Raw genomic sequence first — 57,671 nt, 5'->3', positions numbered from 1 at the left:
GTAACCGCAGTGCGGGCAGGTCCCCTCGACGTACCGGTCGGGGAGGAAACGGCCGTCGACCGGCGAGAACACCTGGCGGATCGCCCGCTCCTCGATGAAGCCGTTCTCGTGCAGCTTGCGCGCGAAGTGCTGGGTGATCTCGACGTTCTGCTGCGACGAGCTGCGCCCGAAGTAGTCGAAGGCCAGCTGGAACCCGTCGTACACGGCCTTCTGGTCGTCGTGGGCCTGCGCGCAGAACTCGGCCACCGACAGCCCGGACGCCTTGGCGGCCAGCTCGGCGGGCGTCCCGTGCTCGTCGGTCGCGCAGATGTACAGGACGTCGTGACCACGCTGGCGGAGGTACCGGGAGTACACGTCCGCCGGAAGCATCGACCCGACCATGTTGCCCAGGTGCTTGATCCCGTTGATGTAGGGAAGCGCGCTGGTTACCAGGTGTCGAGCCATCCTTGGATGCTCCATTTCGTACGTTTGGCGCCGGCGGCGGTGCCACGGCGGGCCAAAGTCGGGAGGGTGCAGCAGGCGCGACCGCGCAAGGTCGCTCAACCGTGTCACGCATGGTGACAGGCGAATCTGCAAGCCGCCGCAATCGTATGGCACCCAGGTGCCACTCCGCCGAGTCGTTTACCGTCGGCCGGGCTCGCACGGAAAGGCGCTCGGCCGTCCGAGACAGGCGGCCAAGCGAGTCTCGAACGGCCGAGGCGGTCCTCATATTAGGCCCGTATGTCCGTGGTTACGCATCCCCCTCATCGCCCGAGGCCCAAGAGGCGGTCCGCGTGAGCCGAGAACCAACGTCCAGCAGGGCCGGGCGGTCCGGCCCGGATTTCACCCCTGCGATCGGGAAGTCCGGGTGTCTCGCGCAGCCCAGGCTTCGCCGCGGCCCGTGTTACCGGCGTACACGCAGGAGGGCGTCGAGCGCGTGCACGGGCGAAGTGGGACACATCGACAGGCGCGCAGCGAGCGCTGCCTCCCACTGCTCGGTCAAGCCGAGCATGAGGCGTTTGCGCATGCCCGGCGTGACATGGGCATAGCGTGCCGAGACGGAGCCGTCGATGTGGCCCATGCGCTGGTCCATGAGGACCTTCTCGGTGCCGAGGTCCTCCATCACGGTCCTGTGGGTGTGGCGCAGTCCGTGGGGCGTGAGGCCCTTGGCGATCGGGAGCCAACAGGCGTCGGCTCGTTGGCCGGCACCGCGTCCTCGTGCGGGGACTCCGGGCCACGGCTCGCCTAGTAGCGGTACGGGGCGTGCTTCCTGCGGTGCCTTCTTCGGATACCAGCCCGATACCGCCGGGGTGAACAGCCACGTCGCGAATCCGTTCCTGCGCCAGTGGGCTGCAGGCTCCACCACCGTGCCGCCGCGTACGAACCCAAGATCCGTGATGGCCTCCTCCACCCGTATTCGCGTCGACTCGGTGACGCGATCGGGGTGGTTGAGGACGTTGGACACCGTCCCAGTGGAGACTGCGGCCCGGCGTGCGACATCGACGAGTTTCGCGCCCTGGTGCCCTCCGGTGCGAGCTGCACCCTGTCCACGGAAAACGTAGGTCCTGCCGTGGCAGGAGCAGGGCGTCGGCTTCGTGCGTGCGACGTGGTTGGCGACCAAAGCGGACAGCCAGTCCGTCGAGTCGAGGGTGCGATAGCTATCGTCCTTGGGCGGGCAGCGCACCATCTCACCCGAGTCCAGTTCGTATAGCTGCCACTCGACACGGATGGAGCCAGAGCGAACGAACTCGGTCTCCAGACCGATGATTTCGCCCCAGCGCATGCCGGTGTACCCCTTGAGGACCACGGCGACGAACTCGTCATCGCGGCCAGACAGGAGAGCCGCTCGTTCAGCGGTGAGCAGGATGCCGAGCGGATCGGTGACGACCTTCTCCGGGCCTCGGTCACGGGAGCGGCCCGCGCGCTTGCCCCGCCCGCGCCGCCTGGTCGCCGGGTTCGAGGTGATCAGCCCTTCGTCGATCGCATCCTCGAAGATCAGGTGGAACGTGGAGCGCCATGTCTTGACGCTGGAGGCCGCGTACAGGGCCCTTTCCTTCTTCTCCCACCGATCGACGTCCGAGCGCAGGATGCCGGCGAGCGCATGGTCCTCGAAGTCTGGGAGGAGGTGCTCCTCGATGTGACGCTTGTAGTTCTGCATGGTCGAGGCGGCCAGATCCTGGGCCTCGTACCAGCGGCTCGCGTACTCGCCGAACGTCTCCTGCCCCAGGGCGGGGTCGCGCCAGTCGCCGCGTCGGTACTTGTTCTCGGCCTCGCCCGCCGAGCGTTGGGCTTCGCCCTTGGTGGCGAACTTGATCGTCTTGCCCTGCTCATCGACGACCGTGAGGTGCTTACCGGGAGCGGTCTTGTATCGGGCACGCCAGTAGCTTCCGCGCTTCTCCGCGAAACCCAATTGCGTTTCCTTCCTCTTCGGTGCGGCGTTCTACGCGGCGGTGTCGAACTCGGCTCGGCTGGATCGGCGCGGCGGCCTGGCGCGCAGGCGGCCGGAGGGCACAGCCGACTCGGGCGCACTGGAACGTCGGGCAGGAGCCGCAGCTATGGCAGCAGGTGCTGGCGGTCGCGCGGCGACGGTCGGTCGCTCCTCGTGGAGGCGGATGATCTCAGCGAGATGGGCGGCGGTGAAGCGGTAGGCACGGCCCACGCGAACAAAGGGGATCTGGTGGCGCCGGGCCCGGTCCTTGACCCACCACTCAGAGCAGCCGAGCGCGGTCGCGAGTTCGTCGGGGCGGTAGAGGCGGGCCGGCGCCACCTCGCTACCTGGCTGCTCAGCCACGCTGGATCGCCTCCTTCGCGATCCAGCTCAGGAAGGGCAACAGGGCAGGGCGCATGGCCTCTCGGTGCAAGGAGGTTCCTTCTCTGGCGCGGTGGTGTGACTCATGACGCGCCGGTTGATCACGTGGGTACGGGCGAGGTGATGTACGCAGCGGCTGCCGGGTGTTGGCCCACCCGGGAGCACTGTGCAGGCTCCGCTACCTCGTCTCGGCGAGCAGAGCGAGCGGCGAGACGTCGAGGGCGGCTGCGATGGCGACGAGGTCATCGACGTCACAACGGCGCTGCCGGCGTTCGATGCGGGACAACATCGTGATGGTCATGGGGCGGCCGAGCGCGGTCACCCGTTCGGCCAGCTGGCGCTGAGCGAATCCGCGCGCTGCGCGGGAACGGGTAATGGCGCGGGCGGTCAGCACGCCGGCCGGACCAATTCCCAGAGGGCTTTCAGGCATGGGTCAGTTGTAACTCTGCATTGGCGGTTTTGGTAACCGGCGATCTGCTGCTATGTTGCGCGTCATTTTTGTCAGATCTGGCCCCCTGGCTCCCGCGAGCGACGCAACATAGCCTGTAATCCGCCGCTGACCAAATCCTTGTATCCCTGGGGCCAACGCGCTACTTTCGAGCTCCCTGACGTGGGGTTATTGCCTCACTCGGTCACATCGCCCGTGCACCAAAGCCACCCTGGGAATGGTTTACCAGTTGCCCCTTTTGCGCCGCTTCTTCGTCAACCGCCGATTCGGGTCTATCGTTTTAAGGAAGCCGTGCACGACGCGTTCGCCGAGAGCTGTTTGCTTTCTCGGCAGAATGCTGGACTTGTGCGGGGAGGGTGTGACTGTCTTGGCCATACGCCCGGGACCTTTGCGGTGCCGAGCGCATGAAAACCCCCGGCGGGCCAACGCCGGGGGCCAAGCAGTCCCCTACCGATATCGCCCGTACCTGAACGACCAAGACGGTGGCGGTCACAACGCCACCGGGTGAGGAACCGTCTATGCCCCAACAAGCTACAGCCCTCGCGGCCGTAGTCGCATCCTCGTCGCCGAACTCCTCAGCTCTGCCCGCGAAGGCCGGGCGATAGGCATGGCGCGGATACGCACGATCAAGCCGGAAGCCTTCATCTCCGAGTCGCTCGCCGCAGTGAGCGTCCACGCTGAGCGGACCTTCTTCGGCCTCCTCACCCAGGCAGACGACCACGGCCGCTTCCGAGACCAAGCTGCCGTCATCGCCGGCGCCTTGTGGTCCCTGCGCCCCGAACACGGCCCGCTGGAGGTCGAGGACGACCTCACGCAGCTCGACAGCGCGGGGTTGATCTGCCGGTACGAGGGCGACGACGGCAAGCGGTACCTGCACATCGTCACCTGGGCCCGCCACCAGAAGATCAACCGTCCCAGCGGCAGCCGCTGCCCTGCCTGCCCGCGTCACCAGGGCAACCGATCGGACGTGGCGCCCTCGCCTGTTCACGGCGTCCTCCGTGAGCAAGCCGTGAGCCCTCACGATGGAGGACCTGAGGTGTCCCGTGAAAGCGGCGAGTCCTCAGTGAAACGGGAACCCGCAGGTCAGGGCGATTTCAGTGAGCCCTCACCACAACGCCGGGAGGCTGCAGTGAGGAATCATGATCCGGATCTAGGACCTAGGATCCTGGATCTAGGATCACCTCCGGTGGGGAGCGCCAGCGCCCCCGCGCCACCCACCGTCTCGGGGTCGATCTCAGCCAAGGACCTGGTCGGCGAGTACGTCGCCTCCTGCGAACACCGCCCGCCCAGCGACGTACTGGGCCGCCTCGGCAAGACGGTCGGCAAGCTGCTCGACGAGGGCATCTCGGCCGAACACATCCGCGCCGGGATGAGGCGCATGCGCGCCAAGGGCCTGTCCGTGAGCCTGCTGCCGAGCCTGGTCAACGAGGCCATGAACACCCCGCAGGCAGCTGCCGCCCCGCACCGAGCGTGGACCAACCCGGCACCCGCTGACATTGAGGCGGCCTACGGAGGCCAGCTGTGACCACAGCCGCCACCAGGCGTGAACCGCAGCGCATCAGCTCCCTGGCGGCCCGCCTCGGCACGATCCTCGCCGACCGGGGCATCGACGCAAATGCCCTGCCTGCCGAGGCACCTTCGGAGCGGGTGACCGCACTTGAACTGGCCGAGGCCCGTATACCCCCTCGCTACCGCCATGCCCTCGCCGACCACCAGCAGGTCGACGCCTGGGTCGACGAGGTCGCCCTCGCCGCGCGGCCGGGCCCGAGCGGCACCCGGGGCATCGCGCTCGGACCGTCCCTGCTGATCGCCGGGCCCACCGGTACCGGCAAGACGCACCAGGCGTACGGCGCGGTTCGGTCGCTGCTGACCGCCGGGGTGCGACTGCGATGGGAGGCAGCCACCACGGCCGACCTGTACGCCCGCCTGCGCCCTCGCCCCGGCCACGACGCCGAGCGCGACCTCGCCGCTCTCAGCAGCTGCCCGCTGCTGATCCTGGACGACCTCGGCGCGGCCAAGCAGTCGGAGTGGACCGAGGAGATCACCTACCGGCTGATCAACCGCCGCTACACCGATCTGCTCCCCACACTCATCACGACCAATCTACCGACCGCCGCCCTGCGCGACGCCGTCGGCGACCGCGTCGCCTCCCGTCTCTCCGAGATGACCACGACCGTCGTCCTCACCGGCGCAGACCGCAGACGCCGGCCCAACGCCTGACCACACGGCGCCGATCCACCTCACCACTTGCCCATGTCGCCCGTCCGCGCCCACTCCTGCCCAAACGGCGCGGCGGGCCTCTCTGGAGACCCCTGTATGACGCAACTCGCCCTGCCCGAACTCGGGCGCTGGACCTCAACGTCTCTCGCCCTTGCCGCCCTCCTGGGCACTTGCACGATGCTGCTGCTCGGCTTCCTGAGCGGCCGGCGCTCTACCCGAAACCGCAGCAGGCACCAGCCCGGTACACCTGCGGTCAGGGTCGCCGCACTGGCCGCGGTCGGCTGTACCGCCTACAGCGCAGACACCAGCTGGCGGTTCGCCGCCGACTACCTGGACATGAGCGGTACCACCGAGCGCATCGCGATGTTCGCCGCCGCCGAACTCGCCCTCTTCGCCACGGCACTGCTCGCGCGGCAGAATCTGCACGGGCCCAAGCAGGCACCCGGCCTGCCCGGAACCCTGACCTGGGTGATCACCGCTGTGCAGGTGATCCCCGCGTACGCCGAGTCAGGCATGGTCGGCGGCACAGTGCGAGCTTTCGTCGGCCCGATCATGGCCGCACTGCTCTGGCATCAGGCCATGGGCATCGAACTGCGCATCCGCACACCCGAGAGCGCTTCCCACAGCGTGCTTGCCCGGGTCGGACGCGAAGCACGCGAGCGCCTTCTCTCCCGCCTCGGCATCGCCGCTCGCGATCGTGATGCCTCCCAGATCACCCGCGACCGGGCCACCCGCAAGGCCGTCGCCCTAGCCTCCCATCTCGCGGAGCGAACCCAGAAGCAGCGCGCCGGCTGGCGAGGTCGGCGCACTTCACGACGGCTTTCACAGGCCATCGCCCAAGCTGCGGTGGGCATCGACCAGCATCAACGCGAAGTGCTGCTGCAGCAGCTCGCCGTCCGCCGTCACGCGGCAGCGCTGGCCACCATCGAACTCGAATCGCCTTGGACTGCTTCCGCGCTGGATGGGGGCGCGACGCATCGCGGCGAGACGACGACGCTCCGGCGCGGCCAGCCGGGTGCCGACTACGCCTCGCAGGGCGAGAAGGCCACGGAACACCCCGCTTCCCGCCTTCGCTCCGAGCTCCTGCCTCCTCGATCCGTGCAGAACCGACTTCCCCTGCACGATGCGGCCCCCGCTCGCGAGACCACCGAGCCGGCCCCCGAGGTCGACGTCCCTGCCGCGCAACGCTACGGACGTCCTCCCGGTGCCGAAATGGAGGAACTGCTCGCGATCGGCCGCAGGGCCATCGCTACGCACGGAACAGCCACTCGCGCCGTGCTGCGGAACGCCATTCGCGCGGCCGAGCTCACCATCTCCGAAGACCGGCTCACCGAACTCAAGGCCCTCCTAGCCGCAGAGCCGGACGCCAAGAGCGGCATCCCATCGGGCTGACCGGATATCCGGTCAGCCCCCCGGACGCCCGCACGGGGACCTGTGGACCAGCCACTCCGTCTGATCTGCGGGCCCGCCTCATTCGCACCGCTATGCCAGGCACGCACGGCCCTCCCCCACGCTCTCCCACTCGAACCAGCGGGAGGCGGGGCTACTGCCCGTTCGTCGGCCTGGTGCGCTCTTCCCTCCCCTACCAGGAGCTGATCTCCATACAGGATTCGTACCCCAATCGCCCCGTGCACCAGAACGCGGGCCACACCACGCCAACCCAAAGCGGAGCAAGTTGGAGGTTCGGACACTCCCCCGCAGGAGGAGCGTCCGAACCCGGCCCCGCCCCGGGGGTGGCGGGGTTCGACCAGCGCCAGGGGGCGCCGGACGGAAAGGCTGCGACCGGGGGCGGATCGCAGCCAAATACGGCCGTCCGCAGGCGCCGCCCCAAGGGGAAATCGCGACCGCGCGACAAGAAGCAGCGTCCCGCCCAGAGCGTCCGCCTCAACGAACGCGAACACACAGTCATCCAGGCCGGCGCCGACGCCGTCGGCATGAGCATCGCCGGGTTCCTCGCCCACTCCGCCTTGGCCGCCGCCCGCGACCAGGCCCGCACCGCCGCAACCATCGCCGCCGACCAGGACATCCTCACCGAGCTCTTCGCCACCGGACGCAAGCTCGGCTGGGCCGGCAGCAACCTCAACCAGATGACCAAGGCCCTCAATTCCGGCGGCGATATCGCCCGCATTGAGGAGACTCTCACCGCCGTCCGCCACGCGGCCACCGCGACCAGGACGGCCGTCGAGCGGATCAACAACCGGCAGAAAGACGAGACCGCTTGATCCCCCGCATCCACAAGCAAGGCAGCAGCACCCGCGGGCTGCTCAACTACCTCTACGGCAAAGGCGCCCGCGAGGAACACGTCGACCCGCACCTGGTCGCCTCCTTCGACTCCATGGCACCAGACCCCGGCCGCGACCCCTCCGCGACGAAAGAGGATCTCCAGCGGCTTCTCGACCAGCCACTGCACCTGCTCGACGAAGGCCAGCGACCCGACCAGCACGTGTGGCACTGCTCCGTACGCGCAGCAGGCACCGACCGCATTCTCAGCGACGAGGAGTGGGGCGACATCGCCCGCCGCATCGTGGCCGCCACCGGCATCGACCCCGGCGGCGTAGACGACGCTGGGTGCCGGTGGGCCGCCGTTCGTCACGCCGATGACCACATCCACATCATCGCCACCCTCGTACGCGAGGACGGCCGCCGCCCCGACCACCATCGCTCCGGCCAGCGCGCACAAGCCGCTGCCCGCCTCATCGAAGCCGACTACGGCCTGCACCGTGTCGCCCCCGGCGACGGCACCGCGGCCAAGCGCCCCACCAGCGCCGAGCACCACAAGGCGGAGCGCCAAGGTCGGGACCGCACCGTACGAGAGGAGCTGCGCGAAACCGTCCGCCGTGCGGTCGCCGGCGCCGCCACCGAGCGAGAATTCTTCGACCGCCTCAAGGGCGCAGGGCTCCTCGTACGCACACGGGTCCTGCCCTCCGGCGACCTCAAGGGCTATACCGTCGCCCTCCCCGGCGACCACAACGCGGACCGCGAACCTGTCTTCTACGCCGGCTCGACGCTCGCCCCCGACCTGTCCCTGCCGCGCATCCAGGCCCGGTTCGACACGACTGCCGTCGCGAGTGCGCCGGACAGTACCGGCCACCAGGACCATCCTCCACAGCGGGTCGGGCCGTCCGTCGCACGACGGACCACTACTGACGCCGCGTGGGCGGCCCTGGTCGTCCTCGATGGAGGTAACGACGGTGCGGCAGCCGCGCAGATCGCTGCAACCGGTGAAGTCCTCGATGCTCTCGCCAAGACCTCTGCCTTGCACACGCGCCAGGAACTACGTCAGGCGGCCCTGGTATTCGAACGGGCCTCCCGCTCCCACACTCGCGAGGAGTTCCTCCACGGCCAGCAGCTGCGACGAGCGGCCCGCGACCTGGCCCTCAGCGGTCCAGCGCTCGGCCGGGGAGAGGACGGCGCCACCACGGCAATGGTGATCGACATGGTGTTCTTCCTCGTCACCGCCGCCGCCCACTGGCACGGAAGGAAACAGCACGCCCAGCAGGCAGCCGCCGCCCAAGAGGCCGCCGTCCACCTGCGTGCTGCCTACCGAACCGCGGCCGGCATGCCTATGGGAGCCTTGTACGAGCGCGGTCAGCGCCTCGCCCTGCCCCTGCGGCACAAGCAGGCTGCCCATCTCCGCCAAGCCGTGCCAGATCTGGCCGAGCAGGTCCTGGCCGAACCTGGCTGGTACGCGTTGGCGGCCACTCTCGCTGACGTCGAAAGTGCTGGCTATAGACCGGCCGTGCTCCTTACGGAAGCAGTCGGACGACGGGAGCTGGGCACCGCCGAATCGGTCAGTGACGTGCTGGTGTGGCGGCTCCGGCACATGGCCGATTTGCCCGCCGATGCCTCGGCCATGACTCAGCCGGACAACGGCCGCTCGTTGCAGTCGGACGGGCGCTCCCCCGGGCCCGCCACGAGCCGCGCCGACCAACCTCGCAAGGCCCGGTGATGCTGGGATTTCGGGACTTCCAGCAGGTCAACCGCCTCGGAACGCTCCACATGGCCCACAGGGCAGGCAAGAGGGGTACGGCCCGTCCCAACGACCTTGCGCCAGGCATCAGCCTCAGCCCGACCGCCCCAGTGCCGATCCTCGCGTCGCTATGCAGTCCCATCCGGCTCAGTCAGACCGACCGTCTCACAACGACTCACGAAGTTTCGCCCGCGCCTCATGCCACCGTCACGACGGGTGTAGCGCTCACGGTCGCCCTTCCGGATTGACCTGTCCGCTCAGAGACGATCAGTTCCAGGACCCGATCGATGACGCCTTCGGGATCCTGGGAGCGGTCGATCCAACTGATGAGATGCTCGTGAAACTGCATCCAGCCGTCCGTGTCGAACTCGTAGGCGGCGTCGCGGATCTGGTCGAGGACGCGGCCCTCGGTGTACGACACGTATATGCCGAGAAACTGGCGGACGTTGAGTGGGCTGATCTGCCTGGGATCGTAGACAACATGGTGGCCGTCGCCGTCGAGCCGATGAGTGAAGAAGGTGCCCTCGTCGAGGAGCGCCTGCTCGACGTGAAGGTCTTGGTCCGGGTGATCGGGCATGACGGCGAGATGCTCACACATGCGCTTCCGAAAGGCGTCGAAGGCTGCCTGCCTGTCGTGTGTCGTCATGCCCGTACCTCAAGCTGCGGCTCCGAGAAGCCGACCGTGAGCCGATCTACATCCTGCTCGGCGATCTCCTGCGGGGCGGGGGCCTCGCACGGTGGCTGCATCATCTGCCGACGCATGCCACGCAGATCGCCCGTGAAGCTCGAGAGCCGGGCGATCGTGGCGTCGAGGGAGATCACGTCGAGGAACACGCAGTTACCATCGGGGTCCTCAAGAAATATGTCCGGATGCTTCTTGGCTGTGCTCTGGTCGTAGCAGAGGTTGGCACGGAGCTGAAGCATGTCGGATCCATCCGTGTCGACCAGGACCGCGGTGGCCTTGCGCCCGTAGTGCTCGATGTACGTCTCGCCATCGTCGTACTGGCGGGTCACGCACTCGCCAGGCTGGCACCACGGCCAGTGGCCAGGCGTTGTTGCCGTCCTGCCCTCCGTGATTGACCCGGCCATCTCGTCAACCGTGTCCGCCAACTTGCGCAGCTCGGCCGCCTTCGAACGGGCCTGGTCGGCGTCGAGGTCTTCGCCCTGCAGACCGATGATCGGCTTCGAGCCGGAAAGGTGGAGCAGGTGCGCGTATACGAGGGGCTCGTCCCGGCAGAGGCTAGAAACTGTGTGGTCGGCACCGGTGTGGTCGAAGTGGTAGTTGGTCTCGACGCACCACCTATAGACGGTGCACCGCCCGGCAACGATGCTGGCGATCCCCTCTCTCAAGAGTTGTCCGAACGCGGCCAGCGCGGCCCCGGGGCTGGGCGCCTGATTGATCAGGGGCAAGATCTCAGCGACCAGTTCTGAGACGAGCATCTCTCCGGCCTCGGTGAGCCTGCCATCGACTACGACGACGGCGTCGGGGCCCACCCTCGTGCGGTCAGCGGAACTTTCGCTCTGGTCCACTGTCGCAGGCAGGGACGTAGTCGCCGAAGCAGCGGACTTGCCATCGATGGTCGGCTTGGTTGCGGTGTTCATGGGTCTCCTGTGAACGGCATGCCATGGACTTGAATGTCTCGGTCGGAAGCTCCACCCGAGCGGAATTCGAGGCTCTCTTGCTGCTGCCTTATCTCCGCCACCTCAGCATCGGATGCAGTTCGTGCGCCTCTCTCCGTTCGCGGGCATTTGGCACGGGAGTCCTGTCCAGGCAGTACACTCCGCGCTTTCAACACCCGGGCCGGACCGCAACGAGCCACGCACCAAGCAGCACAACAAGTGCGCCTGTCAACGTCCTTCGGGGACAACGGCAGGGGCGTCCCTGCACGGTCTCCTCCAACCAGAAGTTGCCTCCGTAATTCGGCCTGGCCATGCCCTTGAAGAGCACCATCGCTCAGGCCGGTTCCCGAGCCCCGGATTCGAACATGCCTATGAGACTGATTAGCCGACGGTCACGGCGGGAGCCTCGGAGGATACTCCCGGTCACAGGCTCATGGCGCGTATACGACCAGGTTCCAGGCCCGTGCGCCAACCCTTTACAGCAGAGCGGCGTCGAGGTGAGCCTGTACCGGCTCGAACAGCCCGTACGGCACGTACCGCGCGATCTCGCCATGGGTCACCCATGCGAGCTCGGCCAGCTCCTCGGTGTCTGCGACATGGGCGGTACCGCTCACCACGTCGCAGGCCGTGTACGACATCAGCCTGCCCGTCTTCGGGTGGATCCGGTCGCCGAGCAGCTTCACTACGGAGACGGTCAGGCCGGTCTCCTCCCGGGCTTCACGCACAGCGGCGCCCTCGCGTGACTCGCCGGGCTCAACCTCGCCAGCAGGGAACTGCCAGGAGAGCTCTCCCTCGCTGACCCGGCGGCGCACCATGAGGACCCGCCCCCCGTGGACGACGATCGCCGCAGCAATGCCCGGTCCCCGCCTACTGTTCTGTTGCGTCACGTATGCCCTCCAAGAGCGGCGCGCGGCGGGAGATCTAACGGCAATAGATCTAGAGCCACCTCGAAGCGAGCAAATCCGAAACTTCCTGGGCGCACCCCCACGACAGCGAGACGCCGGCGCCTCCATGCCCGTAGTTGTGCACGACCAGGACCTCATCCTGTCGCTCCGCCTCCACGCGGACCATGGAACGGGTCGGCCGAGCACCGATCCGGTGCTCCAGGATTCGGGCATGGGCGAGGCGGGGTTCGACCTCGGCACATCGGTCGAGGATGCGGGCCGCCGCTGTGTCGTCTGGGGCAAGGTCGCCTTCGTCGTCGATGGCTGTGCCGCCCAGGACGACGGTCTCTCCATGCGGATAGAAGCACAGCAGATCCGGCGAAGTGCCGGTGTCCTCGGAGAAAAACTCGGTCAGCCCCGGGTTAGCGACGACTACGTGCTGGCCGCGAATCGGCCGCAGGTCTGAATCCAGGGCCAGGGCACGGGCGCCCAAGCCAGCGCAATTGACGATCAGAGGGGCCGGGCCGACGTCCGCGAGCGAGGTCAGACGTCGCTGCTCGACCGTTCCGCCGCCCGCTCGCAACCGACGCAGGAGATAGTCGAGGTAGGCGGGCATGTCGATCAGCGGCACCGTGAACCGGTAACCGGCCGTGAACCCGTCCGGCAGTTCGGTCAACTCACACGGTCGGAACCCGGGCAGCGTGGTGGCCCAGTCAGGTGGGGCCTCGGCAGTACGCGATGCCTCGATGCCGCTGGTGAGCCGGACGCCTGTGGCCCGGTCCTGGGCCAGCTCCTGGAAGACTTCCAGGGACTGCTGTCCCCACCGGTCGACCTCGTCCTTCGGCTCGACCAGGTACGGGCCCCACATCGCGCCGGCGGCCAGCGAGGTGACACCGGGCACCTGCTCGGCGATCACGTGCACCGATACTCCGGCCTCGGCGAGAACAACGGCGGAGGTCAGCCCTGCCACCCCAGCTCCGACAACGACAACGCGCTCCCCTGCGGTCATGATCCCGACCCTAACGGCCGGGTGGCGTCGACGGAGCATGTCGGGCGAGTGCGTCTTCGAGGACCGGCAGGAAGCTGCGGACGTGCGGGTTGCGCTGGCGGCGGCGGAGGTCCGCCGCAAGCTGATGGAGCAGTGCCGCGCTCCTCGGCGAACGTACGGCGTCAAGGCGGCCAGCGGCGATCTGGCCGATCTCGCAGGCCGCCTCCAGGTCTCCGTGGGCGCTGTGTCCCAAGGCCAGCCAGGCCCCTTCGAACATGGCTCTGCGCTGGCTGGGGTCGCTACGCGGAACGTCATACGCCCCGGAACGGAGCATCTCGGTCCCTTGAGCGAGAAAGCGACGGCCCTTGGTACCACCGTCCTCCTTCTGCCGGGCGCGCCCCATCTGAACGAAGCCATAGCCGGCTTGGCAGTCGAGGTGGTTGTCGGTGAGGAAGTACATCCAGCGGGGCTCCTCCCGGCTGCCGTCCCGACCCGCGATCAGTTCTCTCGCGGAGCTGCGGGTGTGGGCGAAGTCGTTGTCACGGCCGGCGGCCGCATACGCGTAGGCGAGCCGGGAAAGGACGGATGCCCGGGCGGCAGGCGGGGCGGCTTCGCTGGCGCGGCGGGCTGCCTCGCCCAGGGCGATGGCATCCGCCGGATGTCCCCGGCTCGCCGCCTGGAAGGAGAGGTCGCCGAGAATGTGCGCGCACAGGGGCAGGTCGTTGACCTGATGTGCGGCTCGCAGCGCAGTGGCGAAGTAGCGCTGGGCCAGACCGTGATCTGCCGCGTCGAAGGCCATCCAGCCGGCGAGCTGTCCGATTTCCGCCAGCGCGCGGATGAGCCTGCTCGCCACAGCGGGCGGATGCCCGCCCTCGTGAATCAGTAGCCCCACAGCGCGGAACTGGGCACCGACGTAGGGGAGATGCCTCGCGCCTCCGTGTTCGTCGTCAAGCAGCTGGAGCATGGGCAGGTGCTGCTCGACCTGGTCGACGAGCGGATCAGCGCCGGGCGGCGGGGCCATCCGGGACGTGTACTGGCCTCGCCCCGCGGTTCCGTCGAGGTACTGGGCGACGATCGCCAGAAGCCCCGCGCCTGAGATCGCGAGGAATCGGCGTCGGTCGACAAGCCCTCCCATCACCCAGTCCTCCACGATCGCCTCCATGCCCTGCACGGTCCAGGGCCGTGCGAGATCCGTGTCCGCCGGGACGAGCGCCGAGGAGTCTCCCGCGCGTCCTTGCCACAGTTCGGCTACGGAGACAGCTCTACCCAGTTCCTGGGAGAGCACATAGGCAGCCATCATCGGTAACGGCGAACGCGGCAGCGAGCCGCCGTCCCTCCAGTGGTACGGCGCGGACTCGGCGACGGTCCCCGCTCCGAACACCCTGTTGAGCTTTCGCGCGAGCGCCTTGGGGCTCCATCCGAGTTCGTCAAGGCACCGCGACAGCTCGGCGTTGGGTCCCCCTGCTTGTTGCCCCACGTTCGCCCACCTCACGTCCCCAGCGGTTCGTCGACCGCCCCGCGCTCCTCATGGTGATGCAGACCGCAGCCGAATCACCTGCGTCTCGTGGAAGTTGACCGAGTTGACCCACTGATCGGGTGCTACCCGACCGGTCTCCTCCGGTGTTCTTGAGTCACGACGGAAGGCGCCGCCTTCGACGCCGGCGGAGAGAGGGGTGGGCCTTGAGACACCACACGAGCACCTCCCGAGACCGTCCGGGCAGCGTGTTGGAGCGCGGCACCGGGCATCCGGGCTCAGCGCCACCATCACCCAGGCACTCCGATTGCGACAACACGACCACGCTGATCACGGACCTGCCGTACGGGCTGAGGGCGGCCGAGGTCGCTCGGGAAGCCGTTGCGGTGGCGCTCCACGGCATCGAGGCTGATCTGCTCGACGACGCCCGACTGATCGGGTCGGAACTCGCAACGAATGCCTTCACCTCGGGGCGTCCGCCCCTGGTCCTGTGCGTGGACCGCAAGAGCTCGGCCGTCGACGGCTTGGAGGTCGAGATCACCGTCACCGACGGAGGCTGCCCTGACCTAGCGCCTGCTTCTCCCCGGGCTCCCCAGGAGGAGGCCGAATCGGGACGAGGCTTGGTCATCGTCGAGGCACTGGCCGATGCCTGGTCCTTGACCACCGGTGCCCACGGCACCCGTGCCTGGTGCCGACTGAAGCGGCTGGCCAACCCATCGCCTACCAGCACGCCCTGATGCTCATGCCCGCGAGACCCGTCTTACAAGGAGGCATCACACGGTGCGCATCGACCATGCGACCCCACCGTCCCCGCCCACTGACGCACCTGAAGCCAGTCACCAGCCCCGCGTCGTCGTAGCTGTCCACGAGGGCTTCTACGGCGCCGAGTCGGGTAGCGGCTTCAGCAACCGCGCTTTCCTGACAGCCCTCGCCCGCATTTTGCCGACGGGCCGTCTCTCCGTGATCACCCCGCACGTCCCCGAAACAGCGGGAGCGCACGATCGGCGGTGGACCCGCGAGGTCCAGCAGATGCTGGAAAAGGCCGAGGCCCAGGTGATCGCGATCCCTGCGGTCCAAGCACCGCCGGGCTCGGTCCACGCCTACATGCAGCTGTGTGACCTGGCAGGGGAGGCTGCCTTACGCGTCGCCGACCGCACCAGCCGCTGCCTGCTCATCGGCCTCGACGTCCCACTCCTCGGCCTCGCCCCCTACACGTCCCCAACCATGGACCTGCTCCTCGTCCCCCGCTCGGCAGCGGCCCTCACACGGCCAGAAGACCTGTCGCGAATCCGCTGGGAACGTAAAGCCCTGCGGGCAGCGATCGCCCGGGGCGGGCGGATCGGGGCCATCTCCACCCATATGCGAGACCACCTCCTCGCGAGCTGTGGTGTCCCTCGGGGGAGCATCGTGAACATCCCGAACGGATTGATCCGGGAGGAGATGACCAGGCCGGCGACTGTCCTCCCCTTGCCACTCAAGGCCCGAGCCGGATTCCTGCTTGTCATGGGGCGCGCGGTGCCCGCCAAAGGGTTCGAAGACCTGCTGGAAGCGCTGCACATCCTGAAGGAGCGTGGGGTTCGTATTCCTCACCTGCTCCTGGCGGCCGTCACTTCGGTGGGGCATGAGCGCCTCACCTCTCATCAGAAGGACCTGGCGGCAGGTATCCGCGCCTACGGCTTGGACGCGACGCTCATCACCCGCTTCACCCCCTCCGTCCGCTCCTGGCTGCACAGTCCGGCGCTACGCGCGGTCGTCATTCCCTCGCGCGAGGAGCCCTTCGGACGGATACCCCTGGAGGCGTTCGCGGCAGGCGCTGGGCCAGTGGTCGCGACCAGCGCCGGCGGCCTGGCCCAGACCGTCATCGAGGGCGTGACCGGCTTCACCTCCGCACCCCGGGACTGCAAGTCCCTGGCCTCCGCCCTGCACAGAGCCTTGACCGTCCTGCCCCGAGAACGCGAGCGACTCCGGAACGGCGGAACCGCTCTGGTGCGTTCGCACCACGATTACGAGGCCAGCATCGGCTCCGTCATCGGCCGCATCGCCCCGTGGGTTCTGGCTCCGTCGTCCACCGGGGAAAGCGGGATCCGATGAGCAGGCCGGTGGTGCTCGTCAGCCTGGAATCCCCGCACTCCTTCTGGCGGCTGTCCGCCGAACACGAGCGTTCCCTACGTATCGCCTTCCCGGGTGTCGACTTCCGTACGGCCGGTGACGAGGACGTGGCGTACCGGCTGGCTGAGGCACACGTCTACCTCGGCTGGCGGTTCGAGCCGTCGTGGCTGATCAACGCGCCTCACCTGAACTGGATCGCTTCCCCGGCCGCCGGCACCGACCATCTGCCCGTCGCCGAGGCCCACTCCGCCGGGGTGGCCCTGACCCGCTCGTACGGGTTCCATGGCCGCCCCATGGCCGAGCATGCCATGGGGTTGGTCCTCGGCTTCTCCCGCGGGTTGTTCATGAGCCAGCGCGTCCAGCGAAACCGGATGTGGTGGAAGGACGACCTCGCCGCAGAGTTCTTCGACCTTGCCGGGTCGACGATGACCATCGTCGGCTGCGGCAGCATCGGAGGCCATCTCGCTCGCGCTGCCCGCGCTTTCGGTATGAACGTGATCGGGGTGCGTCGGACACCGCCTGTGGCACCTGGGGCCGGGATCACCTGGATGCACGCCTCGGCGGTCCACCAAGCCGTCGCCGTCGCAGACGTGGTCGTCAACCTGCTACCCGCCACCCGTGCCACGGACCGCCTCTTCGACCACAGCCTCTTCACGGCCTGCAAGCCGGGAGCGCTGTTCCTCAACCTCGGTCGTGCGACGACCGTCGACCAGCGGGCCCTCCTGGCCGTCCTCAACACCGGCCACCTACGCGGCGCCGCCCTGGACGTCTCGGATCCGAAACCGCTGCCGGCTCGCCATCCGCTCCGGCTCCACCCCCGGGTCGTGCTCACACCGAAGAGCTCGACGCTCTGTCGCACGTACATGAACGAGGCGGTCGACTTCTTCGCCGCAAACCTGCGCCGGTACCTCGCCGGTCAGTCGCTCAACGGCCTGGCCGAAGTGCCCGACGCCCACTCTCCCCTCGACGGAGGCTGACCGATGCCCACCACCCGCCACGACCTGGCCGCCGCCTTCGCGGCGACCGGCCGCAACCACCCCTACCTGGCCTTCACCCTGAACTCGCTGTGCAACCTGGACTGCGTGTTCTGCAAGCCCCGTTGCATGCCGGACTACGGGCACAAGGACCGTCCTCTGACGACCACCGACTACGCGGCCATCGCCGCCGAAGCCGGCACCTGGAAGATCCGGAAGGCGCACTGCTCCGGAGGCGAGCCGACCCTGAGGGCGGACATCCTCGACGTGATCGCGGGACTCGCAGGCGGCCTCGGGGCCGGTGCCGCGATCGGCATGACGAGCCACGGCAACCTGCGCCCCGGGCTGAGCGTTGAGAAGCTCCGTGACGCTGGCCTGACGTACCTCAACCTCAGCCTCCACAGCCTCGACCCGGAACGATCCGCCACGATCATGGGAGGCGGCGACCCGCGCACCACCCTGAGCACCCTCGAAGACGCCCTCTCCCTCGGCCTGCAGGTGAAGATCAACTGCGTTCTCCAGCACACCTACCTGGACGACGCCTTCGCCGTGGCCGAGCTCGCCCGCGACCTGCCTGTCGCCGTCCGCCTGATCGAACTCCAGAACATCGGGCCCGCGCAGGCGCTGTTCGACACCGAGTTCATCAGCGAGGCGGACGTCCGCGACCGTCTCCACGAGTGGTTCGCGGGCGCGGGGCAGGTCTCTCGTGACCAGCTCGGGGTCCGTAGCCCCGGGCAGTACCTCCGCCCCGACGGCTGGGCGGGCTCGATCGGCTTCATCTCCAACTCCAGCTGCGCCACATGCTCCGACGCCAACCGGATCAAGATCACGCCCACCGGTGTGGCCCGCCCCTGCATCCTCCACAACCGCGACATCCCACTGAAGACCCACCTCGCCGACGGCACCCTCGATGACGCCTTCGCCCACCTCTTCCAGGCCATGCTCGACCGCGACACGAACGACGCCTGGCAGGGGTTCCACTACGTCGACTACGACCTGCGCTGGGACCGGATGGAGCGCCCCGAGGGCGCCCCGGTCCTGCCCCTGCTCCCCGTCCTGACCACAGGCGCGGCTCAGTCCTCCTGCACCCGAGCCTCCACCGGGGAGCGGTGATGGTCGTGGCCGAAGCGCCGCCCCTCTACCTGGGACTCGGAACGCTGTACGAACGCGAGCTGGACGCCCACGGTGTCGGGGCCGTGATGCTCACCCACAAGTGGCAGTCGACCGACCTGCTGGCTCCCCACTCGGACATGGACGTACGTGTTCTCCTGCCGGAGGCGCCAGAGGACTGGGAGGAGTGGAACCACCACCTGGCCTCCGCGCACAGGTCCGCGGTCCGCCGAGAGGTCTCCCACGGACGGCTTCTGGAGCATCCGCCCGGATTCGCGTTCACCGTGGCCGAGGCGGACGGACGACTAATCTCGGCACCCGAGCTCGCGACCTGGTCGCTGATCAGCGGGAGCGCCCGGGACTTCCAACGCTGGAGGTCCCGGGCCCAGATGGCGCCCTGGTGCGAGGTAGACGACCGCTTCTACCGAGGGATCCTCCAGGCGAGGCTCGGCGGCCGGTACCAGCTGGCGGCGGACAGTACGGACAACGTGGTCGAGGACATCACGGTGTACCGGCGCCACTGCGTGGCCTGGCACTACCTCGCCCCCTGCTGGTTCGCCGCTGCCGCGCTCGCGACACGGACCCGCTGTCCCGGCAAGACAGCCGCGCTCACCCAGTGGCGCCCGGACGGGCTGGACGCCTACGCCGAGCTGTTCCTCCGGCACTCGGAGAGCGGACCCGACGGGCGACCCCGTAGCCCGCGCCACCTGCTCCGCGCGGCACATGTCTCCCTGCAGGCTGCCATGCGCCGCATTCCTGATGCGAGCCATCCTCCCGACACGGGCAAGGAGTCCACGGGGACCGACTGGGTCATGACCGCCGGGATGCTCCGCGTACGCGTCGCCCGCTGGCTGTACTACCTCGATCCGCCGTCCGGCGTCGCGACTGAGTACTTGATCCGGCGGGAGGCGAAAGAGCTTCGTTCCGCCGCCCAGACCCTGTACACGCTCGCGGAAGACGGGACCAGTCCCGCCCAACGTCTGGCCGCCCGGATGGCCGGACTGATCCCCACCGGCCCCACGACCGCCGACACCCTGCGCGCCACCCTCGCCCACTGGCATCGGCAGAAGCCCATCGTGCGGGACTTCCTCAGCCTCACGCCCGATGACGTCAACCCCTGACACAAGGAGCCTCGCCATGCCCGCGCGCGCGTCTCATCCCCGCGTCCTGAAAACGGCGAAGATCAAGATCACGACGAAATGCAACCGGTCCTGCGACTTCTGCATCTTCGCCGACGGCGCCCAGGGCGAGAACATGTCCCTGGATCTGTTCTCCACCATCCTGGCCCGGCTGGAGACCATCCCGTTCCAGCAGCTGCACATCAACGGCGGCGAGCCCACCGTGCACCGCGACTTCCCCGCGCTCAGCGACGCTGCCCGCACACGCCTGCCGGACAAGGTCATGGTCCTGGGCACGAACGCCATCACCCTTGCTCGCAACCAGCGGATCATGGAAGCCACCCTCCGCTCGTACGACCAGATCCTCATCGGCTGCGACGACGAGCACGAGAACTACGCCGAAGTACACGCCGTCGTGCCCCGCCTCCGTGAAGCCGGCAAGACCGTAGTCATCAACAGCGTCCTGGAAGGCATCAGTTCCTCCCGACTTGTGGAGCTCGCGAGCCTGTGCTACGCGTACGGGGCGATCCACGTCACCAACCACGTGCACCACGTCGACGTCGGCCAGCCGTCGAACGACCTGCGCGGCATCTGCGACCGCTACCTCGACCAGCACCTGATGATCGAGATGGACGGGTCCTGCTACCGCTGCTTCAACGCCATGGCGAAGGACGACAGCGAGTTCTCCATCTGGGACCCGGACTTCGCGGCCAAAGTGTTCGCCCCCCGAGGCCACCACTTCCGGTTCTGCCTGCGCTGCCACGAGTACGCGGACTCCGGCGCCGCTCTCCTACCCACCCGCATTCCGACCGCCTGACCCCGGACCGGAGGTACACGACCATGCCCGCAGTCCTCGGGCTGAACTTCCATCACGACACCGCCGCCGCCTTGATCGTCGACGGCCGCCTCTACGCGGCCGAAGAAGAACGCTGGAGCGGTGTCAAACACAATCACCCCACCCGCAAGGGCACGCTCGCCGCACCGGCCCGAGCACTCCAGTGGTGCCTGGAGGCCGCCGGCATCGAACCGCAGGACATCGACGCGGTCTGGGCCGCCTCCATGCGCCCCAACCCCGCCGCCGGCTGGTGGCTCACCGAGGAACGGGAAGAGCTCGCCGCCCTCCTGCCCACCCCGCTCGATGGACGTCTCCGCCTTCTGTCCCACCACACTGCCCACGTGCTCTCCGGCTACCTGCTCTCCGGACACGACCACGCGGCGGGCCTCGTCATCGACGCCGGCGGCTCCGCCCTCGGCGCCGACTTCGGCCCGGGCAGGGAACGCATCACCGGCTACGACCTGCGGCCGGATCGCATCGATCGCCTCCACCAGAGCATGCCGGCCGTGGTTCCCGGCCCTGTCGGCCCTCGGCGTGTCCACTCCTCCCTCGGGCACTTCTACCGGAACCTCGCCCGGAGGGTGATCCCACCCGGCGACGAGCCCGAAGGCAGCATGATGGCGCTCGCCGCGTTCGGCGACCCCCAGCGTTACGGGCCGCAGATCCGCGAACTCGTACGGCTCGGCGACGACGGCGAAGTCCGTATCGACCATCCCTGGGGCTCTGCGGACAGCACCACACCACTTCTGCTCCGCGGCCACGTCTGGACTGCCGCCAACGTCTTGGAGCAGCCCGAACACGAACGGGCCGACCTGGCCGCCGCAGTCCAGCAGATCTTCTCCGAATCGGTCGTCCACATCGCACGCCACCTGCAGCGGCTTACAAGGGCCTCGTCCCTGGTGTTCTCGGGCGGATGCGCCCTGAATTCCCACCTCAACGGCCGGCTGGCCGCCGACAGCGGCTTCGACAGCCTCTTCGTGGCGCCGGCGCCACACGACGCGGGCACCGCCGTGGGCGCCGCCTTGTACGCCTGGCACTACCAGCTCGGGCAGGAGCGCCTTCCGGTACCGACCGATGCGGCCTGGGGCCCGAACCCTGGCACGCTGATGCCTGATGCGGTGCCATCCGGCTACCGCGCTCTGACTGGCCTCGGGGCGGGCCTGGCACCCGCAACAGCCACGCTGCTCGCTGAGCACCGCATCGTCGGCTGGGTACAGGGGCCGCTCGAATTCGGGCCTCGGGCCCTCGGCCACCGCTCGATCCTCGCCCACCCTGGCCACGCCGCCACCCGGGACCGACTCAACGCCATCAAGCAACGAGCTACGTACCGCCCGTTCGCGCCGGCCGTCCTTGCCGAGCACACCACGGAATGGTTCATGTCGGAGGGTGACCCCTTCATGAACCGTGTCGCCCACGTCCGCCGATGCCGAGCCGACCGCATAGCGGCAGTCACCCACCAAGACGGAACCGCCCGCGTCCAGTCCGTGGCCGCCGACCACCAGGGCCTGCACGAACTCCTGCAGCATTTCCACGAGCACACCGGACTGCCGCTGATCCTGAACACCTCTTTCAACCGCAAAGGCACCCCGATCCTGCGGACCTCCCTGCAGGCCGCACAGGCGACGGCAGACCTCGGTCTCGACGCCCTCGCCGTCGGAGACAACCTCCTGATCGCCGACCACGTCTCCGACCCCCGTGCGCAGTCCCAGCCGCCCTTACGAGAGGGATGACGGAAATGGCCACCAACGATCTGTCACACACCCTGACCCCGCTCGGCACCACCGCATGGCCTGCCAGGGAGCGTGCCCGCGCCCGTGTAGCCGCCGGCCTGGCCTTCACGATCTACGCCGGCCATACGCGAGATCAGGGCACCCCGTACCTCCAGCACCCACTCGCCGTCGTCGCGATCCTGCGGCACGAGCTCGGCGTTACACAGCCCGAGACTCTCCTCCTCGGCCTTCTGCACGACGCCCTGGAGGTCGATCCGAGATCAGAGGCCCTCGTAACCCACCAGCTGGGGGCACCCTTCGCCGAGCGCCTACGTGCGATGACGCCCGACCACCGGCTCGAACAGCGCCCAAAAGCTCCTGGTGACGAGACCCGGTGGCGCATGAAGACGGCGGCACTCCCCGCAGAGGAACTCCTGGTACGGCTCACCGACCGCATCCACAACCTGCGCGACCTGGCCGCCTCGCAGAACCAAGAGCGCCGGCGGAAGTTCGTACGGAACCTCACCGACTTCCACCTCCCCCTCGCCGACGCCGCACGCCACCTCAATCCCCACCTGGAAGCCGCATACACACTGCTCAACGCCGAGTACGTCCACCACCAGCAGGAGGTACATCCGTGAGACGGATCGCGTACTCGATGGAACCGGTCGGCCGGACCGGCGGCCGGGTCTACCTCCGGATGCTTCACGAGGCAACCGCCGACAACGTGGAATGGCGCACGGTCCCGGACCACAAGCGCACCTACCGCGCCCGCCGCTGGCGGAAGCTCCGCCACCTCGTACAGCTGGCCCCAATCGTCCGAGCGCTGCATTCCGCCCCAGGTACCTTCGTGTGGGACGACATCAGCCTGCTGATCTTCACGCCGGAGATGCGGGCCCGCACCGTGTTCCTCCTGCACCACTACGAACCGTTGCAGCACGACTCCGCCCCCGTCGAGGCCATGCTCTGGGAGCGGCTGTTCCGGGTATTGCCGCAGTGTGCGGCCGTGGTGTGCGTATCTCCGTACTGGGCTGACTTCCTCCGCGCCCGCGGCGTCCGCAACATACGGGTGATCTACAACGCCTTCGACATGGCCGAGGTCGAGCGGGCGCGGGGCTTCGACCGAGCCGAGTGCCGCGCCGAATTCGGTCTGGCCCCGGAGACGATCGGCGTGTACGCGGGCAAGGCCGTCCACTGGAAGGGCACCGAGGAGGTCGCAGCGGCCCTGACCGGCGTACCCGGGCTACGGGTGATCACCAGCGGTAGCAACACCATCGGCCTCGACGGCGCGCACTACGACGTAGAGCGCGAGCGGTACCTACGGCTGCTGCGGGCGTGCGACGTCGGCGTCTTCATGCCCCGCATGCAGGAGGGCTGGAGCCGCTGCGCGGCCGAAGCCCTACTACTCGGCCTGCCCTGCCTGATCCGGCCGATCGCGGGCCTCGGCGACCTCGCCGCCCTGACCGGCCAGCCCACGCCGGATCTCGACCGTCTGCCGGCGCAGGTCCGGGAACAAGCTGCGGCACGCCGGATCGAAGCCAAGGCGGCGTACGAGACCCTGGCTCGGTTCGACCTGAACTACTTCGAAAACGCCTGGGGCGACCTTCTCGCACAGGTCGCCTGACCAGAGCGACTACGCCTGGGCGGCCAGCTTCTCGGCCGCGGCGTCCAGACGGGCCAGCACGCGGTCCCGGCCGAGCAGCTCCATGGACTCGAACAGTGGGAGTCCGATCGTTCGGCCGGTGACCGCGACCCGGATGGGTGCCTGGGCCTTGCCCAGCTTCAGCCCGTGCTTCTCTCCCACGGCGAGCGTGATGGCCTTCAGACCGTCCGCCTCCCAGCCCGCGACGGTGGCGAACTCGGCGCGCGCGTCGGCCAGGATGTTTTCGGCGCCGGCCTTCATGGCCTTGTTCCACGACGCCTCGTCCTCGACGGGCACGTCGAGGAACAGGAAGTCCACGTAGCTGGTGATCTCCGACAGCAACGCCAGCCGCGTCTGGGCCAGCGGCGCTACCGTCTCGAAGAGAGCCTGGTCGAACGCCTCCGGCTGCCACGGTGCGTACGGGGCCACGAGCCACGGGGCACAGGCTGCGGCGAACTGCGCGGGCGCCAGGGCACGGATGTAGTCGCCGTTGAACGCCGTCAGCTTCTTCACGTCGAAGAACGCCGGGGCGGTGTTGACGTCCTCGATCCGGAAGAGCTGCTCCAGCTCCTCGTACGGCATGAGCTCCCTGTCGCCGCCCGGGCCCCAGCCCAGGAGCATCAGGTAGTTCACCATCGCCTCGGGAAGGAAGCCCTCGGCGAGGTAGTCCTCCAGCGCGACCTTGTCCCGACGCTTGGAGAGCTTCTGCCGCTTCTCGTTCACGATCACCGGCAAGTGCGCCCACACCGGCGGCTCGGCGCCGAGCGCCTCCCACAGCATCTGCTGCTTCGGCGTGTTCGACAGGTGCTCCTCGCCGCGGATGACCTGCGTGATGCCCTCGTCCAGGTCGTCAACCACGTTCGCGATCAGGAAGACGGGGGACCCGTCACCACGGGCGATCACGAAGTCCTCGATCGCGCTGTTCGGGAACGCCGGCTCCCCGCGGATCAGGTCGACCACGACGGTCTCGCCCTCGTCCGGTGTCTGGAACCGCAGCGCCCGGCCTTCCTCGAAGGCCAGCCCGCGGTCCCGGCAGAACCCGTCGTACCCGAGGTGCTCCGACCCCGTGCGCTCCTTCAGCTGCTCCCGGGTGCAGTCGCAGTAGTACGCCTTGCCCGCCGAGTACAGCTGCTGGGCGGCCCCGCTGTGCCGGGCCGCGTTGTGCGACTGGAAGTACGGCCCCTCGAAGGCACTGTCCTCACCATGGATGCCGATCGCCGCGAGCGCGCTGATGATGCCGTCGATCCACTCCGGCTTGTTCCGGGCTGCGTCAGTGTCCTCGATCCGCAGGACGAAGGTGCCGCCGGACTGTCGTGCCACGGCCCAGTTGTAGAGAGCGGACCGCGCACCACCGACATGGAACATGCCGGTCGGAGACGGGGCGAAACGAACGCGAACCGGGGCAGTAGACATGTGGTCCAGGGTACCGACGCCGGGCACCTGTCCTGGACCACTCCACCTGTCCCCGCGCTGTCGTTTTCCCGGCCGCCCTCGACTCCTACTTGTACACCATTTCGTCGCTCCCGGTGCCGCCGGTCGCCTTGCCCCTTTCAGCGCGCCGAGCGACGACAGAGATAAACCGTGGTTCCACAGCCCAAGGCGAATTCAAGGGAGGACGAAGGCACCTTCTTCCCTATGATGCGACGGGCTTGAAATCAGAGTCTCCATGACCGGTGGACGGATAGCTCCGGCGCCATGGAAATCACTTAGGATCAACACTCAAATAGACCGCTGAAACCGAGCTCACGGCATGTCCATTGATTAGCGACCGCAACTCAGCGGCCAGCCATGGAGGGCTCGCCAAACGCACAACAGGAAAGCTACGCGAACCTGGCGAGAAACTTACCTGGCCACCAGCGGGCAATGCGCCCGCCTCAACGCCCTCGGAAGGACATTAGTTCGTTGGAGGCTCAGCAGGCGAGATCTACAGCAGCGGTAGCGAAGCCGTCATCGCGCTGCCGAGACGCGTCGCTCTTCGCCTGCAGAACTTCAGCATCGAAGAGCCTGGAGGTCAGCGCCTCTGTCAGGGGTGGGGGTACGGCGTTGCCAATGATGATCTGAACCTCAGTGCGAGTCAGCTCGTAGCGAGGCTTGACCCTCTCATCGACGAACTTGAAGTAGTCCGGGAAGCCCTGGATGCGCGCGGCCTCATGGGCGGTTAGGCATCGAGGAACAGCAGGGTGAACAAAGCGTCCGCGCCCCATCGTCGCAAATCCGCTGGTAATGGTCTGAGACGGACGATCCCACCATAGACGGCCATACATAGAGGTGTAATTGTGCTCGCCGCGGTGGCACTCGGGGCGCTCTCCGTTCGGCAAATTATGCTCGTCATTCTCGAAGAGGTACTTCATACGCCGCTGATTGTCCGCGTTGGGTACGGCAGCTTCATCGAAGAATGATTTGGCGGGAACGTCGAGCAGGTCACCGATCGCCCAACGCAGGTCATGCGGTACGGCAATGCGGTCCTCAACCTTCAGCAAGTCAGTAGCCGAGAACCCAAAAGGCAGCGCGTCTTCGCGGATGGCCAGTAGTATGTGGCGCTTGCGTGTCTGAGCGACCCCGAGCTTGAGCAGGTCGATACGACCTGTGGCGACATCGTATCCAAGCCTCTTGAGGTGAACGATGGCGCGGGAGACCACCTGCTGCTTGTCGTTGACAACGGCCAGCACGTTCTCAATGACGACTGCGCTGGGGCGCAAAACCTCTGCGGCCCGGGCCATACGCAGGTACAGCCGGTTCTTGGGATCATCGCGGCGGGTGTGGTTGTTGAGGTTGCTGTGCCCCTGACACGGTGGCCCGCCGATCAGGAGCTCTACCTCACCCACCGTGGATAGAGTCTTCTTCTCCTGAGCGGTCAACGAGGTGCCAAGGTCACCATCGAAGAAGGATTCGACGGTCCCCTGTTGGACGTTGGCCTTGGGAAAGTTTGCCTTGAAGACCTTGGTGGGGGCAGCCTCGAAGTCAACCGCGAGACGAACATCGAGCGAGACGTCATGCCTGTGCGCTGCCTGAGCAATACCGAGGGTGAGGCCACCGCAGCCGGCGAAGAGGTCCACGACTCGCAGGGAACCGACACCCTCCTCAAACTTCGGCCGCCGCTTGGCCCGCAAGGGGTGTCGCTCACCCACGTGTGACCCCCATCTGCACTTGCTCGTAGAACCGGCGGAACGAGCGGTCATCGTACTCGATCAAGGGTGATCACGTGCTGCGGACCGACACCTACGCATGGGCTGACGTGCCGATCACGTCAGTTCCGCAACCCCTGAACAAGCTCGTCAACGACCACCGCCCTGCACCCCTGTTGCTCCTGCGGCCTTGACAAGACCGACGCCTGCATTCCTTCACGGGGACCGGAGTCAAGCCAGGAGAATTTTCAAGCCGAGTCGCGACATTTGATCTACTGTCAGACCCACTGGCAGCTAAAATTCTGCAGCTCCGAGCTCGCTCGACGAAGGACAGCAGCATGCCGCTAGAGGTCAACAAGCACGTCGAACGGATTCGTCGTTACCAGCCGTTCGACGTCGCCACCTCTGAGATGGTCTATGAGACGCAGGCAGACTGGACACAGCCACAGTTCCCCGTCGTGACACTGGACTACCTGCTGAGCGCCATCGAGCGACAGGCCACGAAGACCATCGTTCTCACCGGAGACGCCGGGCATGGCAAGACGAGCCTATGCGCCAGCCTTCTGGCCAAACTGCGGGCCGGTGACGAGCCGATCACGCCAGATGTCCGGAAGGCGGTCTTCCTCGGCCTGTCCGAGGCAAAAGGCGCGAGCCGCCCCGTCGGCCGGACCCGTAGCGGACGCCCCCTGTACATCCTCAGCGATCTGAGCGAGCTTAGCCCGCAGGCCGGTGCTCACAAGCTGGTGGAGCTTCTCGACCCTCCGGACAAAGGCATCGCGATCATCTGCGCGAACGAGGGCCAACTGCGCAAGTGCGTCGCCGAGGATGACAACCTTGGCAAAGCTGGCACGGGGCGTGCCGGGGTCCTGGTGCAGACCCTCACGGAAGGCATAGTTCGCGGGCAGGTCAGTGATTCTGATGGTGCAGTGACCGTCATCAACCTCAACTACCAGTCCGTGGCGTCGGACAGTTCCAACGGCGGACTCATCCCTTGGGTCCTGAAGCAGTGGACAACGACCCAGTCATCGCGGTGGAAGCGGTGCGAGACCTGTGATGCACGCAAGGTCTGCCCGATCCTGGCCAATCGCAACGAACTGAGTGATCCCACCCGCGGGCCTCAGCGCCGGGCCGCGATCCGGGACATGTTCGCTGCGGCCGAGCGGACCGGGGCCGTGATCACAACACGTCAGGCGCTGTCGGTCACCAGCTACATGCTCACCGGCGGCCTGTCCTGCGATGACGTCCACGCCAGGTACCAGCGGTCGCATTCGAACCGGCAGTGGCAAGCTCCCCATCTGTACCACCAAGCGCTCTTCGGCGACCGGCTGAGTCAGCAACAGCGTCACCTGGTTCCTGCCTTCTTCGCGCTACGGAAGTTGGACCCGGGCCGGGTCTCCCGTCGCCAGGTCGACGACCGACTGGACCCAGATACGGCGGGCGACTTCCCTCCCGCGGATGCCAGCAGCTACCTGCAGAAGGTCCGCACGAATCGGGACGCCCAGAAGCAGGCCGAACAGTTGCGGGGCCTGTACACCTTCCTGCGGCGAGCCGACTTCTTCAACAGTGACGACGATACGGACCGTTTCGCCCGGATGGGTCTGCAGGCCGGAGACGACTTTGTACGTGTCCAGGACAAGAACCGGGACCCGGCAGACACCAGAGTGCGAGACCTATTTCTCAAGGGCCTGGAGGCCGTCCAGGGCATTCACAGGGCATCGAGCAACCCTGACTTCTTCGTACTTGACCCCGCCTTCTTCACACACCGCGCCCGCGCGGCCGTGGTCTCCCGGCGAGTGCCCAGCAAGGGCGTCGAGGTGGTCGACCAGGTCACCCAGTGGCAACGGGAAGCTGGGACGAGCACCACCCCCGAGATGCGGAACGCCGTCGAGTGGCTCAACCGAGCCATCTACATCCGTATCCCAGCCGTCGGCCCTGACCGGGACGCAGTCTCGGTGGAAGCGGACCTCTTGCGTTTCGAGTTGTTGACGCGGTGGGCCGCGGGCCTGCGCAGCGAGGTGCAGCACGAGGCAGAGATCCGCGGCCTGAGTGGATCCCTGGCTGAGCTGGCTGACTCGTCGAACAAGGACGACGAGATCCAGGTACTGGTGGGCAACGTCATGCGAAAGCTCATGATCGACGTCGGCGACAAGATCAGGTCGGTGCGTGCGTAATGGCTGATCGTTCCAAGGCCGAGGTGGTCCTTCGCCTCTTTGGGGTGAATCTCGAACAGCAGGGCCGCGGTTTCTACATCCCGCTTGAGATGCTCGCGATCGCCCGCGGCGTCTACCTGGCGCATCAGGAGGACCCGGAGCAGTTCGCAGGGCTCCTGGACAACGGAGCCGGCACGGCTTACAAGAGAACCTCGCACGACCTGGCCCGGCGAATCGCGACCAAGGCCCCCATAGTCGAGGGCGATGAAGAACTAGGCAAGGCCGTCGAGCTGGACTCTCCCGAGACGATGGAAACGCTCCACGCCCTGTTCTCCTCCCTGTTGGTTGAGATCCCAGGGCGTCGCAGCCAGCCCAGTTGGTTCGGCGCGCACATCTATCCGTTCGTCGGTGAGCTCATCCACTACGACGCAGTCGAACGACGAGTCAAGCAAATCGACGCCAAGAAGAGCGCTAAGAAGCGCAAGCAGGCCACCAAAGTCGATGTCGGCATCAACGCTCCAACTATCGAGCGCTACCTCTTCCGCGATGGTGGGAGTTGGGCCTACAAAGCCCTTCGTGCCGACCTCGATCCTGACCGCAAGGAAGCGACCCGGCAGGGCCTGAGCGACCTCGTGCAGGACAGCGAAACCCCGCTGGGCAATCTCGCCAAGGCCCTCAGCGCGCACGACTTCGACTACGACGAAGCTCCCGTGGAGGGCTCAGACACAGGAATCGAGCTGTATGAGGAGCTCAGCCCGTGGCCTGATCTGCTGAGGGAGGGGACCTGCAACATCGTCAGTCGGATCGCTACGGTCCCGAGGGCCAAGCGCACGGAGAGCCTCATGCACTGGGTCCCCTACTGCTTGGCACGCCATCAGCTCCACCTCGCACGCACCAAGCTCGGTGCCACCAACCGTGAGTCGATCCTGTTGGACTTCGGCAACGAGGCAACCCCGCTGCGCAGGGAATCGCAGAAGAACCTCGCTGGCTTCCGCAACGACATCGTCAAAGCGATCAACGTCCAGGCCCAGGTAATGATCGGCGAAGCCGAAGGCGACGAAGGTAGAAAACGCCGCTACGAGAGATTCATGAAGGAAGGCGGCACCGCGGTCGCCTCACCCCGAGCGTTCTTCAGCGAGACCCTCGCCGCTGTCGGAGCTTTGAACGCGACGGCCGGGCGACGACACTTCACCATGAAGCCACCGATGCTCGAGGCTCTGGTCTCTGCCACGGTCGCTCAGGAAGCGGAGATGGAGTTCGACAAGTTCTGCACGCTGCTGTACGAGAGGTACGGGCTTGTGATGGAGGACAAGGTCGCGGCAGCAAGCCCGTTGGCCTACGAGGTCGACCCATCGGTCCTCGACCACAACGGCAAGGCGTTCCGGGAGAAACTCGCCGCTATTGGTCTGCTCACTCAATATTCAGATGCAACCAGCATGGTTCGAGGGGAGCCCCGGTGACCGACAGCAGCATCCAAGCGCTTGGGCGGTTCGTCGCCGACGAAGCACTTCGCAAGGTCACTGAGGCCAACGGGGCCCGCGCCGTCCTACGGGTCAGCGGCTTCGACCGACCGACCGTGGCCGAGGCTCTCCGCCGCACTGCCCGGCAGCTGTTGGGCTCGCAGGACTGTCAGGTTGTCGTCAAGGTCGGCACCTCAGAGCCAATCGAAGGTGTCCCTGCTGACTACCTGTTGGGGCCGCAGGACCAGCTGACCAAGTGGCGAAATTCAGGGCAGGGCAGGGCGGTGTTGCTCTTCGAGTGGGGGCAGTCTCCGGACGCACAGGGGCTGGCAGCCATGAACGCCCTGAACGATGCCACGATCCTGGGCAACTACCATGACTCCTCCGGCGAGCGTGGGTTCGACAGATTCATGGCAGAAGCATGGCGGGAAGCGGGGGGTATCGGCACTGTTCCAGCCGCGATGGGCACCGTTCTGCCAGCGATCTGGGGTGCCGTCACGGATGAGGAGCCCCGGTCCTTGCACCGCTGGGCAGCCTTCCTGGTCGACACTGCGCAGAAGGTCGCAGCAACTCAGGTCCGCACTCCTGACGTGGTCTACCCGGAGATCTCTGCTGCCCTGCCGGCTCTTGATCTCTTCCCAGACCGAGGACTCTTCGTCAAGCCCGCTGCGCTGCCCACCCGGATCAAGAAGAACGTCTCGGTAAGTGCCTTCAAGCAGCCCACGGGCAAGGAGATCACCGAGGACGACCTGATAGACCGCATAAGCGCGACCGAGTTCAGTGCGGAGTCCTTGGACCACGTCGGCACGGACTCCGAGACTGCCAAGGAGCTCATGCGCGGCCTTGTACTTAACTTCAATCGCAGTGGCTCCACTCCGCAGGATTCTCGTCAGTTGCGCCGAGAGCAGGACCTGACCCTCTGGCTGGAAGTCTTCGAGCAGAAGTCCAAGAAGATTGGCCTGGGCCAGCAGGTCCGGCAGGAGATCGAGAAGGCCGACGCAGATCGGGTCGACGAGTTCGACGCAATGGTGATCGAAGATGCACTCGACCTCGGAGATCAGGAAGCCGCACAGCGTTTCCTTGACGAGGCTCCTATCGGCGGGGCGGAGCCTCTGGCCGACCTGCTGTCCAAGCGTTCGCGCCGCAAAGTCGAGAAGCTTGCCTTTCCGGACTCTCAGTTCGTCCAGGACCCACTGCGTGCCCTGCTGCGCGAGCTGACCTACTTCTCCGATGAAGAGGAAGGCTCCGTCGTCGTCGGGCTGGAAGGCAACCAGGAAGTTGGGCGGTGGAGCCGTTGGCTCTTTGCTTTCCTGTACGCCAACACCCTGGATGATGTCCGGGAATCCACCGGTCTTCGCTTGACTCTGGACGTCAAGAAGTGCCTGTTGGACCTGACCAAGCCGCCCCTCCCGGAGGAGGACGAGCCGTTCGATCCCAACACGGAGTGGGCCCCGCTGCGCATCCTGGTCGAGATGGACGGCGTCCAGCGACGCTTTCGCTGGGACCCTCTTGGCATCCCGGGGCAGATCGCGCTGGCGGCTCTCATACACGGCTGGCAAACTCCCCCTGGCCAGACCGGCAAGTTGACCTTTGACACCTTCCTCGAAAGGTTCAATGACCCCCGGCAGTGGCAGGCCGACGAACCCTTGCCTGTTTCCGAATCGCAGTTTGCCAGTCAGCTGGAGCGCCTCAGGCTGGAGCATTTCAGCCGCTTCTGCGACGGGCTTGACGCCGGGAAGATCAACGATTACGTACGCGAGTGGGAAGGCGTGCTCCGCGAAGCTCGCACCACCCTGGTTCCCGACAACGCTCCGAACGCAGACCTTGAGGCTGTCGTCCTGACCGATGTTGTCGGGCTTGCCGACCACCGCATGATGATGCTGGCCACTCACCCGCTGAAGCTGCGCTGGCTGGCAAAGAACTACGAGGAGGCTGCTGACAGCATCGAGACCGCCCTGAACAAGGAGGGAGGTCTGAGCCTAAACCAGGAAAACGAGGAGCTCTTCTTCGACGCCATTGACCGTATCTCCCCACACGGGACACCTGCTGTCCTCGTCGGTCCCGGCGGCACGATTGCCATTCCGATGCGGGAGTCGGCCGGGCACGAGGAGTACGCACCGGTCCGCTACGGCGGAAACGAGTCCAAGGACTGGCTCTCCAGCGTCGACGAGACCGCGATCGACGAGATGGTCCGCGTCATCACCGACTACCTGACGACCTACCCCCACAAGCTTGATGGGCTGCGCGTACTGCTTCTGGACCGCAACGGCGACCCTGTCCTACCGATGCGCGTGGCCAAGCAGATGCGGGCCAAGAACCCTCGTCTGAAAGTTGATCTCGTTGTACTGGCTCCGCAGGCCACCCACCACGAGATCATCCAGGGTTTCGACCTGCAGTTCTCCGGTACGGAGATGTCCGACGACAGCTTCCTGCCCGACGTCCAACTGATCCTTCAGGCATGGGAGCCCGACCAGGAAGCAGACCTGTCTGGGCTGGAGGACACCATCGACCTCGCTCTGGCGCCGGCGCTGTTCGGCACGCAGACCAGTATGAAGGAGAGCACCAAGAAGGAGTCCCTGTCGGGCTACTTCAACCCCTGGAAGCACCCAGCCTCGCACAACCTGGCTCAGACCAGCGAGAACGTCGTGAGAGCGCTGTTGCCTGAGACCGCCGACGAGACTCTTGAGTCCTGGTCGACCTTGTGCGTGCGCTACGACCGCCGTTCCCCGGTCTCCCGGGAGAGTGTCGACGGCATCGACTACTTCGAGATGCAGGTGCAGTTCGACCAGCACCAGAACCTGTTCGAGACCCTGCACCGTGTGGCCCACTGGGTCGTCACTCTCGACAGCTTCATCGGCCGTGAGCAAATCGACGCCCTCCGCAACCGCCCTGACGTCATCCTCGTCAAGCCCAGCGTCGGCAAGAACGAGTCCTACACCCTCATTGTCAGCTCGCAGACCGGTCGGCAGTTCGTCGTTCAGCGACTGTGCCGCCGCCTTGAGCAGATCGGTGTCGTCACCCCGCAGGACTCGGAAAGCACCGCTAAACGAATCTACGAGGTCGGCCGCAACGTGGCCCCTGGCGCCGTGCTGCGCTCCCTCGGCATTGGCACTACGGTCAACGAAGTCGTCGGCCTGGTAGCCACGCGGTTTGTCATCGACCAGCAGTTTCCCGTCTCTAGGCAGGGCACGAGCCTGGTCACGTGGATCAGCTTCGACGAGCACCACCGCTGGTTCGGCCGCGGACACAAGACCCGTGCCGACCTCGGCCGGTTTGTGCTGACGGTCCAGGACGACGGCACTGTTCGCCTGGATGTCCTGGTCGCCGAGTCCAAGTTCCGCCAGACCTTCGACGTCGGTTCGGCTGAGGAACAGCTCAACCGCACCACTGACCTGTGTAGGGACGCCTTCCGTTCGGACGGCGAAGCTCGCCACGACCGCCCCTTCTGGCTGGACGAGCTTGCTGCCGCGATCGCTCAGACCAGTGGAAAGACCACGCAGGCCGAAGACCTTCCAGCTCGTACCTTGATCGGTAATGACGACCACCGCCAGGTCGAGGCAAAGGTCCTTGATGCCCTACGTTCCGAGGATGTCCAGCTCGGCCACGTCACTGGCGTTGCCGTGGCTATCTCGGCAGAGGAGGATCAGTCGGCACCCGCGGTCGGAAGCCTCGGCAGGCACACCCTGGTGAGGTTGAACAAACGGGAACTGCTGAACCTCATCGGCGCTCTACGCGCCAAGGAGGACCCCACCAACGCCGATCCCCTTGTTGTCTCTGGAGACCTCAGCGGGACCATGAAGGCCGCTGACACTGCTGTCGAACCCTCCTCTGTGGGCCTTTCCGCCGAACCGCCCACTCTTGAAGAAACAACGGCATCTGCCGAGGCCGGCGGGGCGGCCGCTCTAACAGCTGCGCCAGGAGCGGTACTTGCGCGTCACCCTGCCGCAGAGGCAGGTCCTGCACCTCTGAAAGCTTCCCGCGGTGGGCTCTCCGAGGAGGAGCTGGCGCTTCGATACAACAAGATCGTTGACGTCTTTGCCCGCCACAAGGTCGCGGTCACCGCACCGGAGGTCGGCAAGTGGCAGGAGGGACCCGGCTTCTATATCTTCCGGTTCATCCCCAATCCTGGGGTCACCGTGGACAAGCTGACCAACCGACGCGACGAGATCTTCCTGGCCCTGGCGCTCCCCTCCGGGTTCAGCATTCGTGCCCGCAGCGACCGCGGCTCCGTGCTCTTCGAGATCCCCAAGATCGACGACGAGAAGTACGGGGTCGACGCCAAGGCGCTGTGGCTGCGGTGCCCGGCCAATCCCGAGAGCCTCATCGCCCCGCTGGGCGCCGACATCGAGGGCAACCCGGTCACCATTGATCTCTCCTCCGCAGACTCACCGCACTTGCTGGTGGCCGGCACTACCGGATCAGGAAAGTCCGTCGCGCTGGATACGATCCTCAAGGGCCTGGTCCGGTACGACAAGAGCACCCTGCGACTCCGCCTCGTTGATCCCAAGGGCACCGAGCTTGTCGACTTCGAGGATGACCCGCACCTTGACGGCGTGATCGGTATGGACGCTGCCGACGCCATCGAGATCCTTGAGGAAACCGTCGAAGAGATGGCCGTGCGCTACAAGGACATGAAGGCGATCCGCACACGCAAGCTCGTCGAGTACAACGCCAAGGTCGACAAGGCAGATCGAAAGCCCTGGATCGTCATTGTCCTTGATGAGTACGCCGATCTCACTAGCGATCCCGAAGAGAAGAAGCAGATCGAAGCGCTGCTCAAGCGCCTGACGCAGAAAGCCCGCGCTGCGGGCATCCACGTCATTACAGCCACGCAGCGACCGAGTGCGGACGTCATCTCTACGACCATCCGCTCCAACTTCCCTGCCCAACTCGCCCTGCGGGTCAAGACAGCGACCGACAGCCGCATCATTCTGGACGAGACGGGAGCCGAAGCTCTGGCCGGACAGGGCGACGCCCTTTTGCACACGGCTAAGAGCACCACGCGACTGCAGGTGGCCTACGACGGGAGCTGACCAGGTCCCGCCAGGTTTGATCAACTCCATCTCGTAGAGAGGCCAAAAAGTCCACCACTGGTACGAGCTCTTCTCGCTGAACCCGGCGGAGTTCAGCTGACCGCTGCCGCCAGCGACGCGACGGTCAGGAGGTCTTCTTCGGGTGCTTTGAGGCTTGGACCTCCTGCCGCCGGGCCGCCACTGCCTCAATGACAGTGGCGGCACACGCCTCTGGTTCGAGGTGTTCCCAGAAACGGAGCACCAGCCAGCCTGCCTCCGTGAGGCGGTTGTCTGTGTCCCGGTCGCGCTGGATGTTCCGGCCGATCTTTTCTTCCCAGTACAGCCGATTCGTCTTGGGCATCACGAAGTGCTCCGGGCAGCCGTGCCAGAAGCAGCCGTCGATAAAGACTGCGACTTTCGTAGGGCGGAAGACCATGTCGGCCGTGCGGCGCATCTTCGGGAGCGGCTTTGCCGCTACCCGGTAGCGCAGTCCAGCGGCGTGGACAAGCGAGCGGAGGAGCAGCTCGGGCTCGGTATCACGACTTCGGTTGCCAAGCATGCTCCGCCGGGTCGCGGCCGACGACGCCCACGACCCCTCCGGCAGTGTCCACTGCTCGGCCGGCGCTTCTGGTACTTCTTGCTCGCTCATACTCCCAGCAGCTCAGAGACAACTTCCTCCAGGGCGTCCCGCCCGGCGGGGACCTGTTCCTGTCGGTCCAACTCCATTCTCGGCGCTTCCCCGTGCCGAGGTCGGGCGATCGCAACTCTCGCACCCACGGACGCCACCTGGCTGCACACCGACCTCCCCGATCGCTGCAACGGGAATGGCCTCGCGGCGGTGGGCTCCCCACTCACAGAGTTCCGTCCTGCAGCAGTGCCTTGAAGGCGTCTACCTCTCGCTGCAGCACAATGCGCCCGTCGCCGTCGCTGAACGCCAGGATCCGGCCGCCTGCATCCAGGCCCGCCTCCGCGAGGAGCCCCGGCGGCAGGGACACGCGGCCGTCGTCATCGATCTGTAGTTCTGCTGGTTCGCGTATCACAATCGCAGTCTGCCAGGCTCCAGGTAGGGCTGGGCTGCCCTGACAGGTCCGGCGATCAGGGCAGCCCATGAGCACTACCCTCTTTGACACGTAGATCCGCAGAGGTGAGCAAGAATTGCGATGGTTAAGGGACATAGCGCAGACCTCGGCCCAGGGCAGGTTGAGGCTGACAGGATTGTTCCATGCGCCGTATGTCGCGTGGTCGCCTGCTGCAGAATGCTGGGCCAGCTCCGCGTGGCTCAGCCGAATGTCGAACTGCTCGCCTCGTCGGCCTCCGTGGGTGCCGCGAGACGCGGACTCAGCAGCGGTTGCCTGAGGTCTCGCTGGGAGCCATCTGGGAGCCAACCCGCTCCCCAAGCCCCTTCGAGACCACCCGAGACCAAGACAGACCGACGCTCTGACCAGGGCAAATGCCATCCGCGCTGGCAAGCTCAGCAACCGACCCTCATTCGGGACGAAGAGGTCGTGGGTTCAAATCCCGCCACCCCGACAGCTGAAGTACCAGGTCAGGGGCCTGATCCACTTAGTGGATCAGGCCCCTGAGTAGTTTCTGGGAGGGGAGAAAGAGCACGGGCGCACGCTCACGCGGACGGGCGGAAACGGCCAACTGGGTTGCGGGGTAGCTCGCCCGCTTCCGAGGGGTGCCCGCGGCGAGGGTTCCGCGATGTGCCCGCCACGGCACTTCGGGCGGCTCGGGGAGGGTCGTGGGGAACGGCTGTCGCGTTGGGCCGTACGGCTGAAAGCGGTGTCGGGCGTGGCGGCGCCTCCCCTGCTTGTACGGGACCTGATCACGGCCGAGCACGGGGCGTCCAGGCGCACAATATTTCCTTGAACTCGACTGCTTTGACACGGAGTTGAGCGTTTATCTAGATGCGGGGCATAGGACTCCGAGCGATCATCCGGGCATATCAGACGACTTCTCGCGCGGGCATTACCGGTGGGTACCGGGAGCTGCTAGACACTGCATCGCTCCTTCAACCCCCACCCACCCCCACACTTCGAAGGTCGGCAGCCATGTCCGTACGCAGGTTCTGGGCATCCCTCTCCACTCTCGCTCTCGCCGCCGTGGCCACTCTCGGTGTTGCCGGGAGCGCCGTCGCGGCGGACTCGGCCGCGGCCGGCGGTTATGTCGCGCTCGGTGACTCCTACTCCTCCGGTGTCGGCGCCGGGGACTATCTCCCCGACAGCGGTGACTGCCGGCGCAGCGTCAACGCCTATCCGCAGCTGTGGGCGGCGGCGAACTCCCCCACCTCGTTCGCCTTCGTCGCCTGTTCCGGCGCCACCACTTCCTCCGTCGCCAGTGGTCAGCTTGGGGTGCTCGACGCGTCCACCTCGCTGGTCAGCGTCACGGCCGGGGGCAATGACGTCGGGTTCGCCGATGTCATGCAGGACTGCGTGCTGGGGAGCGAGGCCACCTGCATCAGCAGTGTCGACGCCGCGGTCGCCAAGATGAACAGCTCTCTGCCCGGGAGCCTCGACTCGCTGTATGCCGGTATCCGCGCCGGGGCGCCCTCGGCCCAGGTCGTCGTCCTCGGGTATCCGCGCTTCTACCAGCTGTCGGGCAGCTGCATCGCGGGGCTCACCGAGGCCGAGCGGGCCGCGATCAACGATGCGTCGGACGTGTTGAACGGGGTGCTCGCCAAGCGGGCCGCCGATGCCGGATTCGCCTTCTCCAGCGTCGTCGACGAGTTCACGGGGCATGAGCTGTGCTCGGGCGACCCGTGGCTCCACAGCGTGACCGTGCCCGTCCAGAACTCGTACCACCCCACCGCCGCCGGGCAGTCGGGCGGCTACCTGCCGGCCTTCCGGTCCGCGGTGTAGCGGGGAGGAGCGGCAGCGGTACCTGTGATGAGGCGGTTCGCCGGGTGGTCCGGCGGGCCGCCTCCGCGCGTTTCCCCAGCCCGCTTGTTCAGTACCTCTCCACCAGGTGCTCGCGGCCTGCCGGGGGTTCGTACGACTCCGGCCAGAAGTCCGTCACGCCGGTGATCAGGCCACGGTCGTCGAAGGTGAAGAAGTGGATCGCGTGCGTCTCCTCGGGGCCGACCGTGACCTCGGTCCGGGCGGCCGCCTGCCGGCCCTCCGCGTCCGCGACGATCCGCTCGATCCGGACGTGCCAGTCGCCCGGGTACTCCTGGTTGAACCGGACGTAACGCTCCTTGCCGTGGATGCGTTCCCTGGTCTGCGGCAGCTCGTACACCACGTCGTCCGCCAGTGTCGCCGCGAAGGCGTCCCAGTCGCGGGCGTCGGCCGTCGCCCAGTACGTCTCCACCGCCGTACGCAGGCCGGCCGTGGTGGTGTTCCCGCTCGTCTCGTGCGTCATGGGAGTGAGTGTGTCGTGCGGCACTGACAATCGGCCGAAGAGCCGTCGCTGAGCTGTGATCATGTCCCTTGCGGCTTGGGGCGCGTCGCCTTCAGCGAGTACATCAGCGGAATCCTCGGGCGGTCCACCGGGAAGCGGTAGTGGCCGTCCGTGCCGCGCTCCAGCGTGCCGAAGCGTGGGAAGAGCGTGGTGTCGTGCTCATGCAGGAACTCGATCCGCAGGCCGGTCGCGGCCAGCGCCGTCACCACCTCGCTCAGCGGGTGCTGCCACTCGACGCTGCGGTTGTGCACGGTCGGCGCGTCGAAGTCGGCGTACGTCCCGGGGGTCTCGTCCACCCAGGCCTCGCGGCTGAAGTAGTCATGGGTCACGACCGAGCCGGTGCCGTCGTCCAGCACGTCGGTGAGCGGGTGGAACTCCGCCACGTAGAGGAAGCCTCCGGGCGCGACCAGCGAGGCCGCCGTCTCGGCCCAGCGCCCTATGTCGGGCAGCCAGTTCAGCGCACCGGTGCCTGTGTAGACGATGTCGTACGAGGAGTCGGGGACGGCCGTCGGGGCGTCGTACACGTCGGCCGTCACGAACGCCGCGCGGTCCGGCCCCAGGCCCAGCGACTCCGCCAGGCCCCGGGCGGTCTCCACGGCGGGCTCGGAGAAGTCCAGGCCCACCACCTGCGCGGCGCCGTGCCGCGCCCAGGACAGGGTGTCGAGGCCGATGTGGCACTGGAGGTGGAGCAGGGTCTTTCCCGTGACGTCGCCGACCTCCACGAGTTCGAACGGGCGCAGCACGTCCGTGCCCGCGCGGAACGCCTCCAGGTCGTAGAAGTCGCTCGCCACGTGTATCGGCACACGCTCGTCCCAGCGTGCGCGGTTGGCGTCCTGCCAGTCGTCCGGGGTCGGGGAGTGCATATCCGGAAAGTTACCCACCGGGTGGGAGGGGCGCGAGCCGTTATCCACAGGCGAACGGGGTCGGTCCGATCACCGGATGGGCCGGTCTGATGATCAGAGCGTGGTTGTGGACGGGCTTCTCCGGCCGAGTCGGTGATCGGGTTGGATGGAGGCATGAGCGAATCGGAGAACATCTCGACCATGCCGGAGTGGGAGCAGCGGTTCCGCGCGCCCCGGGTGTCCCTGCCCGACTGGGCCGAGGACGCGCCTGACCGCTCGCTCTTCGTCTCCAATGCCACCGGGACCTACGAGCTGTACGCCTGGGACCGGGCGAGCGGGCGGCAGCGCCAGGTGACCGACCGGCCCAACGGGACCACCGACGGCGTGCTGACGCCGGACGGCGAGGCCATCTGGTGGTTCAGCGACACCGATGGCGACGAGTTCGGCGTGTGGATGCGCCAGCCCTTCGGCGGCGGGGAGGACGAGCCCGCCGCCCCGGGCCTCGCGCCCTCGTATCCGGCGGGCCTCGCCATCGGGCGCGACGGGACCTCGGTGATCGGCCGGTCCACCGATGAGGACGGGACCACCGTCCACCTGGTGCGGAAGCCGGGCGGCGGGAGCGCGTCCGTCGAGAGCCACGAGATCTACCAGCACCGGGAGTCCGCCGGGGTCGGGGACCTCTCGTACGACGGGACGCTCATCGCGCTGGAACACACCGAGCACGGCGACGCCATGCACTCCGCCCTGCGCGTGGTGCGGCCCGACGGCTCCACGGTGGCCGAGCTGGACGACACCGAGGGCGGCACCAAGGAGCTCGGGCTCGCCGTGCTGGGCTTCGCGCCGGTGGCCGGTGACACCCGGCTGCTCGTGGGGCACCAGCGACGGGGCCGCTGGGAGCCGATGATCTGGGACCCGGTCGCGGGCACGGAGACCTCGCTCCCCGTGGACCTGCCCGGTGATGTGGGTGCCGAGTGGTATCCGGACGGCTCCGCCCTGCTCATCGAGCACAGCTTCGAGGCTCGCAGCGAGCTGTGGCGGTACAAGCCGGGGGCCGCGGAGCCCGTGCGGGTGGAGACGCCCGCCGGGACGGTGTCGGGCGCCACGGCCCGCCCGGACGGGACGGTGGAGTACCTCTGGTCCTCGGCCGCGCAGCCGCCGGTGGTGCGGTCGACGAGCGGTGCGGTGGTCCTGGACCCGCCCGGTGCCAAGGCGCCGGCGTCGGTGGCCGTCGAGGACGCGTGGGTGGAGGGGCCTGGGGGCCGGATCCATGCCCTCGTGCAGAAGCCCGCCACCGGGGACGGCCCGTTCCCGACCGTCTTCGAGATCCACGGTGGGCCGACCTGGCACGACAGCGACGCCTTCGCCTCCGGCCCCGCCGCCTGGGTGGACCACGGCTTCGCCGTCGTGCGGGTCAACTACCGCGGCTCGACCGGGTACGGACGCGCCTGGACGGACGCGCTCAAGCACCGGGTCGGCCTGATCGAGCTGGAGGACATCGCGGCCGTGCGGGAGTGGTCGGTGAAGTCCGGGCTGGCGGACCCGCAGCGCTTGGTGCTGGCCGGCGGGTCCTGGGGCGGCTATCTCACCCTCCTCGGCCTCGGCACCCAGCCCGACGCCTGGGCGCTGGGCCTGGCGGCCGTGCCGGTCGCGGACTACGTCACGGCGTACCACGACGAGATGGAGGCCCTGAAGGCGATGGACCGCACGCTGCTGGGCGGGACGCCGGAAGAGGTGCCCGAGCGGTTCGAGGCCTCGTCCCCGCTGACGTACGTCGACGCGGTGCGCGCCCCTGTCTACATTTCGGCTGGCGTCAACGATCCGCGATGCCCCATCCGCCAGGTGGAGAACTACGTGGACCGTCTGGCGGCGCGCGGCGCGGTGCACGAGGTGTACCGGTACGACGCCGGGCACGGGTCGCTCGTGGTGGAGGAGCGCATCAAGCAGGTGCGGCTGGAGCTGGAGTTCGCCCTGAAGCATCTGGGGGGTGGTGACGTGCTGGAGGCGTAAGGGGTGGATAAAGGGGCGACCCCGCTCCGGAGGGCCGGAGCGGGGAACCGTACCTTGGTGGGGTGTACCGGTTCCTGCTGACCCCGCGATGGTGGGGGATCAACCTCTTCGTCTTGCTGGCCATCCCGTTCTGCGTGTTCATGGGCACCTGGCAGCTCGGCCGCTTCGAGGACCGTGTGCAGTCGCACGAGCAGGCGGAGAAGCAGCCCGATCCGAGCACCCGGGCCGCGAAACCGCTGGACGAGCTGCTGCCCGTCGACAAGGTGACGTCCGGCCGGCCGGCCGTCGCGACCGGGACGTACGGCGAACAGTTCCTGGTTCCCGGCCGTGAGCTGGACGAGCGGCAGGGCTTCTACGTCCTGAACCTGCTGCGGACCGAGGGGGGCAAGGCCCTGCCGGTGGTACGCGGGTGGCTGCCCGGCACCGCGGGCAGCGTCCCCGTACCGGCCGCGCCGCAGGGCGAGGTCACCGTGACCGGCGACCTCCAGGCCTCCGAGAACATCCACAGCGACGGCGTCAACACCAGGGGCGGGCTCCCGGCGGGCCAGCTCGGCATGATCAGTGCCGCGTCGCTGGTGAACCTGGTCGACTACGACGTGTACGACGCCTGGGTGACGCTGCCCGAGACGGAGGCGGGCGGTACGGGCGGCGCGATGAAGCCGGTGCCCGCCGCCGCGCCGCAGGGCAGTGGGCTCGATCTGAAGGCGTTCCAGAACCTGGGGTACACGGGTGAGTGGTTCGTCTTCGCGGGCTTCGTGCTCTTCATGTGGTTCCGGCTGGTCCGCCGCGAGGCCGAGGCCGTCCGCGATGTCGCCCTCGGGCTGGTCCCGGAGGACGGGGAGAGCGGGGAGGCCGTGGGGGCGGCGGACGCCGGGGAGCCTGGGGCCCAGCCCGAGGGCCAGGTCGGGGGCCCTGCGAAGCCCGAGGCCGGGGGCCCTGCGGAGCCTGAGGCCGGAGCGGTGGGCGGCGCAGCTGTGGCGGCGAAGGCGCCGGGGAGCGTGCAGGGGTCGTAGGCGCGGTTCGCCGGAAGGGCGGGCCGGGCCTGCCGCGGCCTCGGTCGGTCGCGGCCTCGGCCTCGGTCGCTCGTGCCCCCGGGTGGGCGTGCCCCCGGGTGGGCGTAGCCCCGGGTGGGGCGGGGCCTCGGGTAGGGCGGGGCTTCTGGCGGGCTACGAAGTGGCCAGGACGCCCGTTCGGTAGATCGTGCCCGAGCAGGCGTTCTCGATCTTCGTCTCGGCCGTGGGTGCGCCCGTCTCCGGAGTGTGGGTGACGGCGATGCTGCCGTCCGCCGTGGAGCCGTCCTGGTGCAGCGACTGCGTGTCGGTGCCGGACTGGCCGGAGTCGTCGCCCGTTGATCCACCGGTGGCGCTGCCGTCGGGTGACGGGGTCGGGGTGGGTGAGGGCGCGACGGTCGGGCAGGTGTCGGCGGGGACCCAGGCGAACTGCACCTCGTAGGCCATGGAGGGCTTCAGCAGCACCGTGCCCGGCTCCTGCGAGGGGTCGGGCAGTCCAGGGGCCGCGTCGCCCGCCGTGTGCTGAATGACGGTGATCTTGAGCGGGTCGGCGGCGCCGAGGGCGGTGAAGCCGACGGTGCCGTTGTTGCTGACCGTACAGTCGGCGCCGGACACGTTCGCGATCCTGAAGCTGCCGTACACCTTGCCGTCGGTGCCCGGGGCACCTGCTGCCGCGGAGACGACACCGAGTTGGCTCGGGTCGCAGACCGGCAGGGCGGCGAAGTCCACGTTCGGCGGCGTGGAGACTCCGCCCGTCGCGGCGCCGCCCTCCGGGTCCTCGGTACGGTCCGCCGAGGGGCTGGCGGAGGGGGTCGGTTCGCCGGTGCCGCCCCGGCTCTCCTGGTCGGTGGGCTCCACGGTCCGGTCTGCCGGTGCCTGTGCGTCGGGCTCCTCGCCGTTGCCGCCCTGGGCTTGCTCACCGTGCCCGGCGATGGCGGGGAAAGCGGTGGCGGGGTCGTCGGAAGTCGTCACGTGGACGAAGGCGGGGACCGCTGTGCCGATCAGCAGCGCCGCCGCGGCCGCGCCGACGACGGCCTGGCGCCGCCGGGCCCGCCGGGCGGGCACCGCGCGCTGGAGATGTTCCAGGGTCCGGTCGGAGGGTTCGAGGTCCCCCACGGCACCGTGCAGCATCCGTCGCAGGACGACCTCGTCCAGCTCGCTGACGGCACCGAAGCCGCTGGGGACGGGGTCAGCGGGGTCGGCCGGGCCGGTGAGCTCGGCCGGGTCACCAGGCCCGACGGGGGCAGCCTGGTCGCTGAAGCCACCAGAACCGACCTGGTCGCTGGAGCCACCAGGACCGACCTGGTCGCCGAGGCCGGCCGGGCTTGCGTGACCGGCCTGGTCGCCAGGGCCATCGGAGTCGACCGAGCCAACCGAGCCAGCGGGATCGACCGAACCCGTCCCGTCCGCCGGACCCCTGAGATCCGCCGAACCCGTGCGGTCGGCCCGGTCACCGGAGATACCGGTGTCCCGGTCACCGGAGATACCGGGACCGGACGGAGTGCCCGGGCCACCGGAGTCGCCGGCCTCGGCAGCCTCCGCGCGGCCCTCGCTCAGCTCGCCCAGCTCAGCCGGCTCCCCCGCCGCGCCCTCGCCCTGCGGGGCACCCGGGCGATTCGGGCGGCCTGCACCCTCGGGGCGATCCGGGCGGTCCTCGCCGTCCGGGTAGTCCAGGCGATCCGTACCGTCCGGGCGGCCCGAGTGGTCCGTACCGTCCGGGCGGCCCGAGTGATCCGTACCGTCCAGCCGGTCCGTACCGTCCTGCCGGTCCGTACGGTCCGTACCCTCCAAGCAGTCCGGCCGGCCCAGATGGTCCTTACCGGTGTGCGGAGTCTTCTCCGGCCCGTGGTTCACAGTTCCGTTTCCCGTCGGGTCGTTCTCGTGCCTGTGCTCGTGGTGACGGCGGGGCCCGCTCATGTCTGGGCCTCCATCACGACGCGCAGCGCCGCGATGCCGCGGGAACCGTACGCCTTGACGGAGCCCAGCGAAATTCCCAGCGTCTCCGCGACCTGGGCCTCCGTCATGTCCGCGAAGTAACGCAGCACCAGCACCTCGCGCTGGCGCCGCTGGAGCCCTTTCATGGCCTTGATCAGCGCGTCCCGCTCCAGCTGGTCGTACGCGCCCTCCTCCGCGCTCGCCATGTCCGGCATCGGCTTGGAGAGCAGTTTGAGCCCGAGGATGCGGCGGCGCAGCGCGGAGCGCGAGAGGTTGACGACAGTCTGGCGGAGGTACGCGAGGGTCTTCTCGGGTTCCCGGACGCGGCTGCGTGCCGAGTGCACGCGGATGAACGCCTCCTGCACCACGTCCTCGCAGGACGCGGTGTCGTCCAGCAGCAGGGCCGCGAGGCCGAGCAGCGAGCGGTAGTGGGCGCGATAGGTCTCGGTGAGGTGGTCGACCGTGGTTCCTGCTGCCACCGTCTCGTCAGCACCCCCGCGCTGCGAGGGCAGCTGGGCCGGGCGCGCAGCGGGCATGGGCGCGATCACCGGCATGCCGCCGGGCACGCGAAGCCGCCGGGGCGGACGTACGGTCGGACCTCGGAACGGGCCCACCACGGTGATGTCGAGAACCTCTGCCACGCCTGTTGGACACGCTTCCCCCCGCCAGGGTTGTACGCGTACGGCGCCACGTTCGGCACTGTGCGACATGCCCTCATACGTACCTGCTCTTCCCCAAATGCCCCGTAAACGCGCCCCGTCACGCAAGAAGTGACGTCTGAGACGCCGCCCGGCCGACGTGCGGTTGCAGAAGGCCGGGAGATCATCGTCGGATATGACAACGCCCCAGCTCAAGGGGTTTCGGTCAGGTAATTGCTCATAGGGCGTTCACAGATCCTACAAAACAGGTTCGACCAATCCGCACGAGATCAAGACCCGTTCAGGCAGAAGTAATTTCGGCAGCCACCGATTCCGCGATCTGCGCCACGTTCAAAGCGGCACCTTTACGGAGATTATCGCCGCAAATGAACATTTCCAGGGCCCGGGGATCATCCAGCGAGCGCCGTACCCGGCCGACCCAGGTGGGGTCGGTGCCCACGACGTCGGACGGGGTCGGGAAATCGCCGGAGGCCGGGCTGTCGAAGAGGACGACGCCGGGAGCGGTCGCCAGGATCTCGTGGGCCCGGTCGACGGCGACCTCGTTCTCGAAGCGCGCGTGGACGGACATGGAGTGCGTCGCGATGACGGGGACGTACACGCAGGTCGCGGTGGTCTTCAGGTCCGGCAGGGCCAGCACCTTGCGGCACTCCTCGCGGATGGCGAGCTCCTCGGAGGACCAGCCGTCGCCGGCGTCCGTACCGGCCCAGGGCACGACGTTCAGGGCGACCGGCGCGGCAAAGGGGCTGAACGGGCTGTTCGAGGCGTTCGGGGCGTTCAGGGCGTTCGCCGCGGCGGAGGCGCCATCGCCCAGTGCACGCCGTACGTCGCCGGGGTGGGTGCCCAGCTCCGTACCGGCCACCAGCGAGAGCTGTTCGCGCAGAGCGCGGACGCCGTCGCGGCCGGCGCCGCTGACGGCCTGGTAGGAAGAGACGATCAGCTCGCGCAGCCCGAACTCCGCGTGCAGCGCGCCGATCGCGACGATCAGCGACAGGGTGGTGCAGTTCGGGGACGCGACGATGCCACGCGGTCGGAGCCGGGTGGCATGCGAGTTGATCTCCGGGACGACCAGCGGTACGTCGTCGTCGAGCCGGAAGGCAGCCGAGTCGTCGATCACCACGGCGCCCTTGGAGGCGGCGATCGGCGCCCAGCGGGCGGACACCTCGTCCGGCACCAGGAAGAGGGCCACGTCGATGCCGTCGAACACGTCCTCGCTCAGCGCGAGGACTTCGCTCTCCGCACCGCGCACGACCAGCTTCCGGCCCGCCGAGCGCGGTGAGGCGACGAGTCTGACCTCGCCCCAGACATCCGCGTGCTGCGAGAGGATCCGGAGCATGACGCCGCCGATCGCCCCGGTCGCACCGACGACCGCGAGCGAAGGGCGGCGTACGGTCATCGGCCGGTGCCTCCGTAGACGACGGCCTCGTCGGAGTCGCTGTCGAGGCCGAAGGCGGTGTGGACGGCGCGCACGGCCTCGTTGACGTCGTCGGCACGCGTGACCACCGAGATGCGGATCTCGGATGTCGAGATGAGCTCGATGTTCACGCCCGCGTCGGAGAGCGCCTCGAAGAAGCCGGCCGTGACGCCCGGGTTGGTCTTCATACCGGCGCCGACCAGGGAGATCTTGGCGATCTGGTCGTCGTAGCGGAGCGAGTCGAAGCCGATGGCGCCCTTGGCCCGCTCCAGGGCGTCGATGGCCTTGCGGCCCTCGGCCTTGGGGAGGGTGAAGGAGATGTCCGTCAGGCCGGTCGACGCGGCGGAGACGTTCTGCACCACCATGTCGATGTTGACCTCGGCGTTGGCGATGGCGCGGAAGATCGCGGCCGCCTCGCCCGGCTTGTCCGGGACGCCGACGACGGTGACCTTGGCCTCCGAGACGTCGTGGGCGACTCCGGAGATGATCGCGTGCTCCACCTTCTGGTCCCCTTGCGGCTCGTTGCTGACCCAGGTTCCGCGCAGTCCGGAGAAGGACGAGCGGACGTGGATCGGGATGTTGTAACGGCGTGCGTACTCGACGCACCGGTGCAGCAGCACCTTGGAACCGGACGCGGCCAGCTCCAGCATGTCCTCGAAGGAGATCCAGTCGATCTTCTTCGCCTTCTTCACGACCCGGGGGTCCGCGGTGAAGACGCCGTCGACGTCCGTGTAGATCTCACAGACCTCGGCGTCCAGCGCGGCGGCCAGCGCGACGGCGGTCGTGTCCGACCCGCCGCGGCCGAGGGTGGTGATGTTCTTGCCTTCCTGGCTCACGCCCTGGAACCCGGCGACGATGGCGATGTTGCCCTCGTCGATCGAGGTCCGGATGCGGCCCGGCGTGACGTCGATGATGCGCGCTTTGTTGTGGACCGAGTCGGTGATGACACCGGCCTGGCTGCCCGTGAACGACTGGGCCTCGTGGCCCAGGTTCTTGATCGCCATCGCCAGCAGGGCCATGGAGATCCGCTCGCCGGCGGTCAGCAGCATGTCGAATTCACGGCCGGCAGGGATCGGCGAAACCTGCTCGGCGAGGTCTATCAACTCGTCCGTCGTGTCACCCATCGCGGACACCACGACAACCACCTGGTTGCCGTTCCTCTTGGCGTCGACGACTCGCTTGGCGACCCGCTTGATGCCCTCGGCATCGGCTACGGAGGAGCCTCCGTACTTCTGCACGACAAGGCCCACGTGCGCTCCTCGCTCAGTCATTACTGCGGTCGGCTCAGTTTAACGAGCAGCCCGGAATCGACCCGTCCTTACCAGATGGTGAGATGTCCCGCTCACAACCCGGTACGGCGTGTCGACCCGAACTGCTCGTACGAGGCTGCTGCCCAGCACCGGAGGAGCGCACTCCCTTTTGTGTCCCAGCCCACACCTTCGGGGCGGAATGCGCGAGTCGGCGGCTCCGGTCGGGGTACCCGCCATGACTGCTCACGGCACCGGGTGGAGCTTGCGGAAGTACGTCCAGCTCGTCTCGTTCGGCTCGCTCCACTCCGCCGGGGCGTGGGCGAACTCCGGGTGGCGGTCCGCGATGTACGCGCGGGTCCGCTCCGGGACTTCGCCGTACGAGCCCAGCTTGCGGCCCCGGCAGTGGAAGGTGAGGCCGCCGGGCCGCTGCCCCTGGGCCATCCACGGCAGCCACGGCGACATGCGGGACCACGACATGGTGGCCGGGACGCTCGGCGCCGGTCCGGCCAGGTCCGCGCGGTCGGCGAAGAACTGGAAGAGCTCCAGCGCCTGGTAGGTGTCCCCGGCCGAGTGGTCCGGATACCGGTCGACCGGCAGCGGCGACGGGTAGGCGAGCGGGATCTCCAGGCTGAAGCAGACCTGCCCGCCGAGCTCGGTCACCGGCACGGGGAAGGGGCGCCACTTCTGGTTGGCAGGGTCGTTCCAGACGTGCACCACCGGCCGGTCCTGCCAGTTCTCCAGGATCTCGCGGGTGGCGGGGTCCAGGTAGAACGCGGCCTCCCTGGTGAGCAGCCGGTACGCGTCCGGACCGGCCTCGGCGTCCTGGGCCAGGCGTGCGACGTTGAGCCCCTCGAAGCCGAAGAGGCGCTGATAGGGCTCGTCGGGCGCCCAGGAGTACACGTCTCCCGACCACCAGTACGTGACCTCCTCACCGTCCAGCGAGGCGCGGGTGCGGGCGAGGGAGCGGAGCAGCTCTGCGGGGGTCGGCGGCTCTGCGGGGATCGGCGGCTCTGAGGGGGTCGTCTCTGAGGGGGTCGTCTCTGAGGGGGTCGTCTCTGAGGGAGTCCCTGCGGGTGTCGTCATACGTCCCACTCTGCGGCAACGCCACCGCCGCCCGGGCATGAGGTCCGGGCGGCGGGGTCCGCCTCAGCCCGCCGTCAGTGTCTCCGCGTCGATGACCGGGGTGTTCTGCGCTGCCGCGATGCGCCAGACGCCGTCGTCCTTCGCCAGGACGTAGGTCGGGCTGCCGGGGACCGACTCGGGGTGGGCGGCGATGAGTTCGGCCGGGTTCTCCTGGCCGTGGAAGACCTCGTCCAGGAACCGGCCTTCGTCGCGGGTCGCCGGCCGCTGGCGGATCTTGATCGCGGCGACGTCGGGACGGATGAAGAGGATGAGGTCGACGATGTACGTGGCGGTCACCGCGGAGTCCGCCTGGGGCGGGAGCACCTTGCGGGTGAAGGCGGCGATCTCCGGCAGGCCGGTGAGCCTCTTGCCGTGGGCCGTGGTCCAGATGGCGTCCTCGCGGAACCCGCCGAGGAACGCGTCGGGGTCCGCCTTCCGCTGAGCGTCCTGCACGGCCGCCACGAAGGCGACGATCGCGTCGACGTCCTCCTGCGGGGCGGGCACGCCGAGAATGGTGGGGGTTCCGGACCTCATGAGGGGCTCCTGCCGTGTGGTGCCGGCCGGTGGTCGGTCCGGGCAGGACGAGCCTCCCGCCTCAAGTGCGGTTGAGGTCAAGGGGTGGCCGGCCCGAAGCAGGTCCGCTGTCCGCCCGCTGTCCGCCGGGGTGCGGACCGCCGCGCGCACCGCGACAGAAGCGGTTCCTCCTGTCCTCAGCTCAGACGAGCGAAACCCACACCTCGGGTGTCCCGCCGATCCCGCTACTTCACCGGTCGCAGCCCCAGCGGGCCCGCGATCTCCTCCAGCATCACGCGGCCCGCCTCCTCCGCCAGGTCGTCCTCGCCCGGGTCCTGGTCGGTGTCCAGGCCGTCCAGTTCTTCCAGGGGGTGGCCGAGGCGGATGTGGGCGACCAGGGACTGGAGGGCGCGGAGGGCGGCGGAGGCGGTGGAGCCCCAGTTGGAGAAGTAGGAGAACTGCCACCACCAGAGCGCCTCGGCCGTGCGGTCCGCCTCGTAGTGGGCGAGGCCGTGGCTCAGGTCGGTGACCAGGTCGGCCAGGTCGTCGGAGATGCGGTGCGGGACCGGCGCCTTGCGGGGCTCGTACGGGTCGAAGACCTCGGAGTAGACGTCGATCGGCTCCAGCAGGGCCGCGAACCGCTCGCGCAGGCCGTCCGCGTCCGGCTCTGCGCCGAGGTCCGGCTCGTACCGCTCGTCGGGCAGGACGTCCTCGTACGCGCCGAGGCGGCCGCCCGCGAGCAGGAGCTGCGAGACCTGGAGGAGCAGGACCGGGACGGCCTCTTCCGGCTCGTCGACCTTGGACACCTCGGTGACCGCGACGATGAACGTCTTGATCTGGTCCGCGATCTGGACGGCGAAGTCGCCCGGGTCCTGCGTGACGGAGTTCAGCGTGGCGTCAGACATCGAGGGGACCTCCCGTGGGCGCGGTCACAGACGGTGAAGCAGACGGGGAAGCGAGGAGCGTTACGCAGGAGGGCTGAGAGGCCGTGGCCTTCGTGTCAGACATCCAGGAGCCGCCTTCCCTCGAACGCGCGGCCCAGCGTGACCTCGTCGGCGTACTCCAGGTCGCCGCCGACCGGCAGGCCGCTCGCCAGCCGGGTCACCCTGAGGCCCATCGGTTTGACCATCCGCGCCAGGTACGTCGCGGTGGCCTCGCCCTCCAGGTTGGGATCGGTCGCCAGGATCAGCTCGGTGATGGAGCCGTCCGCGAGCCGGGCCAGCAGCTCGCGGATGCGCAGGTCGTCCGGGCCGACGCCCTCGATGGGGCTGATCGCCCCGCCCAGGACGTGGTAGCGGCCGCGGAACTCGCGCGTCCGCTCGATCGCCACGACGTCCTTCGGCTCCTCGACCACACAGATGACGCTCTGGTCGCGGCGCGGATCGCGGCAGATCCCGCACTGCTCCTGCTGGGCGACGTTGCCGCACACGGCACAGAACCGGACCTTGTCCTTGACCTCCAGGAGGGCATGGGCGAGACGGCGTACGTCGGTGGGCTCGGCCTGGAGGATGTGGAAGGCGATCCGCTGCGCGCTCTTGGGACCGACGCCGGGCAGCCTGCCCAGTTCGTCGATGAGGTCCTGAACAACGCCTTCGTACAACGGAACGCCTCTCTTCGCTTCCTGCTCCGTACCGTAGTGGGTACGGGTCGGTACCAGTAGGCCCCCGGGCCTGATCGGAGGGGTGGGGTCAGAACGGCAGGCCGGGAATGGAACCCCCGCCGCCCAGACCCTGCGCCAGCGGGCCGAGCTTCGCCTGCTGGAGCGCCTGCGCGTTCTCGTTGGCCGCCTGGACGGCCGCCACCACGAGGTCGGCGAGCGTCTCGGTGTCCTCCGGGTCCACGGCCTTCGGGTCGATCACCAGGGCCCGCAGCTCGCCGGAGCCCGTGACGGTGGCCTTCACGAGGCCTCCGCCCGCCTGTCCGTCGACCTCGGTCCTCGCCAGCTCCTCCTGGGCCGCGGCGAGGTCCTGCTGCATCTTCTGGGCCTGCTGGAGCAACTGCTGCATATCGGGCTGGCCACCACCGGGAATCACGGTCACTCCTGGCATTTCGACGACAGATGTTTCGGTAAGCCGAGCCTACGTGCTCACCGGTCACCGCGCTCCACCCGCCGGGGACCAACTCTTTCGGGTGAGTTTCGTCAACCGCCGTGAAGGCTCCTATACCTGACCAGCGGCCCCGCGCAGGCGGGAATCCCGCGATTTCGACTCCGCAGCCCACCATTCGGCGGTAGGAAGGGCATGCACATCGGTACTTCTGCGCACATGAATGGTGACGCAGAGTTACCTACGCCGCCCGCGTCGTCCGCGAGGAAGCCCTGAGCGTCCGTTCCGTCCGTCAGAGTGCGAAGGAGTGCCCCGGTGAGTCAGCCGGAGATGCAGCCCGAGGGGCCGCCCCGCAAGGAGTCCGATGCGGGTTCCGGTGAGATCGGAGTGGAGTGTTCCGCTTCTGGCTCCCGCGCCGGAGCGGTCGGTGGAGCCGGTGGGGCCGGAGCGGGAGCCGGAGCCGGTGGGAGCGGCGGGGGTCGTGGGGTGGGGACCGGTGGGGGCCGTGCCGCCGGTGGCGGTGGGGGCAGTGGCGGTGGCGGGGCCGGGGGGTCCGGTGGCGGCGGGGCCGGGGGCGGTGGTGGCGCCCGTGCCGGTGGGGCCTGGGGTGGCGGGTCCGGGGCCGGCGGGCGCGACCTGACCGGGCGGCCCTTTCCGCTCGGCGACTGGGGCGAGCCCGCCGAGCGGCTCGACGAGCTCTACCGCTGGGTCGAGGCCGGCGCCCTCGCGACAGCGGACTGGTACCTCACCGACCGCGCGTGGAAGCGCCGAGGAGCCCGGGCCCTGCGGCTGGGCACCGCGCTCGGGGTCGTGGCGGGGGCCGGGCTGCCGCTGCTGGACCTGACCGGCACATTGAGCGGGTCGGCGGGGTGGGGGTACCTGTCGCTGCTGCTGGGCGCCACCTGCATGGTGTGCGACCGGTACTTCGGGCTCACCTCCGGCTGGATAAGGAACCTCGCCACCGCGCAGGCCGTGCAGCGGCGGCTCCAGGTGCTCCAGTTCGACTGGGCGTCGGAGTGCGTACGGGAGATGCTCGGGCCGACCGAGGGGACGGCCAGTGAGGCGGCCGAGCGGTGCCTGGGGGTGTTGCGGCGGTTCTCCGAGGACATCACGGAGCTGGTGCGGTCGGAGACGGCGGACTGGATGGTGGAGTTCCGGGCGGGGCCGGCGCCTATGGGGACGCAGGCGTTGGTGTCGGGCACGGCGGGCGGGCGGGCGGAGCCGGGGGGAGTGCCCGGGCGGTTCTCGATGCCGTCCGTGGCCGCTCGGCCGAACATGCCTCGGCAGCGGCCGCCTGAGGCGCCGAGGTAGGTGGCCCCGGGGGGGGTCCTCAAGCGCCGGACGGGCTGGAGCTGTCCGTCCCCGTCCGGCTCGGGAGCCCCCGGCCCCGGGGTTCCGTCCTCAACGCCGGACGGGCCGGGAATGGGCGCGGCGCGGGCTGGAGTGGGTGTGGGTGGGCCGGGGGTGTGGGTGTCAGCTGAAGATGATCATTGAGCCTTGGGCCAGGGAGCGGGTTGCCGCCGCGTGGAGGCCCAGCCAGACGTGGCGTTCTCTCGCGAACGGGCTGTCGTCGTACGGGAGAGGGCTCGCCGGTTCCTCCAGGGCCGTGGGGCCCGGCGGCGGCTGCGGGGCGGCCGGCGGGTTGGCCGGGTCGATGCCGATGGACGGGGCCACGTACTCCAGCTCGCGCAGCAGGCCGTGCGCGGAACCGAGCGGGCCGCCGCCCTCCAGCAGCGCGTCGTTCGAGAGCGGGTGCGGGAAGTCGAGCGGTACGTACGCGCCGGCGTGGTCGTAGTGCCAGACCAGGTGCGACTGCTGCGCGGTCTGCTCGAACATCTCCAGCAGCTGCTCGTAGTCACCGCCGAGGCCCTCGACCGGGGTGACCGCCAGGCCGCTCAGCTGGAGCAGGTAGGCGCGGCGCAGGAAGTGCAGGGCGTCGTAGTCGAAGCCCGCCACCGGGGCCACGTCTCCGTTGAGGCCCGGCATGTAGGCGAAGACGGGGACGGGCGGCAGGCCCGCGTCGTGCAGCGCCCGGTCGTAGACGGCGATCTCTTCGGCGAACGGATTGTCGGGGCTGTGGCACAGCACATCGACGAGGGGGACCAGCCACAGGTCACAGGCCACGAAGTCTCGCTCTCCAACGGGTTCGGCGATCGTCGCAACAGCGTAATGCGAGGTGTACCTCACGCACAGGGGCCAGGCGGCGCGGAGGGTCCCTACCCTTCCGAGCACCCACGGGACCCCGGGGACCCCAGGGATTCCCGTGGCTCCTGCGCCTCCCGGGACCTCCGGAACTCCTGCGCCTCCAGGTGGTCCGCCCACGCCAGCGCGTGGGCGTAGTACGACTGCATCACCGCCAGCACCTCGCCGCGGTCGCCGCCCGCGATCGCCTCGACCAGCTCCTCGTGGCCGAACCACAGCACCCGCTCGTCCGCACGCTCGCCGCGCAGCCGGTGGACGGCGAACACCCAGGCCTGGACGCGGAGTTTGGCGAGGAAGGCGGTGATGTACGGGTTGAGGACGAAGGCCCCGAGCTCCCGCCAGAAGCGGAGGTCGTACCCGATCAGCACGTCGAGATCGCCGCCCTTCGCCGCGCGGACGGCCTCCGCGGCCCGGCGCCGGATCGGGGCGAGCGCCTCGGGGCGGACGGAGACCTGGTCGGCGGGCGAGCGGAAGATGCCCTCGACGACGAGGGAGCGGGCTTCCACCATCGCCCGGTAGTCCGCAGTCGTGAACTCGTGGACCTGGAAGCCGCGGTGCTGGTCGGAGGAGAGCAGGCCCTGCGCGGAGAGGTCGAACAGCGCCTCGCGGACGGGCGTCGCGGAGACGCCGTACTGCTCCGCGATCTGCTTGACGGTGAACGCCCGGCCCGGACGCAGCCGCCCGGCCAGCACCTCGTCGCGCAGCGCGTCGGCGATCTGCTGGCGCAGCGTACTGCGGGTCACGCCTCCGCTCGGCACCATCGGTGGCCGCCCTTCCGGTTCGCCGGCCGTGTCCAGCCGGGTTCGGCCGTCTTTCGGCTCGGGTCACCTTAAGGCAGCGGCCCGCCGTGCCCGATTTCGGGCACGGCGGGAGGCGATCGCGTACGCGAGAGTGTCCGTACGGCTACACCGTGTGCTCGTCGGCCACCGCGAGCGCGATGTCCAGCGCCGCGAGACCCTCCTTGGCCTCGGCCTCGGTGACGTTGCAGGCGGGAACGGCGTGGGTGCGGTTCATGTTGATGAACGGCCAGAGCCCCTGCTTCTTCGCCGCCGCCCCGAAGGCCGCCATCGGGGCGTTCGCCTCGCCGGAGGCGTTGTACGGGACCAGCGGTTCGCGGGTCTCGCGGTCGCGTACGAGCTCCAGCGCCCAGAACGCGCCGAGGCCGCGCACCTCGCCGACCGACGGGTGGCGCTCGGCGAGCTCGCGCAGCCCGGGCCCGAGGACGGTCTCGCCGATGTGGGCCGCGTTCTCGACGACCTTCTCGTCCTCCATGACGCCGATGGTGGCGACGGCGGCCGCGCAGGCGAGCGGGTGGCCGGAGTAGGTGAGGCCGCCCGGGTAGGGACGGGTCTCGAAGGTGGCGGCGATCTCGGCGCTGATGGCGACGCCGCCGAGCGGTACGTAACCGGAGTTGACGCCCTTGGCGAAGGTCAGCAGGTCCGGCACGACGTCGAAGTGGTCGGCGGCGAACCAGGCGCCGGTGCGGCCGAATCCGGCCATGACCTCGTCGAGGACGAAGACGATCCCGTACCGGTCGCAGATCTCGCGGACGCCCGCGAGGTAGCCCGGCGGCGGGGTCATGATGCCGGCCGTGCCCGGGATGGTCTCCAGGATGATCGCGGCGATGGTGGACGGCCCTTCGAAGGCCAGGGTGTCCTCCAGGTGCTGGAGCGCGCGGGCGCACTCCTCGGCCTCGGTCTGCGCGTAGAACGGCGAGCGGTAGAGGAACGGCGCCCAGAACCGTACGACACCGGCCGAGCCGTTGTCGGAGGGCCAGCGGCGCGGGTCGCCGGTGAGGTTGATCGCGGTGGCGGTGGCGCCGTGGTACGAGCGGTAGGCGGAGAGCACCTTCGTACGGCCGGTGTGCAGCCGGGCCATGCGGATGGCGTTCTCGACGGCCTCGGCCCCGCCGTTGGTGAAGAAGATCTTGTCCAGGTCGCCCGGCGTGCGCTCGGCGATGAGGCGTGCGGCCTCGGAGCGCGACTCGACGGCGAACGCGGGCGCGAAGGTGGCGAGTTTGCCGGCCTGCTCCTGGATCGCGGCGACGACGGTGGGGTGCTGATAGCCGATGTTGGTGTAGACGAGTCCGCTGGTGAAGTCGAGGTAGCGGTTGCCGTCGTAGTCCCAGAAGTAGGACCCCTCGGCGCCGGCGACGGCGAGCGGGTCGATGAGGCCCTGGGCGGACCAGGAGTGGAACACGTGCGCGCGGTCCGCGGCCTTCACGGCCGCACCGGCCGCGGGGTCGGCGTACGGGGCATGAGGGGCATGAGGGGTCATGCGGGGAGCGTAGGTGCTGGTGGGAGGGCGGTTCCATGGCCATGTTGTACGGCGTGGGGCGCGGGGGTCGGCAGGGTGTCGGGTCCGGGCGCCCGCGGTCCGATTCACAGCGTGTCGCCGAGCGCGATTGACAGCATGCTGTCATTGTGACAGTCTTCTGTCATCTACTTCGGGAGGCCGCCATGACCGGCACCAGCCCTGTGGTCCATCTCGCCGTGTACGACACGCTCGCCGACTGGGAGACCGGGTACACCACCGCGTTCCTCGCGCAGAACGGCTACACCGTGCGGACCGTGGGGCCGGACCGGGAGACGGTCAGCACCATGGGCGGGCTGCGCATCCAGCCCGATCTGGCCCTCGCCGAGCTGCGGCCCGAGGACAGCGCGCTGCTGATCCTGCCCGGGGCCGGGCTCTGGGACGCGGGCGACGACCTGGCGCCGTTCGCCCGTGCGGCGCGCGCCTTCCTCGACGCGGAGGTGCCGGTCGCGGCGATCTGCGGAGCGACGGCCGGTCTGGCCCGCGAGGGGCTGCTCGACGACCGGGCGCACACGAGCGCGGTCTCCTTCTACCTGGCGGCGACGGGGTACGGAGGTGGCGCGCGGTACGTGGACGCGGACGCGGTGACGGACGGCGGGCTGATCACGGCCGGGCCGACGGAGCCGGTGGCACTGGCGCGGGAGGTGTTCGGGCTGCTGGGGGTGTACGGGCCGAAGAAGCTGGGGGCTTGGTACCGGCTGTTCCATGACTCGGACCCGAGCGCGTACGAGGTGCTGGAGGGTGAGTGAGCGTACGGGGGACGTGGGGGAAGCCCCTTCCCGGCAGGAGTTGCTGAGCCGGGCCGCGCTGACGGTGTTCCGGCTGAACGGGCAGTTCCTGGGCGTGGCGGACGAGTTGGCCAGACCTGGTGGGCTGACGGCGGCCTGGTGGCAGGTGCTGGGGGCGGTGCTGCCGGGGCCGTTGCCGGTGGCGGGGATCGCGCGGGAGATGGGGATCACCCGGCAGAGCGTGCAGCGGATCGCGGATCTGCTGGTGGGGCGGGGGCTCGCGGAGTACGCCGAGAACCCGGCCCACCGGCGGGCGAAGCTGGTGCGGGTGACGGCTGCGGGGCGGGAGGCGGTGTCCCGGATCGACCCGTCCCACGCGGAGTTCGCCGCGCGGCTGGCGGGGGAGCTGGGGGAGGAGGGGTTCGCGGAGGCGGTGCGGGTGTTGGAGCGGTTGGCGGGGGCGGTGGAGGCGGTGACGGGGGGCGGGGGTGGGCCCCCCCCCCCCCCCGGCGGGGGCGGCCCCCCCAACCCCGGCGCCCGGTGGGGGGGCGGCCCCCCCCCCCGGCGGGGGGGCCACCCCCGGAGGCACGGCCACCCGC

General features: G+C 68.4%; 49 protein-coding genes and 1 pseudogene (1 of these 50 only partly in view). 23 read left to right on the top strand and 27 right to left on the bottom strand.

The genetic code is table 11. From position 1 onward, the window contains the following. The 4 genes from metG to ACIRR8_RS11465 all read right to left on the bottom strand — a co-directional run. Positions 1-444, bottom strand: partial view of a methionine--tRNA ligase gene (metG, locus tag ACIRR8_RS11480; RefSeq protein ID WP_404062115.1) — the beginning only. It extends 1,278 nt beyond the left edge of the window; 444 of the gene's 1,722 nt are visible here — the first part of the coding sequence; its start codon is at positions 442-444; its stop codon lies beyond the left edge, outside the window. A 439-nt stretch (positions 445-883) separates the two neighbouring features. Next, positions 884-2,389, bottom strand: a complete 1,506-nt coding sequence (locus ACIRR8_RS11475) for a LacI family DNA-binding transcriptional regulator (protein ID WP_404062112.1) — start codon at positions 2,387-2,389, stop codon at positions 884-886. A 30-nt stretch (positions 2,390-2,419) separates the two neighbouring features. Further along, complete coding sequence (locus ACIRR8_RS11470; protein WP_404062109.1) at positions 2,420-2,770, bottom strand: helix-turn-helix domain-containing protein; 351 nt, start codon at positions 2,768-2,770, stop codon at positions 2,420-2,422. Positions 2,771-2,966: 196 nt separating this feature from the next. Further along, positions 2,967-3,218: a helix-turn-helix transcriptional regulator gene (locus ACIRR8_RS11465; protein WP_026048424.1), complete on the bottom strand. Its 252-nt coding sequence runs from the start codon at positions 3,216-3,218 to the stop codon at positions 2,967-2,969. Positions 3,219-3,843: 625 nt separating this feature from the next. On the opposite strand from ACIRR8_RS11465, the gene ACIRR8_RS11460 reads away from it, so the two are divergent. The 5 genes from ACIRR8_RS11460 to ACIRR8_RS11440 all read left to right on the top strand — a co-directional run bounded on the left by ACIRR8_RS11460 (position 3,844) and on the right by ACIRR8_RS11440 (position 9,405). After that, the gene (locus tag ACIRR8_RS11460; protein ID WP_404062106.1) at positions 3,844-4,761 is read left to right on the top strand and encodes a hypothetical protein; all 918 of its coding nucleotides are present in this window, start codon (positions 3,844-3,846) and stop codon (positions 4,759-4,761) included. Beyond that, on the top strand, positions 4,758-5,456 hold the full coding sequence (locus tag ACIRR8_RS11455) for an ATP-binding protein (RefSeq protein ID WP_404062103.1): 699 nt from the start codon (positions 4,758-4,760) through the stop codon (positions 5,454-5,456). The genes ACIRR8_RS11460 and ACIRR8_RS11455 overlap by 4 nt, the downstream gene beginning before the upstream one ends. Before the next feature lie 96 nt (positions 5,457-5,552). After that, positions 5,553-6,848: a hypothetical protein gene (locus tag ACIRR8_RS11450; protein WP_404062101.1), complete on the top strand. Its 1,296-nt coding sequence runs from the start codon at positions 5,553-5,555 to the stop codon at positions 6,846-6,848. A gap of 542 nt (positions 6,849-7,390) precedes the next feature. Continuing rightward, positions 7,391-7,678, top strand: coding sequence for a mobilization protein (locus ACIRR8_RS11445; RefSeq protein ID WP_404062098.1), 288 nt, complete (start codon positions 7,391-7,393; stop codon positions 7,676-7,678). Next, a complete protein-coding gene (locus ACIRR8_RS11440) occupies positions 7,675-9,405 on the top strand; it encodes a relaxase/mobilization nuclease domain-containing protein (protein ID WP_404062096.1) in 1,731 nt (576 codons plus the stop codon). Before ACIRR8_RS11445 ends, ACIRR8_RS11440 begins: the two co-directional genes overlap by 4 nt. A 217-nt stretch (positions 9,406-9,622) precedes the next feature. On the opposite strand, the gene ACIRR8_RS11435 is transcribed toward ACIRR8_RS11440, so the two are convergent. The 5 genes from ACIRR8_RS11435 to ACIRR8_RS11415 all read right to left on the bottom strand — a co-directional run bounded on the left by ACIRR8_RS11435 (position 9,623) and on the right by ACIRR8_RS11415 (position 14,395). Beyond that, positions 9,623-10,072, bottom strand: coding sequence for a hypothetical protein (locus tag ACIRR8_RS11435; RefSeq protein WP_404062093.1), 450 nt, complete (start codon positions 10,070-10,072; stop codon positions 9,623-9,625). Continuing rightward, positions 10,069-11,028: a hypothetical protein gene (locus tag ACIRR8_RS11430; protein WP_404062090.1), complete on the bottom strand. Its 960-nt coding sequence runs from the start codon at positions 11,026-11,028 to the stop codon at positions 10,069-10,071. Before ACIRR8_RS11430 ends, ACIRR8_RS11435 begins: the two co-directional genes overlap by 4 nt. 494 nt (positions 11,029-11,522) lie before the next feature. Beyond that, a complete protein-coding gene (locus ACIRR8_RS11425; protein ID WP_404062088.1) occupies positions 11,523-11,933 on the bottom strand; it encodes an NUDIX hydrolase in 411 nt (136 codons plus the stop codon). Positions 11,934-11,982: 49 nt separating this feature from the next. Beyond that, positions 11,983-12,939 (bottom strand): FAD-dependent oxidoreductase, encoded by a 957-nt coding sequence (locus ACIRR8_RS11420; protein ID WP_404062086.1) that lies wholly within the window; start codon positions 12,937-12,939, stop codon positions 11,983-11,985. A gap of 10 nt (positions 12,940-12,949) precedes the next feature. Continuing rightward, positions 12,950-14,395: a carph-isopro domain-containing protein gene (locus ACIRR8_RS11415; RefSeq protein ID WP_404062083.1), complete on the bottom strand. Its 1,446-nt coding sequence runs from the start codon at positions 14,393-14,395 to the stop codon at positions 12,950-12,952. A gap of 245 nt (positions 14,396-14,640) precedes the next feature. Between ACIRR8_RS11415 and ACIRR8_RS11410 the strand changes: the two genes are divergently transcribed. The 9 genes from ACIRR8_RS11410 to ACIRR8_RS11370 are packed head-to-tail and all read left to right on the top strand — an operon-like array spanning position 14,641 to position 23,871. Next, on the top strand, positions 14,641-15,129 hold the full coding sequence (locus ACIRR8_RS11410; protein ID WP_404062081.1) for an ATP-binding protein: 489 nt from the start codon (positions 14,641-14,643) through the stop codon (positions 15,127-15,129). A 43-nt stretch (positions 15,130-15,172) separates the two neighbouring features. Next, complete coding sequence (locus ACIRR8_RS11405) at positions 15,173-16,483, top strand: glycosyltransferase family 4 protein (RefSeq protein WP_404062078.1); 1,311 nt, start codon at positions 15,173-15,175, stop codon at positions 16,481-16,483. Next, positions 16,480-17,478 (top strand): D-2-hydroxyacid dehydrogenase, encoded by a 999-nt coding sequence (locus ACIRR8_RS11400; protein WP_404062075.1) that lies wholly within the window; start codon positions 16,480-16,482, stop codon positions 17,476-17,478. The genes ACIRR8_RS11405 and ACIRR8_RS11400 overlap by 4 nt, the downstream gene beginning before the upstream one ends. A 3-nt stretch (positions 17,479-17,481) precedes the next feature. Continuing rightward, complete coding sequence (locus ACIRR8_RS11395; protein ID WP_404062072.1) at positions 17,482-18,588, top strand: radical SAM protein; 1,107 nt, start codon at positions 17,482-17,484, stop codon at positions 18,586-18,588. Then, on the top strand, positions 18,588-19,706 hold the full coding sequence (locus tag ACIRR8_RS11390) for a hypothetical protein (RefSeq protein ID WP_404062069.1): 1,119 nt from the start codon (positions 18,588-18,590) through the stop codon (positions 19,704-19,706). Before ACIRR8_RS11395 ends, ACIRR8_RS11390 begins: the two co-directional genes overlap by 1 nt. Before the next feature lie 16 nt (positions 19,707-19,722). Then, the gene (locus ACIRR8_RS11385; RefSeq protein ID WP_404062066.1) at positions 19,723-20,520 is read left to right on the top strand and encodes a radical SAM protein; all 798 of its coding nucleotides are present in this window, start codon (positions 19,723-19,725) and stop codon (positions 20,518-20,520) included. Positions 20,521-20,543: 23 nt separating this feature from the next. Further along, positions 20,544-22,268, top strand: coding sequence for a carbamoyltransferase (locus tag ACIRR8_RS11380; protein ID WP_404062064.1), 1,725 nt, complete (start codon positions 20,544-20,546; stop codon positions 22,266-22,268). A 5-nt stretch (positions 22,269-22,273) separates the two neighbouring features. Continuing rightward, positions 22,274-22,888 (top strand): HD domain-containing protein, encoded by a 615-nt coding sequence (locus ACIRR8_RS11375; RefSeq protein WP_404062061.1) that lies wholly within the window; start codon positions 22,274-22,276, stop codon positions 22,886-22,888. Beyond that, positions 22,885-23,871: a glycosyltransferase gene (locus tag ACIRR8_RS11370; RefSeq protein ID WP_404062059.1), complete on the top strand. Its 987-nt coding sequence runs from the start codon at positions 22,885-22,887 to the stop codon at positions 23,869-23,871. The genes ACIRR8_RS11375 and ACIRR8_RS11370 overlap by 4 nt, the downstream gene beginning before the upstream one ends. Positions 23,872-23,880: 9 nt before the next feature. Here the strand turns inward: ACIRR8_RS11370 and gltX are convergent, their stop codons facing one another. Then, positions 23,881-25,254 carry a glutamate--tRNA ligase gene (gltX, locus tag ACIRR8_RS11365; RefSeq protein ID WP_404062588.1) on the bottom strand — a complete coding sequence of 458 codons (1,374 nt, stop codon included), beginning with the start codon at positions 25,252-25,254 and terminating at the stop codon, positions 23,881-23,883. Positions 25,255-25,799: 545 nt separating this feature from the next. Then, positions 25,800-26,945, bottom strand: a complete 1,146-nt coding sequence (locus ACIRR8_RS11360) for a DNA cytosine methyltransferase (RefSeq protein ID WP_398604965.1) — start codon at positions 26,943-26,945, stop codon at positions 25,800-25,802. Between the two features lie 407 nt (positions 26,946-27,352). Between ACIRR8_RS11360 and ACIRR8_RS11355 the strand changes: the two genes are divergently transcribed. From ACIRR8_RS11355 to ACIRR8_RS11345, 3 genes are read left to right on the top strand one after another with little or no spacing between them, the layout of a single operon-like run. Next, entirely contained in the window at positions 27,353-29,185 is a 1,833-nt protein-coding gene (locus ACIRR8_RS11355) for a hypothetical protein (RefSeq protein ID WP_404062057.1), read from the top strand. Then, positions 29,185-30,624: a hypothetical protein gene (locus ACIRR8_RS11350; RefSeq protein ID WP_398604963.1), complete on the top strand. Its 1,440-nt coding sequence runs from the start codon at positions 29,185-29,187 to the stop codon at positions 30,622-30,624. The genes ACIRR8_RS11355 and ACIRR8_RS11350 overlap by 1 nt, the downstream gene beginning before the upstream one ends. Next, a complete protein-coding gene (locus ACIRR8_RS11345; protein WP_404062055.1) occupies positions 30,621-35,657 on the top strand; it encodes an FtsK/SpoIIIE domain-containing protein in 5,037 nt (1,678 codons plus the stop codon). Before ACIRR8_RS11350 ends, ACIRR8_RS11345 begins: the two co-directional genes overlap by 4 nt. Before the next feature lie 124 nt (positions 35,658-35,781). Here the strand turns inward: ACIRR8_RS11345 and ACIRR8_RS11340 are convergent, their stop codons facing one another. Both ACIRR8_RS11340 and ACIRR8_RS11335 read right to left on the bottom strand, forming a co-directional pair. Continuing rightward, positions 35,782-36,285 carry a very short patch repair endonuclease gene (locus ACIRR8_RS11340; protein WP_404062052.1) on the bottom strand — a complete coding sequence of 168 codons (504 nt, stop codon included), beginning with the start codon at positions 36,283-36,285 and terminating at the stop codon, positions 35,782-35,784. A 202-nt stretch (positions 36,286-36,487) separates the two neighbouring features. Next, positions 36,488-36,676, bottom strand: a complete 189-nt coding sequence (locus tag ACIRR8_RS11335; RefSeq protein ID WP_404062049.1) for an AbrB/MazE/SpoVT family DNA-binding domain-containing protein — start codon at positions 36,674-36,676, stop codon at positions 36,488-36,490. A gap of 1,014 nt (positions 36,677-37,690) precedes the next feature. On the opposite strand from ACIRR8_RS11335, the gene ACIRR8_RS11330 reads away from it, so the two are divergent. Beyond that, the gene (locus ACIRR8_RS11330) at positions 37,691-38,497 is read left to right on the top strand and encodes an SGNH/GDSL hydrolase family protein (protein ID WP_404062047.1); all 807 of its coding nucleotides are present in this window, start codon (positions 37,691-37,693) and stop codon (positions 38,495-38,497) included. An 88-nt stretch (positions 38,498-38,585) separates the two neighbouring features. Here ACIRR8_RS11330 and ACIRR8_RS11325 read toward each other — a convergent pair whose 3' ends face one another. Together ACIRR8_RS11325 and ACIRR8_RS11320 are read right to left on the bottom strand one after the other, a co-directional pair. Further along, positions 38,586-38,996 (bottom strand): nuclear transport factor 2 family protein, encoded by a 411-nt coding sequence (locus tag ACIRR8_RS11325; RefSeq protein WP_404062045.1) that lies wholly within the window; start codon positions 38,994-38,996, stop codon positions 38,586-38,588. Positions 38,997-39,055: 59 nt separating this feature from the next. Beyond that, on the bottom strand, positions 39,056-39,898 hold the full coding sequence (locus ACIRR8_RS11320; RefSeq protein WP_404062043.1) for a class I SAM-dependent methyltransferase: 843 nt from the start codon (positions 39,896-39,898) through the stop codon (positions 39,056-39,058). Between the two features lie 153 nt (positions 39,899-40,051). Between ACIRR8_RS11320 and ACIRR8_RS11315 the strand changes: the two genes are divergently transcribed. Both ACIRR8_RS11315 and ACIRR8_RS11310 read left to right on the top strand, forming a co-directional pair. Beyond that, positions 40,052-41,884, top strand: coding sequence for a S9 family peptidase (locus ACIRR8_RS11315; RefSeq protein ID WP_404062040.1), 1,833 nt, complete (start codon positions 40,052-40,054; stop codon positions 41,882-41,884). Between the two features lie 62 nt (positions 41,885-41,946). Continuing rightward, the gene (locus ACIRR8_RS11310) at positions 41,947-42,897 is read left to right on the top strand and encodes an SURF1 family protein (protein WP_404062037.1); all 951 of its coding nucleotides are present in this window, start codon (positions 41,947-41,949) and stop codon (positions 42,895-42,897) included. Between the two features lie 153 nt (positions 42,898-43,050). Here the strand turns inward: ACIRR8_RS11310 and ACIRR8_RS11305 are convergent, their stop codons facing one another. The 9 genes from ACIRR8_RS11305 to ACIRR8_RS11265 form a co-directional block, all read right to left on the bottom strand. Further along, positions 43,051-44,460, bottom strand: coding sequence for a hypothetical protein (locus tag ACIRR8_RS11305; RefSeq protein ID WP_404062585.1), 1,410 nt, complete (start codon positions 44,458-44,460; stop codon positions 43,051-43,053). A 347-nt stretch (positions 44,461-44,807) separates the two neighbouring features. Beyond that, a complete protein-coding gene (locus ACIRR8_RS11300; protein ID WP_404062034.1) occupies positions 44,808-45,470 on the bottom strand; it encodes a SigE family RNA polymerase sigma factor in 663 nt (220 codons plus the stop codon). Between the two features lie 298 nt (positions 45,471-45,768). Next, a complete protein-coding gene (locus tag ACIRR8_RS11295; RefSeq protein WP_404062031.1) occupies positions 45,769-46,881 on the bottom strand; it encodes an aspartate-semialdehyde dehydrogenase in 1,113 nt (370 codons plus the stop codon). Beyond that, positions 46,878-48,149 (bottom strand): aspartate kinase, encoded by a 1,272-nt coding sequence (locus tag ACIRR8_RS11290; protein WP_404062028.1) that lies wholly within the window; start codon positions 48,147-48,149, stop codon positions 46,878-46,880. The genes ACIRR8_RS11295 and ACIRR8_RS11290 overlap by 4 nt, the downstream gene beginning before the upstream one ends. A gap of 243 nt (positions 48,150-48,392) precedes the next feature. Beyond that, complete coding sequence (locus tag ACIRR8_RS11285) at positions 48,393-49,232, bottom strand: DUF1838 family protein (protein ID WP_404062025.1); 840 nt, start codon at positions 49,230-49,232, stop codon at positions 48,393-48,395. A gap of 63 nt (positions 49,233-49,295) precedes the next feature. Beyond that, a complete protein-coding gene (locus ACIRR8_RS11280) occupies positions 49,296-49,805 on the bottom strand; it encodes an SgcJ/EcaC family oxidoreductase (protein WP_404062022.1) in 510 nt (169 codons plus the stop codon). A gap of 224 nt (positions 49,806-50,029) precedes the next feature. Further along, complete coding sequence (locus tag ACIRR8_RS11275) at positions 50,030-50,689, bottom strand: DUF5063 domain-containing protein (RefSeq protein ID WP_404062019.1); 660 nt, start codon at positions 50,687-50,689, stop codon at positions 50,030-50,032. Positions 50,690-50,784: 95 nt separating this feature from the next. Then, positions 50,785-51,384 (bottom strand): recombination mediator RecR, encoded by a 600-nt coding sequence (gene recR / locus ACIRR8_RS11270; protein WP_356755652.1) that lies wholly within the window; start codon positions 51,382-51,384, stop codon positions 50,785-50,787. A gap of 88 nt (positions 51,385-51,472) precedes the next feature. Beyond that, positions 51,473-51,817 (bottom strand): YbaB/EbfC family nucleoid-associated protein, encoded by a 345-nt coding sequence (locus ACIRR8_RS11265; RefSeq protein ID WP_404062016.1) that lies wholly within the window; start codon positions 51,815-51,817, stop codon positions 51,473-51,475. A 327-nt stretch (positions 51,818-52,144) separates the two neighbouring features. Between ACIRR8_RS11265 and ACIRR8_RS11260 the strand changes: the two genes are divergently transcribed. Then, positions 52,145-53,140, top strand: a complete 996-nt coding sequence (locus ACIRR8_RS11260) for an SLATT domain-containing protein (protein WP_404062014.1) — start codon at positions 52,145-52,147, stop codon at positions 53,138-53,140. A 162-nt stretch (positions 53,141-53,302) separates the two neighbouring features. Here ACIRR8_RS11260 and ACIRR8_RS11255 read toward each other — a convergent pair whose 3' ends face one another. The 3 genes from ACIRR8_RS11255 to ACIRR8_RS11245 form a co-directional block, all read right to left on the bottom strand. Next, positions 53,303-53,953 (bottom strand): hypothetical protein, encoded by a 651-nt coding sequence (locus ACIRR8_RS11255; RefSeq protein WP_404062012.1) that lies wholly within the window; start codon positions 53,951-53,953, stop codon positions 53,303-53,305. Between the two features lie 92 nt (positions 53,954-54,045). After that, positions 54,046-54,792, bottom strand: a complete 747-nt coding sequence (locus tag ACIRR8_RS11250; RefSeq protein WP_404062009.1) for a GntR family transcriptional regulator — start codon at positions 54,790-54,792, stop codon at positions 54,046-54,048. A gap of 142 nt (positions 54,793-54,934) precedes the next feature. Then, complete coding sequence (locus tag ACIRR8_RS11245) at positions 54,935-56,308, bottom strand: aspartate aminotransferase family protein (protein WP_404062007.1); 1,374 nt, start codon at positions 56,306-56,308, stop codon at positions 54,935-54,937. A gap of 182 nt (positions 56,309-56,490) precedes the next feature. Between ACIRR8_RS11245 and ACIRR8_RS11240 the strand changes: the two genes are divergently transcribed. Beyond that, positions 56,491-57,093: a DJ-1/PfpI family protein gene (locus tag ACIRR8_RS11240; RefSeq protein WP_404062005.1), complete on the top strand. Its 603-nt coding sequence runs from the start codon at positions 56,491-56,493 to the stop codon at positions 57,091-57,093. Then, positions 57,050-57,577: pseudogene (locus tag ACIRR8_RS11235) on the top strand (MarR family winged helix-turn-helix transcriptional regulator); the annotation flags it as partial. The gene ACIRR8_RS11240 and the pseudogene ACIRR8_RS11235, both read left to right, overlap by 44 nt. Positions 57,578-57,671: the final 94 nt, after the last annotated feature.

It is taken from the genome of Streptomyces sp. NPDC101178 (assembly GCF_044767965.1).
Lineage (GTDB): Bacteria > Actinomycetota > Actinomycetes > Streptomycetales > Streptomycetaceae > Streptomyces.
Note: the sequence above shows the minus strand (reverse complement) of the source record. Positions and strands in the feature narration are given on the sequence as shown.

Coding starts and splice junctions, on each gene's coding strand:
- ACIRR8_RS11375 (WP_404062061.1), top strand. CDS start 22,274: ATGGCCACCAACGATCTGTCACACACCCTGACCCCGCTCGGCACCACC.
- ACIRR8_RS11420 (WP_404062086.1), bottom strand. CDS start 12,939: ATGACCGCAGGGGAGCGCGTTGTCGTTGTCGGAGCTGGGGTGGCAGGG.
- ACIRR8_RS11430 (WP_404062090.1), bottom strand. CDS start 11,028: ATGAACACCGCAACCAAGCCGACCATCGATGGCAAGTCCGCTGCTTCG.
- ACIRR8_RS11355 (WP_404062057.1), top strand. CDS start 27,353: ATGCCGCTAGAGGTCAACAAGCACGTCGAACGGATTCGTCGTTACCAG.
- ACIRR8_RS11280 (WP_404062022.1), bottom strand. CDS start 49,805: ATGAGGTCCGGAACCCCCACCATTCTCGGCGTGCCCGCCCCGCAGGAG.
- ACIRR8_RS11340 (WP_404062052.1), bottom strand. CDS start 36,285: ATGAGCGAGCAAGAAGTACCAGAAGCGCCGGCCGAGCAGTGGACACTG.
- ACIRR8_RS11465 (WP_026048424.1), bottom strand. CDS start 3,218: ATGCCTGAAAGCCCTCTGGGAATTGGTCCGGCCGGCGTGCTGACCGCC.
- ACIRR8_RS11385 (WP_404062066.1), top strand. CDS start 19,723: ATGCCCGCGCGCGCGTCTCATCCCCGCGTCCTGAAAACGGCGAAGATC.
- ACIRR8_RS11245 (WP_404062007.1), bottom strand. CDS start 56,308: ATGACCCCTCATGCCCCTCATGCCCCGTACGCCGACCCCGCGGCCGGT.
- ACIRR8_RS11315 (WP_404062040.1), top strand. CDS start 40,052: ATGAGCGAATCGGAGAACATCTCGACCATGCCGGAGTGGGAGCAGCGG.
- ACIRR8_RS11330 (WP_404062047.1), top strand. CDS start 37,691: ATGTCCGTACGCAGGTTCTGGGCATCCCTCTCCACTCTCGCTCTCGCC.
- ACIRR8_RS11460 (WP_404062106.1), top strand. CDS start 3,844: ATGGCGCGGATACGCACGATCAAGCCGGAAGCCTTCATCTCCGAGTCG.
- ACIRR8_RS11380 (WP_404062064.1), top strand. CDS start 20,544: ATGCCCGCAGTCCTCGGGCTGAACTTCCATCACGACACCGCCGCCGCC.
- ACIRR8_RS11240 (WP_404062005.1), top strand. CDS start 56,491: ATGACCGGCACCAGCCCTGTGGTCCATCTCGCCGTGTACGACACGCTC.
- ACIRR8_RS11450 (WP_404062101.1), top strand. CDS start 5,553: ATGACGCAACTCGCCCTGCCCGAACTCGGGCGCTGGACCTCAACGTCT.
- ACIRR8_RS11445 (WP_404062098.1), top strand. CDS start 7,391: ATGAGCATCGCCGGGTTCCTCGCCCACTCCGCCTTGGCCGCCGCCCGC.
- gltX (WP_404062588.1), bottom strand. CDS start 25,254: ATGTTCCATGTCGGTGGTGCGCGGTCCGCTCTCTACAACTGGGCCGTG.
- ACIRR8_RS11395 (WP_404062072.1), top strand. CDS start 17,482: ATGCCCACCACCCGCCACGACCTGGCCGCCGCCTTCGCGGCGACCGGC.
- ACIRR8_RS11390 (WP_404062069.1), top strand. CDS start 18,588: ATGGTCGTGGCCGAAGCGCCGCCCCTCTACCTGGGACTCGGAACGCTG.
- ACIRR8_RS11350 (WP_398604963.1), top strand. CDS start 29,185: ATGGCTGATCGTTCCAAGGCCGAGGTGGTCCTTCGCCTCTTTGGGGTG.
- ACIRR8_RS11285 (WP_404062025.1), bottom strand. CDS start 49,232: ATGACGACACCCGCAGGGACTCCCTCAGAGACGACCCCCTCAGAGACG.
- ACIRR8_RS11325 (WP_404062045.1), bottom strand. CDS start 38,996: ATGACGCACGAGACGAGCGGGAACACCACCACGGCCGGCCTGCGTACG.
- ACIRR8_RS11400 (WP_404062075.1), top strand. CDS start 16,480: ATGAGCAGGCCGGTGGTGCTCGTCAGCCTGGAATCCCCGCACTCCTTC.
- ACIRR8_RS11295 (WP_404062031.1), bottom strand. CDS start 46,881: ATGACCGTACGCCGCCCTTCGCTCGCGGTCGTCGGTGCGACCGGGGCG.
- ACIRR8_RS11250 (WP_404062009.1), bottom strand. CDS start 54,792: ATGGTGCCGAGCGGAGGCGTGACCCGCAGTACGCTGCGCCAGCAGATC.
- ACIRR8_RS11275 (WP_404062019.1), bottom strand. CDS start 50,689: ATGTCTGACGCCACGCTGAACTCCGTCACGCAGGACCCGGGCGACTTC.
- ACIRR8_RS11435 (WP_404062093.1), bottom strand. CDS start 10,072: ATGACGACACACGACAGGCAGGCAGCCTTCGACGCCTTTCGGAAGCGC.
- ACIRR8_RS11320 (WP_404062043.1), bottom strand. CDS start 39,898: ATGCACTCCCCGACCCCGGACGACTGGCAGGACGCCAACCGCGCACGC.